General features: G+C 52.9%; 55 protein-coding genes, 2 pseudogenes and 1 riboswitch (2 of these 58 cut by a window edge). Of the genes and pseudogenes, 17 read left to right on the top strand and 40 right to left on the bottom strand.

Going from position 1 to position 56,825, the window contains the following annotated elements; translation table 11 throughout:
* From DB847_RS00575 to DB847_RS00590, 4 genes are all read right to left on the bottom strand, one after another.
* Positions 1-687: the 5' portion of a GGDEF domain-containing protein gene (locus DB847_RS00575; protein WP_159084301.1), read on the bottom strand. Its footprint begins 207 nt before the window's first position; only the first 687 of its 894 coding nucleotides appear in the window; its start codon is at positions 685-687; its stop codon lies off the left edge, out of view.
* 29 nt (positions 688-716) lie between these two features.
* The gene (locus DB847_RS00580) at positions 717-1,133 is read right to left on the bottom strand and encodes a YchJ family protein (protein WP_108648963.1); all 417 of its coding nucleotides are present in this window, start codon (positions 1,131-1,133) and stop codon (positions 717-719) included.
* Positions 1,134-1,205: 72 nt separating this feature from the next.
* The gene (locus tag DB847_RS00585) at positions 1,206-1,469 is read right to left on the bottom strand and encodes a DUF5062 family protein (protein ID WP_108648964.1); all 264 of its coding nucleotides are present in this window, start codon (positions 1,467-1,469) and stop codon (positions 1,206-1,208) included.
* A gap of 15 nt (positions 1,470-1,484) precedes the next feature.
* Positions 1,485-3,416, bottom strand: coding sequence for a RecQ family ATP-dependent DNA helicase (locus DB847_RS00590; RefSeq protein WP_108648965.1), 1,932 nt, complete (start codon positions 3,414-3,416; stop codon positions 1,485-1,487).
* Positions 3,417-3,548: 132 nt separating this feature from the next.
* Here DB847_RS00590 and DB847_RS00595 point away from each other — a divergent pair, with 132 nt between their 5' ends.
* On the top strand, positions 3,549-4,328 hold the full coding sequence (locus DB847_RS00595) for a substrate-binding periplasmic protein (protein WP_108648966.1): 780 nt from the start codon (positions 3,549-3,551) through the stop codon (positions 4,326-4,328).
* On the opposite strand, the gene DB847_RS00600 is transcribed toward DB847_RS00595, so the two are convergent.
* The 7 genes from DB847_RS00600 to DB847_RS00630 form a co-directional block, all read right to left on the bottom strand.
* The gene (locus tag DB847_RS00600; RefSeq protein ID WP_159084302.1) at positions 4,294-5,256 is read right to left on the bottom strand and encodes a VirK/YbjX family protein; all 963 of its coding nucleotides are present in this window, start codon (positions 5,254-5,256) and stop codon (positions 4,294-4,296) included. The genes DB847_RS00595 and DB847_RS00600 overlap by 35 nt on opposite strands.
* Positions 5,257-5,597: 341 nt before the next feature.
* Complete coding sequence (menE, locus tag DB847_RS00605; RefSeq protein WP_108648968.1) at positions 5,598-6,992, bottom strand: o-succinylbenzoate--CoA ligase; 1,395 nt, start codon at positions 6,990-6,992, stop codon at positions 5,598-5,600.
* Entirely contained in the window at positions 6,977-7,933 is a 957-nt protein-coding gene (menC, locus tag DB847_RS00610; RefSeq protein WP_108648969.1) for an o-succinylbenzoate synthase, read from the bottom strand. The genes menE and menC overlap by 16 nt, the downstream gene beginning before the upstream one ends.
* Positions 7,930-8,790, bottom strand: coding sequence for a 1,4-dihydroxy-2-naphthoyl-CoA synthase (menB, locus tag DB847_RS00615; RefSeq protein ID WP_108648970.1), 861 nt, complete (start codon positions 8,788-8,790; stop codon positions 7,930-7,932). Before menB ends, menC begins: the two co-directional genes overlap by 4 nt.
* A gap of 12 nt (positions 8,791-8,802) precedes the next feature.
* Positions 8,803-9,579 carry a 2-succinyl-6-hydroxy-2,4-cyclohexadiene-1-carboxylate synthase gene (gene menH / locus DB847_RS00620; RefSeq protein ID WP_159084303.1) on the bottom strand — a complete coding sequence of 259 codons (777 nt, stop codon included), beginning with the start codon at positions 9,577-9,579 and terminating at the stop codon, positions 8,803-8,805.
* Positions 9,563-11,284, bottom strand: coding sequence for a 2-succinyl-5-enolpyruvyl-6-hydroxy-3-cyclohexene-1-carboxylic-acid synthase (gene menD, locus DB847_RS00625; RefSeq protein ID WP_108648972.1), 1,722 nt, complete (start codon positions 11,282-11,284; stop codon positions 9,563-9,565). Before menD ends, menH begins: the two co-directional genes overlap by 17 nt.
* On the bottom strand, positions 11,274-12,584 hold the full coding sequence (locus tag DB847_RS00630; protein WP_108648973.1) for an isochorismate synthase: 1,311 nt from the start codon (positions 12,582-12,584) through the stop codon (positions 11,274-11,276). Before DB847_RS00630 ends, menD begins: the two co-directional genes overlap by 11 nt.
* 179 nt (positions 12,585-12,763) lie before the next feature.
* Here DB847_RS00630 and menA point away from each other — a divergent pair, with 179 nt between their 5' ends.
* Entirely contained in the window at positions 12,764-13,669 is a 906-nt protein-coding gene (menA, locus tag DB847_RS00635; protein ID WP_108648974.1) for a 1,4-dihydroxy-2-naphthoate octaprenyltransferase, read from the top strand.
* On the opposite strand, the gene fabR is transcribed toward menA, so the two are convergent.
* Entirely contained in the window at positions 13,632-14,285 is a 654-nt protein-coding gene (gene fabR, locus DB847_RS00640) for an HTH-type transcriptional repressor FabR (protein WP_108648975.1), read from the bottom strand. The two genes, menA and fabR, sit on opposite strands and share 38 nt — an antisense overlap.
* A gap of 288 nt (positions 14,286-14,573) precedes the next feature.
* Here fabR and codA point away from each other — a divergent pair.
* The 7 genes and pseudogenes from codA to DB847_RS00670 all read left to right on the top strand — a co-directional run.
* Positions 14,574-15,735 (top strand): annotated as a pseudogene (codA, locus tag DB847_RS00645) (cytosine deaminase); the annotation flags it as partial.
* Positions 15,736-15,896: 161 nt separating this feature from the next.
* Positions 15,897-16,733, top strand: a complete 837-nt coding sequence (locus tag DB847_RS00650; protein WP_108648976.1) for a HAMP domain-containing protein — start codon at positions 15,897-15,899, stop codon at positions 16,731-16,733.
* A complete protein-coding gene (locus DB847_RS00655) occupies positions 16,718-17,422 on the top strand; it encodes a methyl-accepting chemotaxis protein (RefSeq protein ID WP_159084304.1) in 705 nt (234 codons plus the stop codon). Before DB847_RS00650 ends, DB847_RS00655 begins: the two co-directional genes overlap by 16 nt.
* Positions 17,423-17,432: 10 nt before the next feature.
* Complete coding sequence (locus DB847_RS00660) at positions 17,433-18,164, top strand: substrate-binding periplasmic protein (RefSeq protein WP_108648978.1); 732 nt, start codon at positions 17,433-17,435, stop codon at positions 18,162-18,164.
* Between the two features lie 253 nt (positions 18,165-18,417).
* On the top strand, positions 18,418-18,567 hold the full coding sequence (locus tag DB847_RS24130) for a hypothetical protein (RefSeq protein ID WP_159084305.1): 150 nt from the start codon (positions 18,418-18,420) through the stop codon (positions 18,565-18,567).
* Positions 18,568-18,630: 63 nt separating this feature from the next.
* Positions 18,631-19,527, top strand: coding sequence for a DMT family transporter (locus DB847_RS00665; RefSeq protein ID WP_108652874.1), 897 nt, complete (start codon positions 18,631-18,633; stop codon positions 19,525-19,527).
* An 82-nt stretch (positions 19,528-19,609) separates the two neighbouring features.
* Positions 19,610-20,116, top strand: coding sequence for a GNAT family N-acetyltransferase (locus DB847_RS00670; protein ID WP_108648979.1), 507 nt, complete (start codon positions 19,610-19,612; stop codon positions 20,114-20,116).
* A gap of 628 nt (positions 20,117-20,744) precedes the next feature.
* On the opposite strand, the gene DB847_RS00675 is transcribed toward DB847_RS00670, so the two are convergent.
* From DB847_RS00675 to DB847_RS00745, 15 genes and pseudogenes are all read right to left on the bottom strand, one after another.
* On the bottom strand, positions 20,745-21,065 hold the full coding sequence (locus DB847_RS00675) for a hypothetical protein (RefSeq protein WP_159084306.1): 321 nt from the start codon (positions 21,063-21,065) through the stop codon (positions 20,745-20,747).
* Between the two features lie 150 nt (positions 21,066-21,215).
* The gene (locus DB847_RS00680; protein ID WP_108648981.1) at positions 21,216-21,836 is read right to left on the bottom strand and encodes a transposase; all 621 of its coding nucleotides are present in this window, start codon (positions 21,834-21,836) and stop codon (positions 21,216-21,218) included.
* A gap of 107 nt (positions 21,837-21,943) precedes the next feature.
* Positions 21,944-22,267: a transposase zinc-binding domain-containing protein gene (locus DB847_RS00685; protein WP_108648982.1), complete on the bottom strand. Its 324-nt coding sequence runs from the start codon at positions 22,265-22,267 to the stop codon at positions 21,944-21,946.
* Between the two features lie 344 nt (positions 22,268-22,611).
* Positions 22,612-22,965, bottom strand: coding sequence for a hypothetical protein (locus DB847_RS00690; RefSeq protein WP_108648983.1), 354 nt, complete (start codon positions 22,963-22,965; stop codon positions 22,612-22,614).
* 114 nt (positions 22,966-23,079) lie between these two features.
* Positions 23,080-23,364, bottom strand: coding sequence for a hypothetical protein (locus DB847_RS00695; protein ID WP_108648984.1), 285 nt, complete (start codon positions 23,362-23,364; stop codon positions 23,080-23,082).
* 794 nt (positions 23,365-24,158) lie between these two features.
* Entirely contained in the window at positions 24,159-25,271 is a 1,113-nt protein-coding gene (thiH, locus tag DB847_RS00700; protein ID WP_108648985.1) for a 2-iminoacetate synthase ThiH, read from the bottom strand.
* Entirely contained in the window at positions 25,268-26,041 is a 774-nt protein-coding gene (locus tag DB847_RS00705; RefSeq protein WP_108648986.1) for a thiazole synthase, read from the bottom strand. The genes thiH and DB847_RS00705 overlap by 4 nt, the downstream gene beginning before the upstream one ends.
* A 1-nt stretch (position 26,042) precedes the next feature.
* The gene (gene thiS, locus DB847_RS00710; RefSeq protein ID WP_108648987.1) at positions 26,043-26,243 is read right to left on the bottom strand and encodes a sulfur carrier protein ThiS; all 201 of its coding nucleotides are present in this window, start codon (positions 26,241-26,243) and stop codon (positions 26,043-26,045) included.
* Complete coding sequence (locus DB847_RS00715; protein ID WP_108648988.1) at positions 26,224-26,991, bottom strand: HesA/MoeB/ThiF family protein; 768 nt, start codon at positions 26,989-26,991, stop codon at positions 26,224-26,226. The genes thiS and DB847_RS00715 overlap by 20 nt, the downstream gene beginning before the upstream one ends.
* Positions 26,984-28,474: a thiamine phosphate synthase gene (gene thiE, locus DB847_RS00720; protein WP_108648989.1), complete on the bottom strand. Its 1,491-nt coding sequence runs from the start codon at positions 28,472-28,474 to the stop codon at positions 26,984-26,986. Before thiE ends, DB847_RS00715 begins: the two co-directional genes overlap by 8 nt.
* Positions 28,471-30,217: pseudogene (gene thiC / locus DB847_RS00725) on the bottom strand (phosphomethylpyrimidine synthase ThiC). Before thiC ends, thiE begins: the two are co-directional and overlap by 4 nt.
* Positions 30,218-30,439: 222 nt before the next feature.
* A riboswitch (TPP riboswitch) is annotated at positions 30,440-30,540 on the bottom strand.
* A 49-nt stretch (positions 30,541-30,589) separates the two neighbouring features.
* Positions 30,590-30,883, bottom strand: a complete 294-nt coding sequence (locus DB847_RS00730) for a hypothetical protein (RefSeq protein WP_108648990.1) — start codon at positions 30,881-30,883, stop codon at positions 30,590-30,592.
* An 81-nt stretch (positions 30,884-30,964) separates the two neighbouring features.
* The gene (locus DB847_RS00735; RefSeq protein WP_159084307.1) at positions 30,965-31,462 is read right to left on the bottom strand and encodes a type II secretion system protein; all 498 of its coding nucleotides are present in this window, start codon (positions 31,460-31,462) and stop codon (positions 30,965-30,967) included.
* A gap of 153 nt (positions 31,463-31,615) precedes the next feature.
* Positions 31,616-32,089, bottom strand: a complete 474-nt coding sequence (locus tag DB847_RS00740; protein WP_159084308.1) for a prepilin-type N-terminal cleavage/methylation domain-containing protein — start codon at positions 32,087-32,089, stop codon at positions 31,616-31,618.
* A gap of 198 nt (positions 32,090-32,287) precedes the next feature.
* The gene (locus DB847_RS00745; protein WP_108648993.1) at positions 32,288-33,094 is read right to left on the bottom strand and encodes a MurR/RpiR family transcriptional regulator; all 807 of its coding nucleotides are present in this window, start codon (positions 33,092-33,094) and stop codon (positions 32,288-32,290) included.
* Positions 33,095-33,249: 155 nt separating this feature from the next.
* Here DB847_RS00745 and DB847_RS00750 point away from each other — a divergent pair, with 155 nt between their 5' ends.
* The 5 genes from DB847_RS00750 (at position 33,250) to DB847_RS00770 (ending at position 38,135) form a co-directional block, all read left to right on the top strand.
* The gene (locus DB847_RS00750) at positions 33,250-33,945 is read left to right on the top strand and encodes an N-acetylmannosamine-6-phosphate 2-epimerase (protein WP_108648994.1); all 696 of its coding nucleotides are present in this window, start codon (positions 33,250-33,252) and stop codon (positions 33,943-33,945) included.
* Positions 33,942-34,799, top strand: a complete 858-nt coding sequence (locus tag DB847_RS00755) for an N-acetylmannosamine kinase (RefSeq protein WP_108648995.1) — start codon at positions 33,942-33,944, stop codon at positions 34,797-34,799. The genes DB847_RS00750 and DB847_RS00755 overlap by 4 nt, the downstream gene beginning before the upstream one ends.
* Positions 34,800-34,837: 38 nt before the next feature.
* The gene (locus tag DB847_RS00760; protein WP_108648996.1) at positions 34,838-36,346 is read left to right on the top strand and encodes a sodium:solute symporter; all 1,509 of its coding nucleotides are present in this window, start codon (positions 34,838-34,840) and stop codon (positions 36,344-36,346) included.
* A 49-nt stretch (positions 36,347-36,395) separates the two neighbouring features.
* Entirely contained in the window at positions 36,396-37,268 is an 873-nt protein-coding gene (locus tag DB847_RS00765; protein ID WP_108648997.1) for an N-acetylneuraminate lyase, read from the top strand.
* Positions 37,269-37,445: 177 nt separating this feature from the next.
* Complete coding sequence (locus DB847_RS00770; RefSeq protein ID WP_108652875.1) at positions 37,446-38,135, top strand: DUF3334 family protein; 690 nt, start codon at positions 37,446-37,448, stop codon at positions 38,133-38,135.
* Positions 38,136-38,411: 276 nt separating this feature from the next.
* On the opposite strand, the gene DB847_RS00775 is transcribed toward DB847_RS00770, so the two are convergent.
* Positions 38,412-39,194, bottom strand: a complete 783-nt coding sequence (locus DB847_RS00775) for a transporter substrate-binding domain-containing protein (RefSeq protein WP_108648998.1) — start codon at positions 39,192-39,194, stop codon at positions 38,412-38,414.
* Positions 39,195-39,304: 110 nt separating this feature from the next.
* Complete coding sequence (ppc, locus tag DB847_RS00780; protein WP_108648999.1) at positions 39,305-41,938, bottom strand: phosphoenolpyruvate carboxylase; 2,634 nt, start codon at positions 41,936-41,938, stop codon at positions 39,305-39,307.
* A 915-nt stretch (positions 41,939-42,853) separates the two neighbouring features.
* Between ppc and DB847_RS00785 the strand changes: the two genes are divergently transcribed.
* Positions 42,854-43,282, top strand: a complete 429-nt coding sequence (locus tag DB847_RS00785) for a phosphatase PAP2 family protein (protein ID WP_234418476.1) — start codon at positions 42,854-42,856, stop codon at positions 43,280-43,282.
* Positions 43,283-43,413: 131 nt separating this feature from the next.
* Entirely contained in the window at positions 43,414-43,590 is a 177-nt protein-coding gene (locus tag DB847_RS25270; RefSeq protein ID WP_234418477.1) for a hypothetical protein, read from the top strand.
* A 36-nt stretch (positions 43,591-43,626) separates the two neighbouring features.
* On the opposite strand, the gene arnF is transcribed toward DB847_RS25270, so the two are convergent.
* From arnF to arnB, 7 genes are read right to left on the bottom strand one after another with little or no spacing between them, the layout of a single operon-like run.
* Entirely contained in the window at positions 43,627-44,013 is a 387-nt protein-coding gene (gene arnF, locus DB847_RS00795) for a 4-amino-4-deoxy-L-arabinose-phosphoundecaprenol flippase subunit ArnF (protein WP_108649002.1), read from the bottom strand.
* Positions 44,010-44,324: an EamA family transporter gene (locus DB847_RS00800; protein WP_108649003.1), complete on the bottom strand. Its 315-nt coding sequence runs from the start codon at positions 44,322-44,324 to the stop codon at positions 44,010-44,012. Before DB847_RS00800 ends, arnF begins: the two co-directional genes overlap by 4 nt.
* A complete protein-coding gene (gene arnT / locus DB847_RS00805; protein WP_108649004.1) occupies positions 44,321-45,964 on the bottom strand; it encodes a lipid IV(A) 4-amino-4-deoxy-L-arabinosyltransferase in 1,644 nt (547 codons plus the stop codon). The genes DB847_RS00800 and arnT overlap by 4 nt, the downstream gene beginning before the upstream one ends.
* Complete coding sequence (gene arnD / locus DB847_RS00810) at positions 45,951-46,862, bottom strand: 4-deoxy-4-formamido-L-arabinose-phosphoundecaprenol deformylase (protein ID WP_108649005.1); 912 nt, start codon at positions 46,860-46,862, stop codon at positions 45,951-45,953. Before arnD ends, arnT begins: the two co-directional genes overlap by 14 nt.
* Complete coding sequence (gene arnA, locus DB847_RS00815; protein ID WP_108649006.1) at positions 46,862-48,844, bottom strand: bifunctional UDP-4-amino-4-deoxy-L-arabinose formyltransferase/UDP-glucuronic acid oxidase ArnA; 1,983 nt, start codon at positions 48,842-48,844, stop codon at positions 46,862-46,864. The genes arnD and arnA overlap by 1 nt, the downstream gene beginning before the upstream one ends.
* On the bottom strand, positions 48,841-49,833 hold the full coding sequence (arnC, locus tag DB847_RS00820; protein ID WP_108649007.1) for an undecaprenyl-phosphate 4-deoxy-4-formamido-L-arabinose transferase: 993 nt from the start codon (positions 49,831-49,833) through the stop codon (positions 48,841-48,843). Before arnC ends, arnA begins: the two co-directional genes overlap by 4 nt.
* A gap of 5 nt (positions 49,834-49,838) precedes the next feature.
* On the bottom strand, positions 49,839-50,981 hold the full coding sequence (gene arnB, locus DB847_RS00825; protein WP_108649008.1) for a UDP-4-amino-4-deoxy-L-arabinose aminotransferase: 1,143 nt from the start codon (positions 50,979-50,981) through the stop codon (positions 49,839-49,841).
* Between the two features lie 227 nt (positions 50,982-51,208).
* On the opposite strand from arnB, the gene DB847_RS00830 reads away from it, so the two are divergent.
* Positions 51,209-52,552 (top strand): UDP-glucose dehydrogenase family protein, encoded by a 1,344-nt coding sequence (locus DB847_RS00830; protein ID WP_108649009.1) that lies wholly within the window; start codon positions 51,209-51,211, stop codon positions 52,550-52,552.
* Positions 52,553-52,602: 50 nt separating this feature from the next.
* On the opposite strand, the gene DB847_RS00835 is transcribed toward DB847_RS00830, so the two are convergent.
* The 4 genes from DB847_RS00835 to rpoZ all read right to left on the bottom strand — a co-directional run.
* Positions 52,603-53,034, bottom strand: coding sequence for a universal stress protein (locus tag DB847_RS00835; protein WP_108649010.1), 432 nt, complete (start codon positions 53,032-53,034; stop codon positions 52,603-52,605).
* Between the two features lie 653 nt (positions 53,035-53,687).
* A complete protein-coding gene (gene trmH / locus DB847_RS00840) occupies positions 53,688-54,377 on the bottom strand; it encodes a tRNA (guanosine(18)-2'-O)-methyltransferase TrmH (RefSeq protein ID WP_108649011.1) in 690 nt (229 codons plus the stop codon).
* Positions 54,378-54,406: 29 nt separating this feature from the next.
* The gene (spoT, locus tag DB847_RS00845; protein WP_108649012.1) at positions 54,407-56,542 is read right to left on the bottom strand and encodes a bifunctional GTP diphosphokinase/guanosine-3',5'-bis pyrophosphate 3'-pyrophosphohydrolase; all 2,136 of its coding nucleotides are present in this window, start codon (positions 56,540-56,542) and stop codon (positions 54,407-54,409) included.
* Positions 56,543-56,663: 121 nt separating this feature from the next.
* Positions 56,664-56,825 carry the 3' portion of a DNA-directed RNA polymerase subunit omega gene (rpoZ, locus tag DB847_RS00850; protein WP_108649013.1) on the bottom strand. The gene runs 114 nt beyond the window's last position, so only the last 162 of its 276 coding nucleotides appear in the window; the start codon falls outside the window, past its right edge; the stop codon is at positions 56,664-56,666.

Consider the following 56,825-nt stretch of genomic DNA (forward strand, 5'->3'; position numbering starts at 1 on the left):
CCGGCTAAAAGGCAGTAGAATGCAAAACTCGTCGCCACCGATTCGGGCTGCACTGTCATGCAACCTCAGTTCTCCCTGAAAAGTCTGAGCTATCTCCCTGAGAGCCTGATCTCCGGCAGCATGGCCATAGATATCATTAATAGGCTTAAACTTGTCGACATCTATCATTAAAACAGAGTAATACTCACGTTTTCTGGTGAACCTGGAGTGTTCATCATTGAGTCGTTCTTCAAAGGCCCGGCGATTCAAGAGGCCGGTCAGAGGATCGGTGGTCGCTAAAAATTGCAGCTGTTCCTCTATTAACTTTTGCTCTGTGACATCTCTTTCGATGGCGGCGAAGTGGGTCACTTGCCCTGACTCATCACGAAGCGGGATGATGTTCATATCCAGCCAGTAGGCACGCCCCGATTTCGAATAGTTTTTCAGAGTTGCCTGAATGGCAACCTGTTGCTTAAGGGCCTGGCGGATTTTATCCCGGGTTTCTTGACAGATATCGTCATCGCGCTGCAGAAATCTTGGATTTTGTCCGACAGACTCCTGGAAGCTATAGCCGGTGAGCTGAGTGAAGGCATGATTGACGTAAACAATTTCAGGGCCGGGATCATCCAGGGGAGCCGCCTTGGTGACGACGATAACATCTCTTGCGTTGTGGACGATCGCTTCAAAATTGAAATTAAATCTTTGCATGTTGGCTTGCTTCCCTTGAGCCTGAGTTCTCAATCCTGATAGATGGTTCCATCCAGGTACTTCCATGCCCCCTGGTAGCGACGGAACCTGGAAAGCTCATGGATCTTTCCGGGCTCCCCATCATGTTGGTAGTGAGCGATAAACTCGACCTTTCCCTGCTTATCTTTGGCGCTGCCCTGAGAGGCCTTGAGGAGCTCCAGTGCTGTAAAATCGGCGGCTGCGGCCCATTCGGCGATCTCGGCGGCCAGATTCCTGGTGCGCTTGTCCGGGTGGGTGGTTGTGACCAGATAATCGATCAGCTCCAGAGCGTAAGCGCTGTAGCGCGATCGCATCAACTGCTCTGCGGTTGTGACTGGCTCCCCGGAGTGAAACGGTTGGCAACATTGCTGGTAGGAGAGGGTTGAGCCGCAGGGGCAGAGTTCATCGGGGGCGAGATTGTCAGTCATAAATTTTACTAGTCGGCAGAAAAAGGTGCAGGCTAGCGCAACTCAGGGCGGAGCGCCAGCCCAATGGGGCGATCACTCTTCGAGCAGAGGGTGGTCCTCCGGTAGCTTGTTGGCGATCCAGATCGCCAGGCGGTGACGCATATTCACCCCATTCTCTTTATCTTCCGCCAGTGGTACCAGCAATTTGTCCTGGACCAGCAGCCGGTAGATACACTCAACCTTGTCTTTATCTGAGGTCCCGACACCAAAGGTGGTGAATCCCCGGGATTTGGCATACATTTCACCAATTTTCAGCGCTTCTTTCAGTAACTTGGCTTCATTCTTGTATTTTTTCATGCCGCACTCCTCTGGCTATGATGACCGGCGTTGTAGCGCGCCCATGACTTCACCATACCGATAATTTTCCAGGATGCCAAAGCCTTCGAGTTTTCGAGCCTTGATTTGAGTCAGCCAGGGAGTTGTCAGGCCGCATAAAAATCGGGTTTTCAGCACCATTGAGGGAGGCTCTGCAAAGTGTTTCTGGCATGCCTGAGCCAGGGGCTCCAGCCACTGTTTTAGCTGCTCCATATCCGGTGCAGGCCGGGATGTGACATTGGGCCAGGGCTGATATTCACCCTGGCAAACGCTGCAGTGACCGCAGGGGCCGGTGAGCTGCTTGTCTCCGAAATAGTGACTGAGCTGCTGACTCAAACAGTGAGGAGACTGGAACAGGGTTAACATCGCTTCAATGCGTTGGATCTCACTGTGCTGTTTATCGTGAAAGTGTTGTTCCAGCTCCTTGGTCAGATTGTTAAGATCAAAATCCGGGTACCGGACCCGGTACACCTCGGTCATCTGCTTGCTTTGAAGCTCAATCCATCCTTTTTGAGCAAAATAATCCAGGGCGCGGATCCCCCGGGCGCGAGCCTTAGGATCTCCCTGTTGCAGCTTTGAAAAATCAACGCTGTACCAGGTTCTGGCTTTCTGGCAACAGGCCAGCAGCTCACGGATAAATTGCTGGCGTTCGGGATCAAAACCACTGATGAGCTCTGCGTCTTCTACATTTAACTTGAAGCGATATTCGGCAAAATAGCTGTATCTTGGCTCTATGATGCCGCGAAGCTCAAGCTGAACCAAAAGGGTTTTGAGGGGAAGCTGGCGGACGTTGCTCAACATGGAGAGGGGGTTGAGCATTAGCTCCCATTCGCTACCGGATGACTTGATCTGCTCAAGGATCCTGGCGATTCCTGATGGTTCTGGGGTATCTCCATAGATGAAATTCTCAAGCACGGCGACTCCATCCCGGTTGGCCAGAACCAGGCAGTTGGAGGGCAGGCCATCGCGTCCGGCACGACCTATCTCCTGGCTGTAGTTCTCCTGGGACTTGGGGAGATCATAGTGGATGACGTTGCGAATATTACTCTTATCAATCCCCATTCCAAAGGCGATGGTAGCGACTATGCAGTCGATCTCTCCGTGCATAAATCGATGCTGGGTTTGCTGGCGCAGAACACTATCCATTCCCGCATGATAGGCAAGGGCGGCGATCCCTTGTGATCTCAATATACCCGCAACCTGCTCGGCGGTGTGCTGCAGAGTGACATACACTATGGTTGGCTGATTTTGCCGCTGTTGGAGGTAGCTTGCCAGGCGTTGATTTTTCTCCTGATCCGGGCAGGGATAGACCTGAAGGTTAAGGTTGGAACGATAAAACCCCGTGATGGTGACATTATCACCAGGGATCTTAAAGCGCTCGCACATATCTTCAATGACCCTGGGAGTCGCGGTGGCCGTCAGGAGAAGGACCTGTGGGATCTTAAGCCACTGCCGATAGTGTGGGAGCTTGAGATAGTCGGGTCTGAAGTTATGGCCCCACTCTGAGATACAGTGCGCCTCATCGACGACCAGCAGTGAGATAGGAATAGTCTGAATAAAATGACGGAAACGCTCATTTTTGAGGCGCTCTACGGAGATCATCAGGATCCTGAGCTCTCCTGTTCGCGCCTGCTGCATCACATCCTGGACCTGGTCGTAACTCTGAGTCGAATCTATGCTGGCGGCAGCGATCCCTTTTTCTTTGAGAAATTTAAGCTGATCCTGCATCAGTGCGAGTAGCGGTGAGATCACCAGAGTAAGTCCAGGGAGCAGCAGAGCGGGTAGCTGGTAGCACAGAGATTTACCCGAGCCGGTGGGAAAGATGGCCGCCGCACTCTCTTCCCTGAGCAGGCTCTGGATAACTTCACCCTGGCCCGGGCGTAGTGAGGAGTAGCCAAAATATTGCTTCAGGGTTTGCTCGATAGACATGAATTACTCTTAAGAGGGATCTGATGTGGAGCAGGATACCGAATCCGGGTTGATGATGGCAAAGCCCTGAAGACAGAGCTGGCTTTTTATCAACTAAACTCAAAACAAAATCTATGATTAGCCGGAGGCATTATGGGTTGTGTTGTGAGCTGGGTTGGCCGGTTGTTATTTGGGACGTTACTGGGTTCCAGCTTCCTGGCATTGTCTCAGGCGCCACAATCGGTGAGGATCTCTGCCGGAGAGTTTCCTCCTTACCTGACCGCAAAGCAGCATAATAACGGGATCGCCGGGCAGATCATCCGTGAAGCATTTGAATCTCAGGGGGTGAAGGTTACTTTCTATTTTATGTTGTGGCAGCGCGCCTTTTTACAGGCGCAACATGGTCAGGCCGATGCCAGTGCCATATGGCTAAAGAAGCCGGAGCGGGAAAAGCTTTTTTACTATTCTCAGCCGATCGTAGAAGAGCAACATGTTTTCTTCTATCGCAAAGATCGCCCCTTTGATTGGCAAAGTATCGAGGATCTTGAGGATTATCACATGGGGGGGCTGTTTGGTTTTAGCTATGGCCCGGATATGGACAAGGCCCTGGCGGATGGAAAGCTTAAGATGGAGCGGGTGGTTCGCGACAAGATGAATTTTAAAAAGCTCCTTCGCAAAAAGATCGATCTCTATCCTCAGGAGCGCCTGGTAGGTTATCAGGTTGTAAGGCGCAGCTTCAAACAGCAGGATACTGAACAGATCACCCATCACCCCAAGCCTTTTTTAACAAAGCCCAGCTATCTGATCTTTCCAAAAAGTAGCGCTGAGAGTCAGAAACTTCTCAGCATTTTTAATCAGGGGATGAAGGAGCTTCACCAGAGTGGACGTATCAAGCAGATTAGCGAAGGCCTGAATAGTTCAGTGACTCCCTGACTCGAGTCGAGAGTGATGCTTTGAGTTCATCGAGCCACAGGTAGCGGCGTCGATACATGGCGCGTTTTTTTGATTTTATCTCATCAAGCTCTTTTCGCTCGCTCTCTTGAAGTCTTAGCAGGTGTTTACAATAGGGGGCCCCTCTAAACTCTACCCACAGTTCGTCATAGTTGGAGTGGATCGCCTTTCCCTGTTTATTTTTATATCGTCGTGCCATATAAACATGACTGCTTTTCCTTACCGCCAGCACCTCATCAATTTCTAGCTGTTTTGCCAGATAAAGAGCCGTCTCGACGACCAGGGATTTTGGGCGAACTCCGAAGCATTGCTTGGTTAAATCTTTAAGCTTCTGCATCGGATGTTCAACGCGTGGCTCTGGGCCCTGGAGTGAGGTCAGGACCATCTGTTTGTTTTCACCCGGGCCGATGAGCGAGAAAGCACAGGAGTAGAGTCTTTGATCCTGCTGATTAAGCAAGGAGATCACCATCTCCCCCTCTTTGCGAAAGGTATGGTGCTGGTGCAAAACCAACCGAGCCTGTTGCTCCCCTTCGGGGAGTTTGCCCAGCTCAATCCCATCTTCGTGATAGATCTTATGAAACAGCCCGGGCTTTACATCACTGAGCCATCGATAATGCTCCATGATATGCTCAACTCGCCGGCTGACACCTGTCCCTGCAAATAGGTAGGGACGAAGGGGTTTATCCAGTAGTTCCAGATTGTTGCGTGTGATCTCCTGCATCACCGGCGTGGAAAGAAATGCCCAGAGTTTTTTTAGGGGGCGTCTGTGAATCCAGGAGCGCAGGATAAATTTAATGCGATGACGGCTGAAGCGGCTTTTGGAATTTGGGTGTAAATAGGCTGCACAGGCCTTTATGTTCAGAGTTTGTTTGCTGCCGAGTTGCTGCCAATTGGTGAAATGCTCACACATGGGATCTCTCCACAAAATAACCATAGTGTTTCGATAAATATTTGGCTTTCCTGGCTGTTAAATTGCTAGGTTCTGTTGATGTTTCCGGTTTTGAAACGCCAACAGAGCCTAAATCCCTGCAGGTTTCTGTATATCTATTTACAGAAGATGCGGGACTATATCGCAGGTGGTTTTGCGATGCGTTTCATTTTTTGCGATTTACTTTCAATAAAAAACAATGAGTGATTTAGCTGGGATAAAACCCAACTTTTTCGAGAGGGACATTTGTTCTAAATTTCATATCTTAATAATGTTGCGTCTATTGAGGTGTGCCAACAGGTTTACTAATTCTGGCGTTATTTTTAGAGTGATTGGGCTGCCAGTTTTTGCAGCTGGGGAAGTGTGACTTTTAGGCCTGCAGTTTCCGGCCAAGGCAGAAACCTCTCCGGTATCAGAAAGCTTGCGAGGCGCTCCCTGAGCCACTGCCTGAGAGTTGCCTCATCGAGCTGTACCTGATGCAGCTGCACAAAACAGATCGGGCGCTGTCCCCACTCGGGGTGTTCGACCGGGATCACCCTGGCATTGATGATCTGCGGGTGTTGTAGCAGCTCGCATTCAATCGCTTCGGGCTGAATATTTTCTCCCCCGGAGATAAATTGGCGATCCATCCGCCCCAGGACCTGCAGCTTACCATCGGTTGTTAGCTCGCCCCTGTCTTTGGTGTGGAACCAGCCGTCCTTATCAACTGAGGGCTTTAGTTGTCCATCCTGGTAGTAGCCAGCAAACAGTGTTTGTCCACGAACCAGGATCTCCTGATTTTCTATCCGGATCTCACGTCCGGGCAGAGGACTGCCTACATCTGCGGTTATCCGGGCGATCTGCCTGGTACAGACCTGCGAGCTCATCTCAGATAACCCATAGCTGACGAAGGGCTGTATGCCTCGTTTGAGGGTCGCCTCCAGGAGTGCCCTGGAGAATGCACCTCCACCCAAAAGCATGCAGCGCAGGGCACTTTGCGCAGGATTAAAATCGCTATCCTGTAATAGTCTGTAGAGCTGAGTCGATACCAGAGACAGGTGGCTAATGGGTTGGCGATACAGCTGCTCAGTCAGAGATAGCCCTTTATCCTCAAGGCAGATTGACGCGCCAGCCAGCAGGCAGCGGATCACTATGGCAAGGCCTCCCACATGAAATAACGGCAGGCTCAGCAGCCAGCGATCGCCGGATCTCAGGGGGATAAGCTTCGCCGAGCCCTGAGCGCTACTCAGGTGGTTACTCAGGCGGTGAACTACGGCCTTCGGCTCTCCCGAGCTTCCCGAAGTGAGGACCATGTTGCTCAGGCTCTCGGGGGCTAGCATGGGTTGTGTCCCTCTATGGGAGGCGGGCGCCTGGAATTCCAGCTTTAGCCTGGGAGTCTCCCGAGAGATCTTGTCCCGAGCCCACAACTTGTGCGGATCAATCTTTCTCAGCAGGCAGCAATGCTGAGAGTCGGTTAGTTTTGGATTTAACGGGCAAAAGATAATTTGCTGGCGCAGGCAAGCCCACAGCAGGGCTATCAGCTCAATACTGTTGGGGGCTATGGTCGCCAGGTGCTGGCCGGCCCTTAGCCCACTTTTGATAAGCTGCTGCTCTATGGATGAAACCAGCTTATCCAGCGCTGCAAAGCTGAGCTCTGTTTGTCCCTCAACCAGAGCTATATCCTCGGGAGTGCTCCTGGCCCACTGCGCAAGTGGGCAGGGGATCAGCTGTTCTGCCATACCAGGTTCAGTTCGCTCTCCTGGAGCAACGGGCGCTTCTCGGTGGAGACAAAGGGAGGGTTGACCAGATCATGAGAAAAGAACTTAAGGGTATCAATGCCATGAACTTCGCCGGGAGCCCATTCGGCGGCCAGGCGACTCAGGCAATTGATGCCGATCGTCGACTCGAAGGATGAGGAGATGATGGTTCGGGCTCCCCGCTCCCTGGCACTCTTGATCAGTTGCTTACACTTGTCGATCGAGCCGATCAGGGTCGGTTTGAGGATCACCGCCTTGAGGTTGTCAAACTCAGGGATCTTCTTATGCTCCGAGAGGTACTCATCCAGTGCCACCGGCAGGGAGGTGTGAGTTGCGATGAAGCGATTTTCCTCCAGGGTGGCGCAGGGTTCCTCAACATAATCGATCCGCTTGTTATCGAGAAGGTTGCAGATACTCCAGGCCTCCTCCTTGGTCCAGCTGCGGTTGGCATCCAGGATCAACTTGGAGTCGGGAGCTAATCGGCAAAGCTCATTGATCAGTGCCACCTCGTGGGCGATGGGGTAACGCCCCACCTTAACCTTGATCTGTTTGGGGTAGGGGCCAAACCATTGACGCCAATGCTTGGCGACCCTGTCAGGGCGCCCCTGAAGCAGATGGCGCGGCGCAAGGAGCTTGGGTGGGGCACTCGGCCAGCTGTATTGAGCACAATCCAGGCCAAACTGGACCGAGGGCTGGGTCGCCTTTGCCTTTAGCCCATCCTGCAGTCTGGAGACAACTTCGATCAGCTCATCCTGTGCATCTTGCAGGGATTCTCGTGAGAAGCCAGGCAGTGGGGCTATCTCTCCCCATTGATTACCCAGCTTGAGTAGCAACCCTTCACGGGTATTGAGTTCGTGCCCCGGCAGTAGCAGGGGCTCGCGAAGGGGAAGCGAATAGTGATAGATTTTCGCGTGTCTGTTCATGGGTTCCGTTTGAACTTGCTGAAATCTGGACTGCGTTTTTCGTTAAACGCGTTACGGCCTTCCTGACCCTCTTCAGTCATATAGAACAGCATGGTGGCATTTCCGGCCAGCTCCTGCAGGCCTGCCTGTCCATCACAGTCTGCATTGAGGGCAGCCTTGAGACACCTTATCGCCATTGGCGACTGTTGTAAAATTTCGCGACACCAGCGGACCGTTTCGCGCTCCAGCTCCTCGTAAGGAACCACGGTATTAACCAGTCCCATCTCCAGGGCCTGGTGGGCATCATATTGACGGCACAGGAACCAGATTTCGCGGGCTTTTTTCTGTCCCACGATGCGTGCCATGTAGGAGGCACCCCAGCCACCATCGAAGGAGCCCACTTTAGGGCCGGTCTGACCGAAGCGCGCGTTACTGGCGGCAATCGTCAGATCGCACATCATGTGCAGCACATGGCCCCCGCCGATCGCAAACCCGGCAACCATGGCAACAACGGGCTTGGGGCAGGTGCGGATCTGGCGCTGAAAATCCAGGACGTTGAGGTGGTGCACTCCTGAGTCGTCCTGGTATCCGCCATAATCTCCGCGGATTTTCTGATCGCCACCGGCACAGAAGGCTTTTTCGCCTTCGCCGCATAGAATAATGCTGCCGATCGACTCATCGTAGCGGGCATCATGCAGAGCATCGATCATCTCTTTGACCGTCTGAGGACGAAAAGCGTTACGCACCTCGGGACGGTTGATGGTGATCTTGGCGATCCCGTCTTCAGATTTTTGATAGCGAATATCTTCAAACTCGCCAGAATGATCCTGCCAGGTGACAGGGGCATAGAGTTGCTCTTCGGTTAGTTGCTCAATCATGATCGTCTCTTGTCATAGTTGCAGCCAGTCACAGAGCACCCGGGAAAAGGTGCGCAGGTGCTGGGAGTGAATATTGTGGCCAGCGTTTTCGATGCTGATATGCTTCAGGTTCTGGCATTGCTGTTTCAGCTCACGGGCGATGGTTTCGAATTTTACATCGAGTTGTCCCGAAATATAACAGCAGGCAAAAGATTGCTGGCTAAGGGCTGCCCCGAGGTCATCCTGTTGGCCTAGTGAGGTGGATTTTAGCATGGCTGCCAGCTGTCTCGGTGAATTAGCAAGGCGGCTTTCAATCATTCTCTGGCGTGCGCTTTGGGTCAGGGAGCCAAACACGGGCTGCTGATACCAGGATTCGAGCACCTCAGACAGAGGTTCATCGGCAAAGCGTGTGGCCCAGTGGCGATCATGCTCGCGTCTTTGTTGTTTTTGTTGGTCGCAGCCAAGGCCCGGGTGGGCATTTTCCAGAATCAGGCTGTGGACCGCCTGCGGGTAGTGACAGGCAAAGCTCAGAGCAATCCGTCCGCCCAATGAGTAGCCGAGCAGATGACAGCGCTCGATTTGATGCCGTCTCAGGGTCTCCAGGATCGCCTGGTTGCACTGCTCGAAGCCATTGGCTTTGAGTGTATCTGCGCCCAGACTCAAGCCATGCCCCGGCAGGTCGATGGCAAGGCAGTGCTGCCCGGTTAACCGGTGACACAGAGGAAGCCAGTCTTGAGCTGAGCCCAAAAAGCCATGCAGCAGTACCAGCGGGGTTCCGTTACCCGGAAACTCTCTAGCGTGAAGCTGCATCATTAATCCATTGTCTGAGAGCTTTTAGCTCATCACATCCGGCGGTTTCAATCTGAAGCTCAATCAGGCTTGCTCCCCTGGTTTTGAGGGCTTGCTGGTAGGTTTGGCTAAAATCATCAAGATTGTCCGGCTGATGATAATCAAGACCGAACATCTGTGCCGCCCCTCTGGCATTAAGCTGGTGTTTTAATTCGAAAAAGCGCTCACGCATCCTGTTTTCATTGGGTACGGGGAGCATCCTGAAGATGCTGCCGCCCCCGTTGTTGATGAGGATGATCACCAGCGGCGCCTGGCTTTCGGCGGTCAGGGCCAGGCTGTTGAGATCATGCAGTAGCGACAGATCGCCTATCAGCACAGTGGTTGGTTGACTCGAGGTCCTGGCAAAGCCACTGGCGGTTGCGATCAGCCCATCAATTCCGGATGCTCCGCGATTGGTCATTAGCCGTGCAGGTCCATCTCCCCCGAGCGGCAGGTTATCCAGCAGGCGGACCGGCATGCTGTTACCGATAAAAAGCTGTCCCTGCAGCAGTGCCGAGAGCTCCCAGACTGCACTGAGCTCACCAAATTCCCGGCGTGAAAAATACTCCCGACACAGCCGGGCGAGCCCAAGCTCGACGCTGGAGAGGTCTGAGGGGGCCCGATTGCCGGATTCGGTTGGATGAGCTTCCAACCACTGAGCGACGGGAGAGCAGAATCGCTCACTAAGCAGGTGATCCGGGTCGAGTCTTTGCTGTTGTGGGTCGATGAGCCAGTAGTGTTGCCAGCTTCTTTGGGTTAGCCAGCGGGCCAGGTTTTTCGACAGTAGCCGGGCGCCAAATTGAATCACAACCTGGGCCCTGCTGAGCTGCTCCTGCAACTCGGGGGACTGCCAATTGAGATCAAAGCTATTGAGTGTGCCTTCCTCCCAGGCCAGCTGGGACTGGAGATCGCATAATAGAGGCCAGCCGAGCTCCCGGGCCCACTCTTGGAGTTGTTTTGCCTGCCGGGGAGAGTCGATCTGACCGGCGATCAGCAGTCCCGGGTCGCTTCGAAGCTGTGACCACTGCTGGTGAGTCTGCACCTGTATTTCAGCCTGGTGATAGCGGGTGTAAGGCGTCTCACTTTCAAGCCAGCGGCTCAAAGGCTCAAGCAGGGGGTTTGCGTTGAGAGGTTGCTCTGCTGGATAGAGGGGCTCAGGATACATGCAGTTGATATGGACTGGCCCGGCAGGGCCTGATATGAGAGAGCTCAGAGCATCATCTATGCTGGTGAGCAGGAAACTCAGTGGGATCCGGGAGCTTGGTGCCGGGAGATTGATGCTGGTTACCGGGTAGTTGGCGAAGATCCCGGGTTGGGGGATCGCCTGGTTGGCACCGCAATCAATAAGCTCGGGTGGCCGGTCGGCACTGAGGATGATCAGAGGTATCGCACACTGGCGAGCCTCGACGACCGCCGGGTAGAGATTAGCAACGGCGCTTCCCGATGTGGTGATGATAACCACGGGGCGCTCAGTCCCCTTGGCAATCCCCAACCCAAGAAATCCGAGACCGCGCTCATCAAAGTGAGTATGGGTGATAAAGCCCTGGTGAGCCGCGGCGGCCATCACCAGGGGGGCGCTGCGTGAGCCGGGTGCGATACAGAGATCACGGACTCCCCAGCGATATAACTCTTCAAGTAGCGCACTGGCCCACAGGTGATTGAGATTGGCGAAGGTCTTATGAATCATGTTCCGGCTCCAGCATCAGCAAAAGGTTAGCAATCTTGTGGTTTAACTCCTGCCACTCCTGATCCGGGTCCGAGCCTTCAACGATTCCGGCTCCGGCGTAGAGATTTAACTCTGAACCGCTCAGGGTGGCACAGCGGATGTTGACCGCAAACTCGGCGACTTCACCATCACTGAAGCCGCAAACGCCCGCATACCAGCCGCGCCGGTATGGCTCATGCCTTCGGATAAACTCCCGGGCCTGCCTGCGGGGTGTGCCACTCACCGCGGGAGTAGGATGAAGTTTGGCGAGTAGCTTTGCATCATCGGCCTCGGGTTTGAGGCTGGCCTGAATCGGTCGGCGCAGATGTTGAATAAGGCGAAGGGGTAGGATCTCTACCGGTGCTATCTTGATCGAATCGGCAATAGCGGCGAGCTGCTGCTCTATGTCATCGGCGACATATTGGTTTTCCCGAATGTTTTTAGGATCATCGAGCAATTGCTGGGCGAGCATTTGATCTTTTTGTGGGGAGCCGCTTCGCCCGATGGAGCCCGCCAGCGCCTCGGTCTTGAGTTTGTCTCCGTGACGCAGATAAAGGCGTTCGGGCGAGCAGCTGAGCAACATCTTGTCCGGGGTAAACTCAAAGGCGTAGTGGAAACTGTGCTCACTGTGGCGGCACAACTTATCAAACAGATCCCAGCCATTAATGGGCTGCTCAAGTTTTAATTGGCTCTTTCTGGAGAGGACGACCTTATTCAGATCTGATTTCAGAAATGTTTGGATCTGATGGCGCCACTGTTGTTGGTCGGGGGTATCCAGGCGGGTATAGCGGCTGGATACCGGTGCCAGGGGAAGCTCCTTGACCAGGGATTGCAGAATGCTCTCAATTATCTGTAGCTGAGATTTTCGATTGTCCCCGGTCAGCAGGCAGTTCACCGACAGCCGGTAATGGTTTCCCTGACGGCAGATCTCAAGGGCTGGCAGGATAAAGCGGCAGCTGCCAGCCTCTTGCCAGCTATCATCATCGGGATCAAAGGCATGACCACCTATGTAGCGGGGTCTGATGTTCTGATCCCTGAAGGCTCTGAGTCGGGAAATCAGCTGCTGTGGGCTGTTAAGCTCATCGATGGCACCCAAGGTTGCATATTCAGCCTGCTGGATACTTTCGCGGCTCTGCCAGTAGGTTTTTGGGTAAACGGATTGTGCCTTGAGCCAGCCAGGCAGGTTGAGCCCCTCTATTTCACTATCAAGCCGGAAATAACCGGTTTCGTTGCTTTGAAGCAGTGCATCCAGGCGCAGCTTGAGTTGTGTTATTGGCAGCATGCGGGGTGAAATTCCATATTGATGAGATCGTCTGTGCCTCCAGCTGACTCCGGAAGACAAATAGCCTATAAAAAATAGGCTTATATAGTATCTTGCTTATCGGCCAAGTAAACCATTGCTGGGCAAAGGTTGATTTTTTAAACTAGTCAAAACTCAAGTCATAGTGAAAATATCGAATAATGGACTCAAAAATATCTGTTTGGCTGTTGGCCCTGCGGCCTCAGACCCTGCTGGTATCCCTCTCCTCGATCTTGGTGGGAGGTTCGCTGGCGGTCATTAGCCAGCAGTTTGAATGGGCTGTTTTTGTACTTGCCATGGTGACGGCCATGCTTTTGCAGATCCTATCTAATTTTGCCAATGATTACGGGGACGCGGTCTCAGGTGCAGACAATGAGAAGCGCCAGGGACCCACCCGGGTTGTTTCCTCTGGTTTGCTGAATAACCGGCAGATGCTAAGAGGTATTGTGCTGACCATCATACTGGTGATTGCCAGTGGGCTGTGGCTGCTATATACCGCGTTTGCCGGGCATCTTCAGGACTTCCTGTGGTTTATGCTGTTTGGTGGATTGGCGGTGATCGCCTCGATTACCTATACCATGGGCAAATCTCCCTACGGCTATCTTGGGTTGGGGGATCTGTCGGTCTTTATCTTTTTTGGGCTGCTGGGGGTGCTGGGTTCTCAGTATCTCTTTACCTATGCCCTTCCCGCAGATTTCTGGCTGCCGGCGATTAGTTGTGGCTGTCTGGCGACCGCAGTGCTCAACATCAACAATATCCGGGATATCCGAACCGACGCAGAGAGCGGAAAGGTGACTCTGGCGGTGCGCCTCGGACGAGAAAATGCCTGCAGGTATCACTATGGCCTGATCGTGCTGGCTGCAGTTTGCTCAGGTTTTTTCCTGTTCAAACACCAGCCCAGTCTGTCCGCCCTGCTGCTGCTGATCCCTGTGATCATGCTGCTGCGGGCGGCGCGGGTGGTTCAGTACTGCCATGATGGGATGAGCTTAAACCGGCAACTCAAACGGACCGCGCAGGCGGGTTTTCTGTTTAATCTGCTGTTTGTGATCGCCCTGCTGGTGGGCTAGCTCTCTTTTGGGGGTGGTTGCCTGTGGTAGCTTCTGCCCCCAGGGCGATCATTCTCAGTTGCAGTATCGTGTGTCCCTGAAGCTCGTGACATTGATCTTTGGTCAAATCCAGAGCTTCTCCTCCGGCATTGAAGACTATGGTGGCCATCGCATCGGCCTGGGCTTCGGCATACTGGCGGCGTAGTCCCTGGTTGGTTTGGATAAAATCGGCCAGCTCAGTGGTGAAGTGGCGGATCTCCCGGGAGACCGCCTGGCGAAATGCCTGAGAGGTGCCAGAGCGCTCCCGCAGTAGCAGGCGAAAGATGTTGGGGTTAGTGTCGACGAACTCCATGAAGGTCTGTACCGAGGTGTTGATCACACTACCGCCATTCTCGATACGTTGGCGGGCCTGGCGCATTAGCTGGCGCAGGGTTAATCCCGCCTCATCAACCATGGTCAGCCCCAGCTCCTCCATGTCCTGGAAGTGGCGATAAAATGAGGAGGGAGTGATCCCTGCTTCTCTGGCGACTTCACGCAGACTAAGGCTGGAAAATGAACGTTCAGCGCTGAGTTGGCCAAATGCGGCATCGATAAGGGCTCGCCTTGTTTTCAGCTTTTGCTGGGCTCGGATCCCCACTGTAGTGCTCCTGATATCCCTGATGTTCGCATCATACCTAGATTTTATCGCAAATACTCCCTGTCACTTGATAGAGATCCCAGTACCGGCTATCCCGGATGCTCCCGGATTGAGCTCGTTGTTTAAAAAGGAGATGATGATTACTCATAAGCCTGAGGGAGAGGGGCAATGCTGATCCAAAATGTACGACTGGCCGACAGAGAGGGATTATGGGCCGTCAGAATCGAGCAGGGAGTGTTTACTGAGATCCTAGAGGATCAAAAGGTTAGCCCCAAAGGTGGGTCCGGGGATCTGGATGGTGAAGGGGGCTTCTGATCCCGCCGTTTGTAGAACCTCACATTCATTTAGATACGGTTCTGACCGCAGGGGAGCCTCGCTGGAATCTCTCCGGAACCCTGTTTGAAGGGATAGAGTGCTGGGCAGAACGCAAACAGGCCCTGACTCATCAGGATGTCATCGAGCGGGCAACCCGGGTGTTGCAGTGGCAGATTGCCAATGGCATCCAGTTTGTGCGGACCCATGTGGATGTCTCCGATCCAAAGCTGACCGCTTTGCGAGCCATGCTGGAGGTGAGAGAGCAGCTCGCTCCCTGGGTTGAGCTACAGATCGTGGCTTTTCCTCAGGAGGGGATCTTCTCCTATCCCGATGGCGAGCGTCTGCTGGAGCAGGCTCTTCAATTGGGGGCTGATGTGGTTGGCGCGATTCCACATTTCGAGTTTACCCGGGAGTATGGGGTTCGCTCGCTGCATAGTATGTTTGCGCTGGCTCAGAAATATGATCGACTGGTGGATGTTCATTGCGACGAGATTGATGATGAGCAGTCTCGGTTTTTGGAGACTCTGGCGACGCTTGCCTATGAGCTTGGGTGGGGAGAGCGAACCACCGCCAGTCATACAACGGCGATGCACTCCTATAATGGCGCTTACACCTCCAAGTTATTCAGGCTTCTAAAGCTCTCCGGGGTAAGTTTTGTCGCCAATCCATTGGTGAATACCCATCTGCAGGGACGGTTTGATGATTACCCCAAACGGCGGGGGTAACCCGGGTCAAGGAGATGCTGGACGCGGGGATCAATGTCTGCTTTGGCCATGATGATGTGCTTGACCCCTGGTACCCCCTGGGAAGTGGCAATATGCTCCAGGTGTTACAGATGGGGGTTCATGTCTGCCAGTTGATGGGACATCAACAGCTTAAAAATGGCTGGAAGCTTATCAGTGAAAACAGTGCCAGGGCTCTTTGCATCGGGGAGCGCCACGGGATTGATGTGGGCAAACCGGCGCACTGCCTGATCCTGGATGCGAGCGATGGCTTCGATGCGTTGCGCCGTCAGGCCGTGGTGCGCTACTCCATTCGAAATGGTGAAATTATTGCCAGGACCGAGCCGAGTCGCTCTGAGATCATCTGGAATGGGCAGCCTAAAACAGTCTCTTTTCACCATTCTCGGGGCTAATTCAAGCCTTAACCTGAGCAGTTCCAATATCTTACCCCCCAAACTCAGGGTGCAGTTTTACTGCATCTTCTGAGCTTTGTTCTAGACTTCACAGTAAGGAGATGGGCCAGTCCTATCAGTGCCCTTCGGTGTTCACTTAGCAGGGAAGACTAGCCGTGTTTATGAAAAGCATCCGAGTTCGCATGATGATACAGGTTGTCGTGGCGATGACCGTGCTCCTGATAGCCTTTGGCTATTATGACTACACCTCAACTAAGGATCAGCTGGTCAAGGATCTGAACCAGCAGATTGCCGCTGTGGAGGAGCGACTGAAAATCAGCCTGCCTGGTCCAATCTGGGACTATGCTCCCGAATTTATCATAAAAAATATTCAATCCGAGATGAGTACCCCTGCCGTGGCAGGTATCAAGGTCGTGAGTAACGATAAAGAGATCCTTGGGTTGGTGGCTCGTCGGGGAAATGAGCTGATCCTCAATAAGGATGAGCCCTCCAGCTCCTCATTTACCAAACAGGTGGATGTGAAGCTTTTCTACGATGATGACGGTGAGCAGCAGCAGGTGGGGCAGGTCTTTATCTTTGAGAATGAAAATGTGATTAAGCCCGCCCTGCAACGGACTATGGCACAGGCGATTATCCAGGGGATTGTCATGGATATCATAGTGGCTCTGGCTATTTTCTTTATTCTCTCGGGTAATGTGATGAGGCCCCTCAGTCAGGTCACGGCTGCAATCAATGATATTGCCCAGGGTGAAGGGGATCTGACCAAACGCTTAGATGATAGCAAGGGCGATGAGATCAGCCAGCTTGCTGCCGGGTTCAACCAGTTTGTGGAGCAGCTGCAGGATATGGTGCGCAATATTTCAGAACGCTCCAACCTGCTCCAGGAGAGCTCTCAGCAGACCAGCCAGATTGTTGATAACACCAACCAGGGGTGGCCGAGCAACAGGTTAAGATCGATATGGTGGCGACAGCGACCTCTGAGATGTCTCAATCGATAGCCAGTGTGGCTGACAATGCAGGCCTTGCGTCTCAGGCAGCCCAGGATGCCACAGATAAAGCGACCAATGGTGGTGAGTTGGTTAATCACAGTATCGCAGCGATTGAATCTCTGGCGAATGAGATTGGGCTGGTGACTCAGGCCACCGAGCAGCTCAATGTTGAGAGTAACAATATCGGCACCGTGCTGGATGTGATCAAGAATATTTCGGATCAGACTAACTTGCTGGCACTCAATGCGGCGATCGAGGCGGCTCGTGCCGGCGAGGCAGGGCGCGGATTTGCGGTGGTTGCAGAAGAGGTGCGGAATCTTGCTCTGAAAACAACCCAGTCGACCGAAGAGATTAATAACAGTATCAGTACCCTGCGTTCAGCCACCGATCTGGTGCGCAGCGGGATCCAGAAGCTTGAGGATCACGCGAGTCAGGGTTCCCAGAAGGTTGGATTGGCTGGTGGGGCTCTGGAAGAGATCCTCGCAGGAATCGATCAGATCAACCAGATGAATGCGCATATTGCTGAAGCTTCCGGTGAGCAAAGCCAGGTGATCGGCGAGATTAATGAAAATATTGTGAATATCTCGACAGTGGCTGAGCAGACGGTAAGGAATGCTGAAGAGACATTGCAGAAGAGCTCTGGGGTTGAGGAGCTTTCTGTTGAGCTGCAGCAGATGATGTCGAAATTCCGTTATTAGGAGGCTGGTCATGAAGTATTTAACTCTGCTGTGCTGCTTTTTGATGATGGTATCAGCTCAGCTATCGGCCAAGGCTGTGACCCTGACCGCTGATGAGTGGCCCCCATTTTCAGGCAAAAAGTTGCAGAATATGGGGTTGGCTAATGAGATCGTGGTAACGGCTCTGAAGAAGGGGGGCATGGAGAGCAAGGTAAAAATTCTACCTTGGACCCGGGCGATGGAGAGTGTCAAACAGGGCAAGATGGATGCGATCTCAACCGTGTGGTACACAGATGAGCGCGCTAAGACCTTCATCTACAGTGACCCTTATCTCTCTAACCGGGTTGTGTTTGTCAAAAAGGCCGGAAATCCATTTGAGTATGATGGTGTGGATAGTCTGAGCGGTAAGAACGTTGGAATCATCCGGGACTATGGCTATGGGGATGCTTTCTATGCCGCGTCAAACTTTAAGCGTACACCATCCAATAGCCTTGAGAGTAACCTGAAGAAGGTTGCGGCTGGCCGGGTGGATCTGACCCTGGATGATGAGATAGTGGTGAAATATACCATCAGCACCGAGCTTCCGGATCTCAAGTCAAAGCTGGGATTTACCAAAAATAGTTATAGTGAGCAGCCACTCCATATCGTAGTGACTAAGTCGAATCCCAATGGACAAGCGATCATTGATGCCTTCAATAAGGGGCTGAAAATGATGAAAGAGGATGGCAGCTTTGATGCGATCATGAAGACTCACGGTCAGTAATAGAGTCTTAAGCGAACCGATGCGATTTGCCGTACCCCTGGATGGGGTGCGGCTTTTTTATGAAAGGAGGTTGCATCGATAGCAAAAGATTGGTAGAAATTTAGACTGTTGTTAGCAAACCTTCCTGGCTTTACTGCCAATTCGAGCTTTATCTCGACATTTCAGTCACAACTCCCTGATCTGGTTTCGCGTTTGTATGCCCGGTTGTCTTTGCTGCAAAAAAACAGGACAAGTTATTTACAAGGAGAATCAGATGTTACACGTGAAAGAGAAGATGCTTTTTGAGCAGTTACGCCAACTGGTGATGCAGGGTGAGGTGATCAAGGCTTATGAGCTGGCGCAGCGTAAAGGCCTGAATATCGATCTCGACGAACTGGTGGTGATGCCGCACCTCAATCGGTAAGTTAACAATTCGGATATTTACCTGGCAGACAGATTAATAGGAGTACAGATGCAGCAGGCGCAGCTGAAGTCGTCGCTTATCTTGTTATTGGCAGCTCTGATCTGGGGACTTGCTTACGTAGCCCAGCGAGCAGGGATGGACTATATCGGTCCCTATACATTCAATGCATTGCGATTTTTATTGGGGACCCTTTCACTGCTTCCTGTCCTGTGGCTGAGCCGAAACTGGCGCTCAGAGCAGATCCGGGGCAATGGTATGCTGCTCTTGAGTGGTGGTCTTCTGATGGGCTTTTTGATGTTTCTGGCCTGCTCACTGCAGCAGGTCGGCCTGGTCACCACCAGTGCCGGAAAAACCGGCTTTATCACCGGGATCTATATCGTGATGGTGCCTTTGTTTGGTTTGCTACTGCGGCATAAGACCGGCTGGAATACCTGGCTGGGGATCCTGCTGGCCGTTGTTGGTCTCTACCTGCTATCTGTGACTGAGAGTTTTACCATTCATACCGGCGACCTGCTGATCCTGGGTTGCGCGGTGATCTGGGCGATTCACCTGCTGACGATCGATCATTTTTCAACAAAGGTGCCAGTGATTAAATTGGCGTTTTTACAATTTGCCTTCTGCACCCTGCTGAGTTCAGTTGTGGCGCTATTCGCCGAGCCCTGGCAACCCCATGCGGTCGCTGCTGCCTGGATACCGCTGCTCTATGCCGGAGTGATGTCGGTTGGGGTGGGCTTTACCCTACAGATCTTCGGTCAGCAAGGGGCTCACCCGGCTCATGCGGCGATCATCCTGAGCCTGGAGGCGTTGTTTGCTGCCATCGGTGGCTGGGTGCTGCTGAGTGAAACCATGAGCACGCGTAGCATGCTAGGGTGTGGCCTGATGTTGCTTGGGATGCTGGCCTCTCAGTTGCCACTGGCTGGCAAAAAGGAGCGGGCGCAACAGGCAGTGCAAGCGACATAGTGACCCTTAGGGGAAAGTTAAGAGTGCTGGTCATCATGGGGAACGGTGGTGTTCTGTGGCATGGATTAGAGGGAGATAACTTATGTGTATCGAGATTAAAACTGCCAGGCTGAGTTTAAGATTGCTGAGTGAGCAGGATCTTGATGACATAGCATCCCTCGGGGCAGATCCCGAGGTCCGGGCATTTTTCCCTGCTGGCACTGTGACCCGTGAACAAACCAGCGTCCGGCTCACTGAGCTGATGGATATCTATGCGAGATATAAGATTCCGGGCTTTGTGATGCATTGTCGCCATAGCGGTGATTTGATCGGGCGTTGTGGATTTGGTTTGACCGAGAAGCAAGAGGTCGAGGTCGGTTATCTTCTACACAAGTCCTACTGGGGGCAGGGATATGCGAGTGAGGCAACAAGCGCGTTGCTTCAATGGGCGAAACAGCACCTGGATACGCCCGAGATTATAGGGTTTGCTCCGGTCGACCACCTTGCTTCACAACGGGTACTGCAAAAATGCGGCATGAGCTACTACAAAAATGACATTGCCCATGGAGTTGAGTGCCGATTCTTTCGAATCAGCAATGCCTGCAGCTAATTTGAGTCTTTAACCTGTTGTCAGCGGCTTTGTGGCTGTGGCACAGATGTCCGGCCGCGGACTTCGGGTCAGGGGGACTGCTCACCCAGTACCCCTAACAACCCCGAGGGTGCCCCTCGATTCTCTAAAGTCTCAAAATCATGGTGAGATTGAAGTTCTGCACAGACATGCCATCCCTGGCATGGCTGTGCACTCGCAGCATCCATGCTGCTCAACTTCAAATCACCTTATGATTTTTTGGTGCGAATCAAAGGGGATGTTGTCCCCGTGAGTGAGTGCAGAGGCGAGTCGTAGCAAACTCCTGTTTTTTCGAGGCAGGGTGTAATTGTTCTCGGAGCAATGAAACGCGAGGTATGGATACCGAGCTGGGAGGATTATCAGGGATGGTAATCGCCGAGCCACGCAGGTCGATGGAGGACCTATCGTGCGGAGCGAGCTTTTGATTACTTTTGGCGATACAAAAGTAATGTACTGCCGGCACCCCGGCAATCATGCAGCGAAGCTGCAAATTAGCTGTGCGCAGCATAACAAATTCCAGACCTGAGGCATGACTTAGCAATTGCAGAGAATATTCTCGATAGCGCTACAATTGTCGTGCAATGCTCTGTAGGTATTTAAAGCCTACTGTCTAGTCAAAATAACTCAGAGCCTCTGCTGAGGTTTTTGCTGCAACCCGAACCTTAAACTGGTCATAGCCAGGGATTCTTTCTCGTGGGGAAAGCAGGCCGCCTTTTACAAACACAGCTTGCAACTCACCCTGCTTAGACTCCCAAACATCGAAGAATGATCTGTCTGACTCTTTCGCTGTCATGCTACCTCCTGCATTATTTTTTATTTTATCGCGCAGTACCTGACTGAGACCTTTCTGATCTTCCTGTATTTTATAGTAGCAGGCAAAGGCGCGGTTTTTGTTGAGGGAGGTATCGGTAAGGCGTCCATGTATAGGCATCTCAAAGCCATCGGAGAGGGCTTTGCCAGGGATAAGTAAGGGGAGGGCGTGGTAAGAATTTAGCTGCAAGTTGATGTGGCTGCTTATAAAACTAACGAAGCGTATAAGATTCTCTCAGAAACTCCTGTTGCAGGCGGATTTTTCCTGCGATTAGGCAACAACCTGTCGCTCCAGAGCAAAGGCCTCCCAGTTATCCATCAGTTTCTTCACCGTAAACCCGGGATAGAGCGCCTTAAAGCGGAGCCGGGTCCCACAGCAACTGCAATGGTAGGGCTCAGATCCGAGGTAGGCTTTGGCCAGGGAGGCATGGGTAACATGGAAGGGGATCTGAGGATGGTCATCTAGAGTGCTGTAGACTAGGGGGTGCTTCTGGCCTCTGATACGGTTACTCAAAAACCCATAGTACCTGATGGTGCGGAAGTGGCGCTCATAGATATGGCGTAGCATCTGACACACCATCTCATAGGGTGTGACTACCTCCCGGACCCGCTGACCACTTCGATGATCCAGGTAGTTGAAGATGTGATTGCCATCACCGTTGTAGTGACGCAGTCGAGAAGCAGCGACGGGCGGCCGCCGCACATAACGGCCCAGGTAACCCGCCGTACGGCGGCTGCCTTTAGTTTTATGGGCGATATAGGTATGCCAGTAGGTGGATGGAGGAAGTTGCCGATTCAGATAACGCTCCAGTTGCTCATCACTGCCAAACAGCCCTTTCAGAGAGTCTGGGATGATTAACTTCTGACGATATTTGAGCAGCAGCTTTGCGATCGCCTTTTTCCAGGGCTCATTAGCTCAGACGTCTTAAAGGTCACTTTGACCCATTTGCCGTGGGCATTGAGCCTACCTGCGGTGACCGAGGCATGAATATGAGCATGTCAGTTGAGGCTGCGGTCGAAGGTGTGGATGGCGGTGAAGATCCCAACCGTCAGGCCTCTTTTCTTCGCCAGACTCAGTAACACCTCCGCGGCGCAGCGACTGAGGCAGTTGAGCAGCCAGCGATTCTCATTGGGGAGGAACAGCTGACAGATCTCAGCTGGGAGGGTAAACATCGCATGTTGATAATCACAGTCGGGGAGGATCGCATACTGGGTTTCCATCCACTGATTGGTGCGTTTGACGCCGCAGCGCGGGCAGAACTTCCCATTGCAGGAGAAGCCGATAATTCGGTCATTGACCGCACAACCGTTAGGATAGGCCATCGCCTTACTGCCCAGTACGCAGGTGCCACAGACCAGAGTTTAGTGACGTTTTCGACTTCGGTGACACGCAAGTTATCGCCCTGAGCCTCACAGTAGCGGGCAAAGGCGCGGTCTTTTTTGAGGAGTCGGTTGAGTGGTCGGTGGTTGTCGGATTCGAAGGTGGAGCGTCGGGTCATCCGGGGATTATAGACAGAAAGGGTGCCTTCCGGCACCCATGCGGTCTCTAAAACCTATGTGGGGTGGTTACCTGGCGAGCGCTTGTTATAGATGGATTCCAGCTACCTTTCAAAAAAGTAAAACAACTTATCAACCTCTCTACAGTCTAATTATAGAGAGGTTGATTTTTACTCAGGGACAATTGTTATACAGTTTTTGTCTGTTAATTTTATACCCAGTACACTTGATGCAGCCTGGTTTTCCTGATGACAGCCAGCCAAGCGAAAACCCTGCTTTATCAAGTTGACTGTATAGTATTTGTTATATAGAAATGCCCAAACGATCATTAAGATAAATGATAAAACACCAGCAGTAAAAATGGCTGTTATTACCAGTATGGCGAATACACCAATGAATGTTTTAAAGTCACTTCGAAACAAGCTAGGAAATGCTCCAAAAAAAAGCGTAGTCCAAGAAAAACCATAAAAACCGTTTAGGACTTGACCTGTGCTATCATTTTCCATTCGAATAATTTTTGCCATCAGATACCTCACATAAAAATCACAAACTCTCGCTCCCCATGCGGAAAAGAACACTTCCAGCGCAAGACGAATATCTTTTAACTGGCTTCGCAGCAGAGGAACTAGATGTTAATGTTAAGCTCGTTGAGTGTTTAGCACAGTAAAATTCATGCGCTCAAAAAAGTTCAGGGCTTCACTTTTGGTCATAAATAGATGAGAAACAGTGAAATCATCGCTCAAATAAAGCCTATTCATATCCTGGCTCATCGTTTTCTGCGTCCCCCGGTCAAGACATTTAATCCCGTGTGCCCTAGCGGAATCTACAGTCAAACCATTATCCAGGTAGTCTTTTGCTGAAGACCCGAAGCAAAGTTTTTCTTTTTCACTAAACATTACAGCAGTTTTAATCGTGTTGCTCATTTTATATCCATGTCATATTCAGGGATATTTATACCTTATTTTACCACTTGGAACTTTTGAAAAACGCAGAGTCTTTAACATCTGGTAAATAGACTTAACTCATCAAGTCAGCTATATCCACGAGTCACCTATTTTCTAGACATTTTCCTGGACTTCCAACACCAACTCTGGTTCCGGATCTCATCCCGATCTTTCATCAATCTGGAGCCAAATAACTCTTCTAACTCATCAGGAGTATGGGCAGTCAGTCCACAGTGAGAGCAGGTGTGAGGAACTTCGATATTTTTAAGCATACGAGTCTCTTTTTAGCTGTATAAAATGGGATTGGTGTGACACTAAAACTGCCACCATCGTTTCTGCATCTTTGGCTCAGGTTGTTCAAAGAAAGGTTCGTTGATCTCACGGATCACTTCCGTGCTCGTTCCGCTTCAAAAGATTGAAGCTTCACCCATACTGCTCGGTCTTTTTCACTACGAGTCGTCTCGGGGTAAACTAACAGGGGATAAAAAAACCTCTCGATTGAGCTTTAGGCGTCGTTGCCATCTCTGATAACTATTCAGAAATCGAAGAGAGGAGTTTTAACCCCCCGTGAGCGAGCGCCGAGGGAACCGTTAAGGGTTAAGGTTGAGCGATAGGGATATCGCGAGAGCTTAGTCATCAAATGGACGTGATGTCTAAGTGGTGCCTTAATCCTTAGGTGAGTCGAGGGTTCAGCGAGATCCGGGGCGCGAGGGGATTGCAAAGGGGAAAGGCGTTTGCCCCTTTGCTCGCTGCAGGGCGATCCCGATAATCCCTTATCCCGAATAACTCCGCTCCCAATCTTTCCACACCACCTCGAATCCCTGAGCCTGGATCATCGCCTGTACCTCGGACGGGCTTCGGTTGTCATCGATGCTGAACTGCTCCAGAGCTTCGGTTGCTGTGGCATAGCCTCCGGGGCTGGTGCTGGAGCCTGCGCTCATGCTGGTGATCCCTAAGGGGATCAACTTGTCTCGCAACCAGGCGGGCTCCCGGGTAGACAGTGAGAGCTCGACCTGGGGAGACAGCAGTCGGTAGGCAGAGATCAACTGCACCAGTTCCCGATCCCGCATCAAACCCTGTTGCCGGGTATTACCGGCGCAGGGGCGCAACCGAGGGAAAGAGATGGAGTAACGGCTCTGCCAGTAATTCTGCTCCAGATAACGCAGGTGATGGGCGACAAACAGGCTATCGGTGCGCCAGTCATCAAGACCGATCAGCGCCCCTAAGCCTATCTTATCGACCCCGGCCCGGGCCAGGCGATCCGGGGTTTGCAGGCGCCAGTGAAAATCCTGCTTCTTGCCGCGCAGGTGGTGACTGGCGTAGGTGGGTTGATGGTAGGTTTCCTGGTAGACCATTACTGCATCCAGCCCCAGCGATACCAGCTCCCGGTACTCCTCCTGTGCCAGGGGTTGTACCTCCATCATCAGGTAGTTGAAATGGCGTTTGATGATGGGGAGCACCGAGTGAAAATAGTTCATCCCCACCTTAGCCTCATGTTCGCCGGTGACCAGCAGCACGGAATCGAACCCCATCTGTTTGATCGCCAGGCACTCACGCTCGATCTCCTCTGGCGTCAGGGTTCGCCGTTTCAGCCGATTGCTCATCGAGAAGCCACAATAACTGCAGTCATTGGCACACAGGTTCGATAGATAGAGAGGCAGATAAAACTGAATCGTTTTGCCAAAGCGCTGACGAGTCAGGCTTGCCGCCCGCTCAGCCATCTGGGGAAGGTAGGAGTCAGCCGCAGGTGAAAGCAGGGCTGCGAAGTTTTCCAGGGTCAGTTTGTTGCTGCCAAGGGCTCGCTCGACATCCCGGGAGCTTGCCTCATAGATCCCCTGTTGCAGCTGCTGCCACTCAAGTTGCTGCCAGTAGTCACTAAAACTCATTGCAGGCTCTCCAGAAACTCGGTCAGAGGGCTGGAAGCGCTTGCCTGAGTGATGGGAGTGGCCAGTCCGGAGCGATAGGCGATCCGTCCGGCTTCGACGGCCAGTTTAAAGGCTCTTCCCATGGCGATGGGATCCCGGGCGCTGGCGATGGCGGTGTTGACCAGTACCGCATCGGCGCCAAGCTCCATCGCTTCTGCGGCGTGACTGGGGGAGCCAATTCCCGCATCGACCACCACGGGGACCCGGGACTGCTCTATGATAATCTCCAGCAGGGCCCGGGTCTGAAGTCCCTGGTTGGAGCCTATGGGGGCGCCCAGGGGCATGACGGCGGCGCAGCCGATCTCCTCAAGGTGCTTACATAACACGGGATCGGCGCCGCAATAGGGGAGAACCACAAACCCTTTATTGCACAGGATCTCCGCGGCCTTGAGAGTTTCTATCGGATCGGGAAGCAGATAGCGGGGATCGGGATGGATCTCAAGCTTGATCCAATGGGTGCTCAGGGCTTCCCGGGCAAGCTCGGCAGCAAATATGGCTTCCTTGCTGCTTTTGGCCCCTGAGGTATTGGGCAGCAGGTTGACCTCAAGTTTTTGCAATGGCTCGATGATCCCATCATCCCCATGGGCCAGATCCACTCGCTTAAGGGCCATGGTGGTGAGCTCACTGCCGCTGGCGGCAATGGCCTCGCACATCTGCTGCGAGGATCCAAACTTACCGGTTCCGGTGAAAAGGCGGGACTTAAAGCTTTTATCGGCGATCTGTAGTGGCATGTTAACCTCCGGCGATGGCTTGGAATAACAGGATCTCATCACCCTCGCTGAGCGGGTGTGTCTCCCAACTTGCCTGAGCGATGATCTGCTGATTAATGGCGATGGCGATCCCGGGTTTTTGCCATTTGAGCTTTGTGAGGAGCTCATTGAGTGTGACGCCCGGCTCAAAGGTCATGGGGGTATCATTGATGATTAATTGCATGCTTGTGCTCTCCACAGACAGGGCAGTGAGGCGTATCAGGCAGGGTGAGGCGTTGCCATTGGCCTGCCATCGCATCGAATAGCTGAGTCGTACCAAAGGGGACGGGAAGGTCACAGATCCATTTGATCGCCTGTAGCGCCTGCAGGCTGCCGATAACACCGACCACCGGCCCGGCAACGCCCGCCTCTTTGCAGCTAAGGAGTGGCTCCTGCTGATCCGGATGCAGGCAGTGGTAGCATCCATGATGCGAGATTGGATCGATGCAGGTCAGCTGGCCACGCCAACCGATGGCGGCACCACTGATCAGCGGACGTCTGTGGTGAACCGAGGCCCGGTTTACCTGGTGACGGGTGGCAAAATTATCACTGCAATCAAGGATAAGCTGGTGGCTTTCTACCTGCTGCCACAGCTTCTCACCCTGAAGGTGGGGGAGAGTGTTCACCCGGATCCCGGGATTGAGCGCCTCCAGCCGACTTCGGGCCGCTTCAGACTTCTGCTCTTTGAGCTGGCTTGTCTCATAGAGGATCTGCCGTTGTAGGTTGGAGATCTCAAGGCTATCCCCGTCAGCCAGGGTGAGCCCGCCGACCCCGGCCGCGGCCAGGTAGAGGGCGGCGATCGATCCAAGTCCACCACAGCCGATGATGAGAACCGAGGCTTTGGCCAGCTTTTGCTGGCCATCCAGTCCTATCTCTTTGAGCAGCAGTTGGCGGCTATAGCGTAAAAACTCCTGATCTGAGAGCTCAGCCATCACACACCTCATTGAATGCGTTCAGGGTTTGCCTGAGATCGTGCGCCTGGGTGACGGCCCTGACCACAGCGATGCTACCGACCCCTGAATCAGCCACCGCCCGGGCCCGCTCAAGATCGATCCCGCCGATGGCGACTGTGGGGATACCCTGCAGCAGACCCTGGTAGCGAGCCAGTCGCTCCAGCCCCTGGGGCTTGGAGGGCATCTCCTTGGTGGTGGTTGGAAAGATATGTCCCAGAGCGATATAGGAGGGGCGAAGGGCCCTGGCTCTTAGCAACTCAAAATAACCATGGGTTGATAGCCCAAGGCGCAGCCCGCCTTGCCGGATGGCATTGAGATCGGCGGTTTGCAGATCCTCCTGGCCCAGGTGTATCCCATAGGCCTGATGCTTGAGTGCCAGCTGCCAGTAGTCGTTGATAAAAACCCGGGCCCGGTGATCGCGGCCCAGCATTATGGCCCGGGTTACTTCGGACTCTATATGCTCCGGGGAACCCTCCTTGATTCGAAGCTGCACAGTCTTGACTCCAAGTTGCAGCAGCTTTTCAATCCATGCGCTGGAATCGACCACCGGGTAGAGGCCGAGCCGCTCGGTATCGCAGCTGGCAAAGCTGTGCATCCCTGTATCAATGACTAGGGGAGCCCTTTCATCTGTAACTTGGGGAAAGTCCTGCAGTTCCGTGGGCCAGCCAAGATGAGCGATGGGGCCCGGTCCGCTGCCTACAGCTTTGGCGGATCTCAGGCCCTGGTTGAGATAGGCCTTGGCGATTACCAGGGCATCCTCCAGGGGATAATCCAAAGCGATCGCCGTGGCGATGGCGCTGGAGAGGGTGCAGCCGGTACCGTGACCATGGCGAGTATTAATTCGTGGAGAGCTCAGGGTCAGCTGGCGCTGTTGGCTGTAGTAGCGGTCTACACATTGCTCACCCTCCAGGTGCCCACCCTTGAGAAGAACGCCCTGGCAGCCGAGCTGTAATAGCTTATCAATACCCTGTTGAATGAGGTCCTTGCTATCAGGGCCGAGACCGGTCAGCTTCCCGAACTCATCGGCATTGGGAGTAATGAGATCCAGCTGGGGAAGCAGGTATTGCCTGATCGCTTGGAGCATCCCATCATCGGCCATGCTGTTGCCTGAGCTTGCCCGAAACACAGGGTCATAGACCACAAACAATGGAGCCTTGCTTTGACGCCTGAGTTCGGCGATTCGGCTCCCCAGTAGCTCCACATGCAGCGGAGTGGGTAGCAGGCCAATCTTGATCGCTGCCGGAGGTATGTCCTGGGCCAGCGCTTCCAGCTGGCAGCTGAAGGTCTGCATCAGCACCGGATCGCTCATCTTTACCGTGACCGAGTTTTGGGCGGTGATCGCACTGATGATGGTGGCTCCATGGCCACCTAAGGCGTGAATAGTTAGGAGATCGGCCTGGATCCCCGCGCCACCGCCGCTGTCGGATCCGGCGATGCTCCAGATGACGGGTTTACTGCTCATGCTTGCGGCTCCAGCTGGGTTTCAAGGTAGATCTCACCGCCCCTGGCTTTGAACTCTTCGGCCTTGCGCTGCATCTTTTCCTGAACTTTGAATGCCTCGGGGGTATTTGCCAGCTGGCGTACCTCCTGAGAGATCTTCATCGAACAGAATTTGGGGCCACACATGGAGCAGAAGTGGGCTATCTTTCCCGACTCCTGAGGAAGGGTTGCATCGTGGTAGCTACGAGCCGTCCAGGGATCCAGGGCCAGGTTGAATTGATCTTCCCAGCGAAACTCAAAGCGAGCCTTGGACATGGCATTATCACGGATCTGCGCTCCCGGGTGGCCCTTGGCCAGATCGGCGGCATGGGCGGCGATCTTATAGGTGATGAGCCCCTCCTTGACGTCGTCGCGATCCGGCAATCCAAGGTGCTCTTTGGGAGTGACGTAGCAGAGCATGGCACAGCCATACCAGCCGATCTGGGCCGCTCCGATCCCCGAAGTGAAGTGATCATAGCCGGGGCTATGTCCGTGGTCAGGGGGCCCAGGGTATAGAAGGGGCTTCATGGCAGTGCTCGAGCTGCTCTGTCATATTGGTCTCTATCATCTGCATCGGCACATGACCCGGCCCCTCGATCATCACCTGTACATCGTACTCCCAGGCAATCTTGGTCAGCTCACCCAGGGTGTGCAGCTCGGCAAATTGCGCCTCATCGTTGGCATCGGCGAGGGATCCCGGACGCATCCCATCTCCCAGGCTCAAAGAGATATCGTACTGGGCGCAGAGTTCACAGATCTCCCGGAAATGGGTATAGGCAAAGTTTTCCTGGTGGTGAGACAGGCACCATTTAGCCATGATGGAGCCACCACGGGAGACGATTCCGGTGAGGCGCTTGGCCGTCATAGGTACATAGCGCAGCAGCACTCCTGCATGGATGGTGAAGTAGTCGACCCCCTGCTCCGCCTGCTCTAAGAGCGTTTCTTTGAACACCTCCCAGCTGAGATTTTCTGCAATGCCATTGACCTTCTCCAGGGCCTGATAGACAGGGACGGTGCCAATGGGCACCGGACTATTGCGCAGAATCGATTCGCGAGTCTGATGGATGTTGCGACCCGTGGAGAGATCCATGATGGTATCGGCGCCCCAGCGGGTGGACCACACCATCTTTTCCACCTCCTCTTCGATGGAGGAGCTGACCGAAGAGTTGCCGATATTGGCATTGATCTTCACCAGGAAGTTACGCCCGATGATCATCGGCTCGGCTTCGGGGTGGTTGATGTTGGCCGGGATAATTGCGCGGCCGGCGGCGATCTCATCGCGGACAAACTCGGGGGTGATTCGCTCCGGGATGTTGGCTCCAAAATTCTGCCCCGGGTGCTGACGTTTGAGGGCCTCGTTTTGAATCGAATCGCGATTCATGTTTTCACGAATCGCTACAAACTCCATCTCGGGGGTTACCAAACCCTTTCGGGCGTAGTGCAGCTGGGTGACAGATTGGCCCTCCAGGGCTCTGCGTGGTGTCGGGCGGCTGTGCAGCAGGGTCTTGAGCTTGGCCGTGACCGGCTGGGACAACTCCTGGATATCCTGACGTTCATCGATCCAGGATTGCCTGAGGGCAGGCGCGCCTTGCTCCAGGCGGATCTCGGCGCTCGGATCCCCATAGGGACCTGAGGTGTCGTAGACACAGATCGGTTCGTTAGGCTCGAGGTGTGGCTCCTCGGGAGTTCCCCCCACCAGGGTATCACTGAGGTTAATCTGGCGCATCGGGACCCGGATATCCGGGCGCGATCCCTGAATATAGACTCGTTCTGAGTTCGGATAGGCTTCACCCGAGAGTTGATTGAGAAAAGACTCAGCCTGCTGGCGAGATTGACGTTTACTGGACATTGCACACTCCATTACAGATAAAACGGAAGAATGCTTGCCTGAAGTTACGTTGAGGGAAGTGACTGCAATGAAATGCAGTTAGACAGAGCCCTTGGCTCTTTGATTGTTACCCTTGTTTCCTTCGCAGGTATAACCCTGATCAGGTTCAACGGATCCCGAATGAACGGTCTCAGCCCCAAAAGGCACTCCGACAAGACAGGGGCCAGTATAACTTGTTACACAATGATCACAAGAGGCGGCGGGTGGAAGTTATTCATCCTGGATATGGTGGATCCCAAAACGGATGGTTTCTCCCTGATTTTCCAGCTTCTCACTGAGGGTTGCGCTATCGCCATGGCCGCGCTCAAAAAGCACCCCTGGGATCACCGTGATGATTTTACCCACAAAGTCCTCTTGAGTGCGCTCGGTGATATCAACCAGATAACAGTAGGATTCATTTTGCTCACTGAGCCACACCGAATCTCCAATATCTGGACCTTCGCTGCTGGTTTTGAGCTGGGTAGGATAACTCCTGTAGTGAATATCCCAAGTGATCTTGCTCATCTGGCTACTCCATAGATCAGCTGACGATATTTTGTCTTATTGATAATTTTGCAAAGCCCATGCCAAAAGCAGGGTTAACCATTAGCTACACTTGAGCGGTTCAGATAACTTAAGGCTCGCCTGGCGCTCAGAAGTGGCGGCGATATAGGTGATGGTGCAACTGTTCCCAAGATTCTTGCTGAGTTTTCTTGGGGTCAGGGTCAGGCTTCCCTGGTAACTGACGAACCGCCAGTCGGGAGCCGCTGCGCCGAGAAGGTAATCAACCCCGCGTTGGGTGATGAGGCCGGTTGCCGAGTCCCGCTTACTGAGGGTTGCCGATGGGTATCCGTAATTTAACGCAAGGGGTTCGCCATTGAGGATAAGCTTGCTCTCATGGCGCTGGCTGATCCCCTGTGACATCGCCAGCGAGTAGATCATCTCGGTGTTCTTTAAAAGCTGTTGATAGGTCTCTTTGACGACTGCCTCCCGGGCACCATCGACCGAGTGGCTGACATAAAAAGAGGCACTGACCGAGAGGATCCCCAAAATGACGATCACCATGATAAGCTCAATCAGAGTAAAACCCGGAACCTGTCTCACTCCTGCCTCCATCAAACTGTTACAAAGCCGCCGCATTGCGGGTACTGTGAACGGCTGTGTGAAATTTTTGTCACTGGCTTTGGTAAGGCAAGAGTGGTGCCAGTACCACGAAAAAAGGAGCCCTGAGGCTCCTTTTCGGAAGGTATAGAGTGGTTAGCTGCAGACCAATGGGTTTGGAATACTTACGCTCGCCTTAGCTTTAGCCGTTGCTGCATTATAAGTGATGGTACAGGTCTTGGCGGTTGTGGCTGAGATCCCCTTCGGCGTCAGGGTGACTTTGTTGCCTGCGGCCGTCGCGGTCCAGTCTTCTAAGTTGATGCCAACCAGATAATCAACGCCCTTGGTGTTTCCTTTGGATACGGTTGCCGAAGGATAACCATAGACGAGACCCAGGGTATCGCCATCCATATCAATAGTGCCCTTAGCGGCAGTCTGTCCCTCAGAGACCGCAAGCACATGAACCAGTGCGGTGCTGCGCTGTAGCTGGTTATAGGTCTCTTTAACCACAGCGTTACGGGCGTTGTCGACCGAGCGGGTGGTGTAGTAGGTTCCGGCGGTCGCCAGGATCCCCAGGACCACCACGACGATTACCAGCTCAACAATGGTAAAACCCTTATTTTTTCCCATCAACATTCCTCCGTGAATATGAAGTAAATTATTCCCACACGAGAACGATTTATTCCCATGCTACCAGTAAAAAACCGCACTCATCAACAAGCTATTTACATATTTGCTATAATTAGAAGTTTGTCACATTGACTATTTTTATGTGTCTATTGTTGTCGCGATATCTTTAGCTACGCCCTGATTTTTTTGCTTAGTAGCTCAGGGGGAGGTGACCTGAGCTGTTTCTCTGGCAACCTCTGCCAACTCGGGTGCAAGCTCCTGCATGTAGCTACTGAGCAGATCGAGTACCAGCATCTGTGGAGCCTTCGATTGAAACTCCCCTGCGGTGAGTGGAGATTCAGGCGACGCCGTGAGTAGCTGTAAAGAGACGAGTTTTCCTAACGGGGTGCGATCCCGGTTGGAGATGGATAACAGATAAGCATCTTTTTTCCTGGCGATCTTGGCTGCCTGAATGACATCTAAGGTTGAGCCACTACTGGATATACACACAAGCAGATCGTTTTTTCCCATAGTTGCACATCCCATGGCGGCACTATGGCCATCAGAAAAGACCCGTGCTTTTTTTCCAAGGCGTGTCATCCGATAAGCCGCGTAATGAGCAATGGCCGCAGAGGCACCAACCCCCATAACACTAATGAAGTCGGCCTTGAGAAGGGCCTGGGCTGCTGTTTTGAGTATTTCCTCCTGTAGGAGTTGCTCTGTTTCTTTTAGGGACGAAATTGCCTGCCCGGTGATTTGGCCAATCCGTCCATTGTGGGGCGCTTCAGCCTCCTGTTTTTGGCGCTGGCCAAGGGCCAACGCCATTTTGAAGTCGGCAAAACTATTGTAACCAAGATCTCGTGAGAAGCGGATGACACTGGCTTCACTGGACTTGGAAACCTCAGCGAGTTCGGTCACTGTTTGAAAAATAGTTTCATCGGGATGCGCGATCACCGATCTGGCGATGCGTGCGAGAGCCGGGCTCATGCTGTCCTGCAGGCTACGGATCTTAGAAAGCATGTTCATTGAAAGTATCGCGATTAGGGGGCTAGGTAAGGGGCATTTTACTGCAGTAGATCACAAAAAAAAACTTCAAATAACTTATCTATTGTGAAAAATATTTTTACGAAATACCCTTGATGAAAATTTCAGTTTTGTGATTTTTTATGAAGGAAAATTTCATGAGTCTTTCGAGTCCTTTATTAGAAACCTTGAAGCATGGATTAATCACTTCCTGTCAGCCTATTGAACAGGGACCAATGGATGATCCAGAGATTATCGGCGCTATGGCTCAGGCTGCAGTTGCTGGAGGATCGAGAGCGCTGCGTATTGAAGGTGTTAATAATGTTAGATTAGTCAAAGAGTTAGTCAGTGTTCCTATCATTGGAATCGTGAAGCGAGACCTGCCACAGAGTCCGGTTCGTATCACACCACTCCTTGAGGATGTTGCAGCTTTGGCTGGGGCCGGGGCCGATATCATTGCCTATGACGCGACGCTGCGCTCTCGTCCTGTTTCTCCCCAAGCTCTGCTTGCTGAAATTCACCGACAGGGAAAGCCTGCCATGGCGGACTGCTCGGATCTGAGTGACGGTATGTCAGCCTGGCAATCCGGTGCCGATCTCATCGGGACAACCCTGTCGGGTTACACACAGGGGCATCCCCCGGTAGCTCCTGATCTTGAACTGGTGAGAAAGTTAGCCCTGGCGGGTTGCAAAGTGGTAGCTGAGGGGCGCTATAACACACCTGAGCTTGCTTCAGAGGCATTAATGCATGGAGCCTTTTGTGTGACTGTAGGATCAGCCATTACCCGGATAGAGCATATATGCCAATGGTTTTGCCTGCAGATGAGTGAGTCTCCCCAGGAGTGTTATCTATGATTCTGGCAATTGATTTAGGGGGAACCAAGCTGGCGGCGGCTTTGTTTGATGGGGAGCAGCTGTGTGATCGTATTCAGTTCAAAACCCACTCTTCTGGCGATCCCGGCACTCTTAAAGATCAGCTTCAATCTTTACTACACCACTACCAGGGGCGCTTCGATTGTATTGGTGTGGCAAGTACCGGGATTATTCAGCAAGGCCGATTAACGGCTCTTAATCCGGATAACCTGGGAGGGCTTAAAGGCTTTGATCTTGAGGTTTTTTTTCAGCAGATTTTTCCCGGTCCAATTGCTCTTCTTAATGATGCTCAGGCTGCGACTTTTGGTGAGTCGGTGGCTCGTGATAACGCAGCAAATCTGGCATTTATAACCGTTTCTACCGGTATTGGCGGGGGGCTAATGATTAATGGGGAGCTGCTCCGGGGAGGAAGTGGTCACCTGGGCCATACCCTTGCCGATCCTGATGGCCCTGTGTGTGGCTGTGGCCGCAGAGGTTGTATTGAGGCGGTTGCTTCTGGCTCGGCCCTATCACGACTGGGATCTGAGGCCCTGAGAAGAGAAGTCTGTGCCCGGGAACTGTTAGAGCTCGCCCAAAGTGATACCAGAGCAGAACAGATTGTCGATAGAGCCTGTCTGTCCGTCGCAGGGTTAATTGCAGATCTACAGGCTTCATTAGCGGTAGGCCGAGTGGTTGTGGGTGGCAGTGTCGGATTGAATCCACTTTTTTTCGATAGGGTCACATTGGCACTTGCCTCCAATCCCGCCTTTTATCGTCCGGTCGTTGAATCTGCTGTGCTGGGGGCTGATGCAGGGTTATACGGTATCAGCCATTGGGTGAAGCAGTTTCATCGGTAACCAAAACAATAATAACCCGACTCTACAGGATATTGATTATGGAACACCATGATTTTGGCGCGATCAACTATATGATTCTCCTTGCTTATCTGCTGGGTATTTTGGCGATTGGCATCTATTTTTCTAAACGGCAGAAGAAAACGGACGATTACTTCAAGGCGGGTGGGCGGATCCCTGGCTGGGCGGCTGGGATCAGTATTTTTGCAACAACCCTAAGCTCTATTACCTTCATGTCGATCCCGGCTAAATCCTATAGTTCAAACTGGGCATTTTTAGTGGGGCAATATGTCACTATCTTAATGTTCCCTCTGATTTTTATCTATTTTATTCCCTTCTTTCGTCGCCTGAATATCACCTCAGCCTATGAGTATCTGGAGGCTCGTTTCGATGTGAAAATGCGAGTCTTTGGCAGCCTCTCATTCATGCTATTTCATGTGGGAAGGATCGCGATTATCAGTTATTTGACCGTGCTTTCTTTGCAGCCTTTTGTACAGATTAACCCCTACCTGTTGCTGGGAATGGTCGGGGTGCTCTGTATCATCTATACCTTCCTTGGTGGAATTGAGGGGGTAATCTGGACCGATGTGATTCAGGGGATCATGTTATCCGCAGGTGCAGTTCTGATCTTTATCATTGCCTGTTTCAAGGTCGATGGTGGTGTTGTCGAGATCTTTACTCAGGTTGCTTCACACCATAAATTTTTCCCTGCGAGTGAGTGGCACTTCAGTTGGAGTCAGGCCACGATCCCTGTGTTAGTCATGGGGGTCTTTTTCAGTAATTTACAGCAATATACGGCAAGCCAGGATGTGGTTCAGCGCTATGTCACAACGGACTCGATGGAGGCTAATAAGCGTTCATTGATCACCAATGCGAAATTCACTGCCATCATTCCAATGTTGTTTTTTGCAATTGGTTCGGCCTTTTATGTCTTTTATCTGCAAAACCCGGGGCTGTTGCCAGAGCATTTTAACAGCGCGCAGATTTTACCCTACTTTGTGGTCACTCAAATGCCTGTTGGGCTATCCGGCCTTATCATAGCTGCCATTTTTGCTGCATCTCAGTCCAGTATCTCCAGTAGTCTGAACAGTATTTCTGCCTGCTTTACGACAGATATTAAGCAACGCTTATTAACACCTGAGCGTAAGGCTGATGATCTTGCTACAGCACGCCTGGTGATTGTTATATCAGGTCTACTGGGTGTTGCGGCAGCGACTTATATGATTGCGACTAATGAGAGCCAGGTTTGGGATGCTTTTTATAGTTTACTTGGCCTGGTTGGGGGACCTGTGACCGGGCTCTTCTCATTGGGTATTTTCAGTCGCAAGGCCAATGCCCGCAGTGCTCTGCTCGGCGTTATATTCGCTATCTTTGCCTTACTCTGGGCGCGCTACGTTACTGATTTGAATTTCTTTTACTATTCGGCGATCGGCACACTGACCGTGATGTTTGTCGGTCATTTTTCAAGCTACTTCATACCTGAGGATGATCAGCAGAGTAAAACTTCAGGTAATACTATTTACACTCAGCACCCGGTGCAGAGCAAATAATCCAGTTTCTTAACCGCTATCACCCATGACCTCTTTGGAGAGACACGAGATGCAAAAATTTAAAGGTATCTATCTTCCCCTGATGACCCCCTTTCATGAGAATGGAAAGCTTGCGTTGGAGCTTATACCACAGATCATTGATTATCAGATTGAGCAGGGGGTGGATGGATTTTATGTCGGAGGAAGCTCAGGAGAAGGATTTCTGCTCAGTGAAACTGAGCGAGCTCAGGTGTTGCAAGCTGCGGCAACAGCAAATCGAAACAGGGTAGGGATGATTGCTCATGTTGGAGCTATTAGTACGGATTTGACTATTCAGCTGGCTCACCAGGCCGAAGAGTGTGGCTATGATGCAATTTCAGCGACACCACCTTTTTATTATGGCTTCAGCCGTGATGAGATCCATAGTCATTATCTGAATCTTGCTGATGAGAGTGTTTTACCTCTATTGCTCTATAACATTCCAGCTACGACGGGGACCAGCTTTAGTGTTGATGAGCTGCTTCAGTTGATGGAGCACCCTCGTATTATAGGGCTAAAGCATACGACTCCCGACATGTTTTTGGTAGAGCAGTTAAGGCAGCGCTGTAAGGATGCGGTAATTTTCCATGGGGAAGATACCATGTTGAGTGCCGGGTTTCTTTATGGAGCTGATGGAGGTATTGGTTCGACCTATAACCTGATGGCTGCAACTTATGTCAAGATTTATCAGCTGGCACAGCAGCGAGAATTTAGTGCTGCCCTTGAGCTGCAGCATCAGACCAACCTTGTTATCGATAAAATCCTCAAACTTGGTTTGTATCAGTCGATTAAGTACCTGATGGGGTTGCGGGGTGTTGATTACGGATGCTGTCGTAAGCCATTCCTGCCGCTGTCTTGTGAGTCAAAGAAAGCTCTCGATGAGCTGAATTCACTGATGAACTAGGTTTCGAAGGCTTTAGTGGTTAGCCAACGAATAGAGCAGAATCTCTCCCTGCTTTGTTCGTTGGGGCTCAAATTGCTCGCATTTCTTTTGCAGTTAGCGTCAGGTGGCGCATAATCAAAATAACCAGCTTGAATGAATGTTGCCCACCAATGAGTTTATAACGAATAAGGGATGGCGATGAAAAAGACTAAAGTAGTAACCACGGACGATATACTGCTGACCTTGTGCAAGTCGGTGACCAAGGTATTGGCCACGGCAACCGGGAGTGAGATCAACTACTCCGCCATGGTGCAAAAAATCAACAAAACCTGCCTCAAGCCCGATATTGGCTGCTTTGTACTGTTTGATGGGGGGTTTTCCGGATTGGTGATTATCAATTTCGAAGCCGCTTCGGCGATGGAGATCTATCGCAACTATATGTTGCAGATGGGGATGTCTGAAGCAGAACTGGCGAGCCAGCATACCTCAGATGAGGTGGGAAACATGATGGGCGAGCTGATGAATCAGATCGTCGGTGACTTTACCGGGACCATCAGCAAGGAGCTGCAAACCAACATTACCCAAAACCAGCCCCGGATGCTGGCGATCAATAAGCAGGTGATGATGTCGGTTGATACTAACCTGGATCGACCCCAGGCAAGGCGGGTGACCTTCTCTACTGAAAAAAATAACATCTTCTATCTTGAGCTGGCGATCGATAAGACTGAGTTTATTCAGTTGCATGAGTTTGAGACTGAGGAGGACTTTGATCCCGACTCATTGATTGAAGCGGAAGCAAACAAGGCGAAAAATGGCTCAACTAAGGCTAAAGAGCCGCCTGCCGATGCCGGGATGGATCAGGATCTGTTGGATGAGCTTGGGATCTAGAGTGTTTTCCGGATATACCGGTTCATCTCATGCAAGCAGCTTTGACTTTGATCGCTGACTCGCAAGTCGCATCCATGTTGCTCTGCTGCAGCATCCTTGCTGCAGAAGGTCAGCTTAACAAAGCTCAAAGCAGCACTTGAACTTGAGGGGCGTGAATAACTACCCGGATTAAACTAAAAGTGCTCTAGAGCATTTTCTCCATGAATGGAGCAGGTCCTGATTAATTCGACAGTGAGCTAGTTTGACCCATTAAAAAAGGAGCCACCGGCTCCTTTTTTAATGGCTGAACTCAAGGGATCCGTACTGATCCGTATCGGTAAGGGTCTGGTTCAAGGCCTGCAGGATTCGATCTGGTACTCCCATACCGCAGATGAGGTAGCGCTTTTCGCCGTGGGGAATATCGCTGAAGCTGATACTTTTGAAGTCCTGATACTGAAAGGCAGAGGCCTGGATCAGCTTTTTGATCTCCTCTGGGGCGATAAAAAAGTAGTCGTAACGCCGGTAGTAGATGAGCTCCAGCATCTTGAAGTTGTCATAGGCAACCTTTTTGGTGCTGGGGTGATACTGCCTTAGCTTCTCATCGATAAATTGCCCGTAGGAGTAGCCATCCCGGACCAGCAGTTTCAGGTTGGGATTACTCAGTACCTCAGGAAGGGTCTGACCATCGGTGAACTGGTAGTTACTGGATTTAACCAGGGCGACCTGGGGTTTGTCCTGGTAGATGGGAAGGCTGTATTTGGCATAGCGCTCGCGCTCAGGCGTCTTGAACCAGCCAAGGGCGCATTCACAAGGGCGATCGCTCTTGATCCTCTGGAGTTGGCGCTTGGGGGGGATCTCTTTCCAGACGGTATTAACCCCGGCTAACTGAAACGCATCCGAGACCACGGAGGCGGTTAAACCTGTGATTCCCCGGGGAGTGAGCTGCATATAGGGGATGCGCTCATGGTAGAGAATATGGATGCCTTGCTGGCAGGCGGGAGTGGCTGGTTCAGCCAGGAGGTTAAAGCTACCCACCCAAAGTAGTGAAAAAAAACAGCCTTTCCACGGCGTGCTCATCATTCCTTACCCGTTGGCTATCTTGCTAATAGTTTAGCTTTGATTTGCGATGGACCGGGTGAAAGCTTAATGAGGGGAGGATAAGGGAGCGCCTGGCGCTCCCTTTAGGGTGATTAACCGGTGTTACGCATGCCTGCGGCGATACCGGCGATGGTGACCATTAGCGCCTGATCCAGCTCGGGATGGAGCTCCTCTTGCTGCTGGCGGGCTCGCTTTAACAACTCGGCCTGTAGCAGGTTCAGTGGATCTGTGTAGGGGTTGCGCAAGTTGATCGACTCCCTGACCCAGGGCTGATCATCAAGCAGGGCGGCATCGGGTCTGAGTTTAAGCACCAACTCGACACAGGAGGCAAGCTGTTGTCTTAGCTCCCTGCCAAGGACTTGCAGCTCTTGTGGTACCAGGGTGCGGTCATAATACTCAGCCAGCCAGTGATCGGTCTTGAGAAATACCATCTCCAGCATCTCCAGTCGCGCGTGGAAAAATGGCCAATCCCGGTTCATCTGGGCCAGGATCGCCTGCTTTCCATCCTGCAATACCGCCTGTAATCCCTGGTAAGCACCCAGCCAGACCGGAAGCATCAGGCGATTCTGAGTCCAGGCAAAGATCCAGGGGATTGCTCTGAGGCTCTCAACCCCGCCATCGACCTTACGCTTGGCCGGGCGTGATCCCAGGGGTAGTTTGCCCAGCTCCAGCTCGGGGGTTGCGGCCCGGAAGTAGGGGACAAACTCAGGGGTTCCCTGAATTACCTCTCGGTAAGCTTCGCAGGAGCTCACCGCGATCTGCTGCATGGTTTCGCGCCACTCGGGCTTAGGGTGAGGGGGAGGCAGCAAGTTTGCCTCCAGCATGGCGCTGGCGTAAAGGTTGAGGCTCTGAGTTGCCACCTCCGGCAAGCCAAACTTGAAGCGGATCATCTCGCCCTGCTCTGTGACTCGCAGGCCCCCCTTGAGCGATCCTGGGGGCTGAGAGAGAATTGCCTGATGTGCCGGGCCGCCGCCCCGCCCTATGGTGCCGCCCCGGCCATGGAATAGGGTCAGCCTTAGTTTCTCTCGCTCAGCAATCTCAACCAGCTTCTCCATCGCATCATATTGCGCCCAGGCCGAGGCCAGCATGCCGGCATCCTTGGCTGAGTCGGAGTAGCCGATCATCACATACTGCTGCCCCTGGATATAACCGCGATACCAGTCAACGGCCAGCAGACGCTCCATTACTTCGGCTGCATTATTCAGGTCATCGAGAGTTTCAAATAGTGGTGCGACCGGCAGATGGAATGGGCAACCGGCTTCCTTCAGCAGGAGTTGCACCGCCAGCACGTCAGAGGCGTAGCTGGCCATCGAGATGATGTAGATGCCAAAGGCATCCCGATCATGCTCTGCGATAACCGCCATGGTATCCAGCACCTCCCGGGTTGCTGCACTGGGTTCCCAGTTCAGTGGGGTGAGTGGACGCTGGGAGTTTAGCTCGGTCAGGAGGAAGGTTTGCTTATCGGACTCCGACCACTGGGCGTAGTCTCCCACGCCAAGCGCTCGGGTGATCTCTGACAGAGCATCTGCGTGGGACTCGCTGTCCTGGCGGATATCCAGTTTAATCAGCTGTAGGCCGAAACACGCCAACTTACGCAGCACATCCAGCAGCATGTCATCAGCGATGATCCCCATGTTGCACTGGTGTAGCGAGCGATAGCAAAGCTCAAGAGGTTCTCTGAGCTGTTCTGTTCGGGTGATCAGATTGCGAGCGTCGCTAACGGTGCCCTGAAGCTGGGCTGTCAGGTAATCCTGAGTCTCCCTGAGTTCATCACGTAGCTTTCGCAACACAAAGCGGTAGGGCTCACGGCTGTCTCCGGCGACCGCACGTAGCTCATCGGAGCAGTCGGTCATAGAGAGCTCTGAGGCCAGGGCCTTGAAGTCCTTATACAGCAGATGAGCCGCCATCCAGCGTCCCTGAAGAAGAACCTGGCGGGTAATGTCGGCGGTGACGAAGGGGTTACCGTCGCGATCGCCCCCCATCCAGGAGCCGAGGCGTACCGGAGCCGCATCCAGCGGGAGTCGATAGTTAAGTTCTTTATGCAGGCGCTGATCCAGCTGACGGAGAAAATCCGGGATCGCGCTCCACAAGCTATTTTCAATCACAGCCAGCCCCCAGCGGGCCTCATCCAGGGGGGTGGGACGCTTGGCGCGGATCTCATTGGTATGCCAGGCCTGACTGATCAGTTGTTCGATGCGACCTGTTAGTAATGCTTGCTGACGACTGTCGAGCTCGGTGAGCTCCAAGGCCTTGAGGCAATCGCTCAGTTGAACATGTTTGTGGATCAGAGTACGCCGGGTCACCTCAGTGGGATGAGCGGTCAGGATCAGCTCAATATCCAGCTGCTGGACTGCATCATGGATCGCCTGCTCATCCAGTTTTGCGGCTTTAAGGCGAGCGAACAGTTGATCCAGAGGGTTTGGGGAGCAGACATTGGCTTCACAATGGCGGGAGATGGTGTGAAATTGCTCTGCAACATTTGCCAGATTGAGAAACTGACTGAAGGCCCGGGCTACCGGGAGTAGCTCACTATCGCTTAGTTTTTGCAGCAGGGCCAGCAGTTCGTCTCTGGCATTTTCATCTCCCTGGCGGGAGGATTTAGCAAGTTGGCGGATGATCTCTATCTTGTCGAGAAACGCTTCACCCTTATGCTCTTTGATTGTTTTGCCCAGTAGCTGTCCTAACAGTCCAACATTTGACCTTAGACTGGCGTACTTATCTGTCATTTACGTCTCCTTATATGTTGTTGAAAGACAACAACCTGACGGTGGCGTTGGAGTTTCAATCTAGCCTCTACCTCCTCGGCAAGTCAAATAATGTTCAGTTAGCTTTCGTAAGTTGTTGAAACTTTCTTTCATCGTTTGCTGGCTAAAGTGGCTGTAAAAGCAGAGCTGCGGTTCATCGTATATCTCTCGGCGAAGGAGGAGATCTGGCCTCTATACCTCCCCGGACGACCTTGCAGCAAAGCTTGCTATATCGATACAGTGGGTGGTCGTGTTTCACATCTGTTGTTGATGTCTGATTTCACGTCTCAACAACACTGTGTGTATCCGTCCATGGAACCTCTGCTGCCGCATCCCTGCGACAGAAGGTTGTTGACCTTGAAATCAGTACACCTTTGTATGAGCAATGGATCTGAGACATAACCCAGTGGGTATCTGGAATCACCTAAATAAACTATTAAGGAGCAGGTGATTAATATATGAATATATCGATACCTATATATCCTCATGTCACTGTTTGTCAGTGACACAAATATCCACGAATAGTTTCGATAAAAATAAAAAATATTTTTCTGAACTAATATAAAAACCGACCCTCAAATAGGTTGTGCATGCAGATTAGGAGTAGGATTCGGGCGGTCATCAGACACAGCCTGTGGGGCTTCATGTGCGCGTTTTTACTGGATTTGAACCTTCCTCTTTCATGAATTATCGGTGCATTGATAAAAACTTTGTGCTTTCAATGGAGTAGCTATGTGGGATAAGTTAAATATCACTGTTTTTCATATTATTAATGGCTATGCGACAAAAAGCCGCGTCCTGGATAACCTGGCTGTAGAAATTGCGAATCATGCTCAGCTAATTCCTATTATTCTTGTTGTGTCACTATTTTTTTTAAAAAATCCCAGGTGTAATCGGTTGGCTAGTCTATCTATCTACAGTGCTCTGTTTGCGATGACTCTAACTTCTATTATTCGTCATCTGTTTTTTCATCCCCGCCCTTTTATGCTGAAACTTGGAACTCAATTGATTCAGCATGCACCTACCAGCTCCTTTCCTTCGGCACACACCACATTTATGTTATCAATCGCACTGATCTGGCTCTACTTCAGAGACTCCCGCAAGATAGGTATCTTGCTCTGCCTGGTCGGTCTGATGGGGGGATTGGCCCGGGTGTTTTGCGGCATCCATTTCCCACTGGATATTGTTGGCTCATTTTTGGTTGCATTGAGCACTTCATCCCTGGTGTTTATCTGCCGAGGCTGGCTGGAACGGCTCAATGGATGGATCGCTGCTAAGTCTAGAAGTCTCCGGGGTTGCCTGGGATTTAAGGTTATCGAAAAGTGATTGTCTGTTTCTGATAGTCCCTGAGCCCATAGCGCCACGCGGCAAGTTCGAACCTCTTCCATGAGTTTCTTTCCCGCTCAGCTCCGGCTTCGCGTGCGTTGCTATGGGAGAAACTTATCCTTGTTTGCTCGATGTCAGCGGCTACCATTCTGGTAGCCCTTCCCAGTTCGCGCTCCATCGAGCTCACTAGGTTGCTACGCAACTTCGCCCATGTTGGCAAGGGGCGAGGTGACTCACAAATCATCGAAATTGGAATGAACAATACCCTGATCAATGAATCATCTGGATCGCAGGCGACTGTGGCCTGAGTTTGACTCGTCCCAATATGCATCACCAGCCGGACCTTATCCTCCGGCTTTTTTCGCGGGCTTGTAGGTGATGAGGGTGACTCCCAATAGAATTAAGCAGCTGCCGAACACGGCCGCAATAGAGAAGGGTTCATCAAACAATAGTGAAGCAAAGAGGGTCACCAGGATATAGCTGATGCTCAGGCAGGGATAAGCCAGGGAAAGAGGCAGGCGGACCAGGGCCAGCATCCAGCAACCAAGGGAGAGGGCATAGCAGCCCAGCCCGATACACACCAGCAAAATAGCCTGCCAGTGAGCCTTAAGCTCAGAGATGGCGAGTAGCTGTGATGACAGGGGCGGGAGCTCAGTCATTCCCTGTTTCATGATGAGCTGAGCTATGGTGACCAGAATCACGCTAGCCGCAATGGCCAACCAGGATCTCATAGATGTCCTCCAAGAATGACGACGCCTGCCACCACCAAAATGACCCCCAGCCACTGACGAAAGCTGACCGTTTCTTTAAAGATCCAGTGCGAGGCCAGCATCACCAGCACATAGTTAAGGCTGAGCATGGGATAAGCGATGCCAACGGGTAACTTTTGCAGGACTGCGAGCCAACACAGAGCCCCCAACCCCAGGCAGCCAATGGCACCGATGAGCGAGAGCCAGCGGTTCTGTCCGCTGGCTGCCATTTTTTGCAGCAGCTGACCCGAGCAGGTCAGCAGCAGAGTCAGGCCCAGGAGCAGTGGGATCATGGCATCTTCTGATACAGGTAGAGGTAGAAATTCCCCTCATGAAACTTCAGAGTCGGAGTGGGTAGCTCTTTGAACATCCCATCGTCCGGCTTGGCGTTCAGAGCCAGCACTACTTGCTGTGTCTGGCGCTTTTCAGCCAGCTGCTCGCGGAACTGGGCGTAGGTAAAATAGCGTTGCTGCTTGCTGCGCTTTATACCGTACTGAAGCTCACCATAGCTGTTGAGAAGATCGATATCACTGCGGTGGAGCTGCCATCCTATATCGCCAACCAGGGCTACTGAGTTGGTGAGCACCCAGGCATTGGGCTGGATCTCATCCAGGTGCTTGGTATAGAACACTTGCGGTAGTTTGTTGTTGACCACCTTCATCGGGATCGCCGATGGGATCAGCAAAAATAGGCCGATCGGTGCAGCCGCCAGGTACAGGGGCAGACGCTTGGCGTGCCTGAGTCCCAGTAATGGCAACACGCCCCACCAGCCAAACAGGACCAGGCCAAACCAGAAGCGCTCCATCTCACCGCTTTGGTAGAGAGGCTTACCCACCAGTCCGAGCTGCATCAGGGTCAACACCAGGGCCAAAATCAGGCCCAGAGCGCCATTGACCCAGGCGGAGGTCTTGAGGATCCGGGCATGCTCCCTGGCTAGCTCACTCAGGCCGCAACCCACCAGGATCGCCAGTGGCATAAATAGTGGCAGTATGTAGGTCAGCAGCTTTCCCTTAGCAATCGATAACAGGATAAAGGGCAGCAGGAAACAGCAGACCTGATAGAGAAAGAAGTGACGCTGACTCTGATCTTTGAGGCTATGGACAATAGCCCTTGGAGCCAGAAACAGCCAGGGGAGCAGGGCAGGCAGTAGCAGGGGGATATAGTACCACCAGGGGCTCATGTGCTGGGCATCCTCAGCGGCAAAGCGGCGGATATTCTCGTTCCAGAAAAAGAAGTTCCAGTAGTCGGGAGCCTTGAGTGCCACGGCTATTGCCCAGGGCAGCGAGATGATGATGGCTGCGATCAGGGCGACCCAGCCATAGGTCAGCACCTGGGGAAGCTTTCGGATCAGCAGCATGAAGGGGATGATGGCGATTACCAGCATTGCCAGGGCCACGAATCCCTTGGTGAGAAATGCCCCTCCGGCCAGTACCCCAAACAAGAGGTATCTCAGCAATAACTGACGACGGGTTTCGGCCTGCATCGCGTAGTAGAAGCTGGCGAAGGAGGCGCCCATCCACAGGGTGAGCATGCTATCCAGGGTATTGTAGGTACCTATCCCAAACACCAGCGGGCTGGTCAGGTAGACTAACGCCGAATAAAACGCTTTGCGCTCATCTTTGAGGATCTTGAGCACCAGGTAGTAAAGGATCAGTGCGGTCAGACCGATGCTAAGTACAGGCGCCAGACGGGCGGCAAAATTGTTATAGCCAAACAGCATCTGGCAGATGTTATTCATCCAGTAGCCGAGGATCGGCTTTTCAAAATAGTGCATCCCCATAAAGTGCGGTACGATCCAGCTACCACCGGCAACCATCTCCCGGCTGATCTCGGCGTAACGGGTTTCATCCGGCATCCATAAAGGGTGCATCCCCAGAGGTATCAGGTACAGCAGGATAAAACCCAGGGGAAGAATCCACTTAATCTGACGCATACAAACTCTCTTTTGCTAAATTCTGACTGCCAACCCAGCCCTCCCTGCCCTCTAACGGAGCACGGATCACATCGGTTGTGATCTGAGGTGGTACCTCATTGAGAAGCTCTCCCAGAGAGACGGGCTGCAGCTCAAGCTCTTTGAAACGTATCAAGAGCTGCTCAAACTGCTCCGCCATCACCATGCCTTCAACTTCGGCATGGATGGTATAGATGGAGTAACTCTCCCGGCAGATGGCATTGCAGATAAAATCATTGAAGCTCTCGACAGTGCAGTGGGTGCCGACCACCTCATCAAAGGTCGGAGCGGTTACCGGAAGCTGCGGGATCCCCGCTTGCCCATCTCTCAGACGGGGAAAGAAGGGAGCGTAGCCCCGGCAATCACTGTTGTATTCGAATCCCAGGCTCTGCTTGAGCTCAATGACCCGCTGATCGGCGCGCCAGCCGGGGGCCGCACTACAGCGAATCGCTTCACCCAGGATGTCACTCAGGCAGTCGTAACCAAGCCGCAGCTGTTTGAGCATGGTCGCATCGCTCCAGCGCTCGGTATTGGCCTGCCAGCCATGATGATCCCAGGCATGCAGGCCGATCTCGTGCCCCTGTTGCCCAGTCGCCCGGATCTCTTCACGACAGCGCTTACCAATCTCCCTGCCGGGCCAGGCGGTCCCGGCCAGCAGTATATCCAGCCCGTACAGGCTGGCGGCGTTGGAGCGCAGCATCTTCATCAGGAATCTGGGCTTGATGAGGCGCCACAGGTGGCGCCCCATGTTGTCCGGTCCTACCGAAAAGAAAAAGCTGGCGGTGACACCATGCTTATCCAGGGTCTCAAGCAATCGGGGCACCCCGACCTGGGTGCCCTTAAGGGTATCTACATCAATGCGTAGCCCGATTTTTCTCATTAAGACTCATCCTGCACAGTGCTCTGCAGGAAGAAGTCGAGAGTTTTCTCTATGGTCTCATTCATATGGATGCCGGGCTGCCAGTCGAGCAGTTTACGGGCATTGTCGATGCTGGGACGACGGTGTGAGACATCCTGATAGCCATCGCCGTAGTAACTACGACTCTCAACTCCCTTGAAGCCGGCAAATGGAGGGAAGCGATCCCGCAACGGGTGAGCCTCGAACTTCTCCAGCAGGGTCTCGGCCAGTTCACGAATACTGGCTTCGTTATCCGGGTTGCCGATGTTGATGATTTGGCCATCACAGTTGTTGGCTGGGTTTTCGATGATCCGGAACAGGGCTTCAATACCATCGTCGATATCGGTAAAGCAACGCTTCTGGGCTCCGCCATCGATCAGCTGGATCGGCGTCCCCTCAACTAGGTTGAGGATCAGCTGAGTGATCGCCCGGGAGCTACCTATCCGTGCTGAGTCCAGGCTATCCAGACGTGGCCCCATCCAGTTAAAGGGACGGAACAGGGTGAAGCGCAGCCCATCCTGCTTGCCATGGGCCCAGATCACCCGATCCAGCAGCTGCTTGGAGACAGAGTAGATCCAGCGTTGCTTGTTGATTGGACCGACGATAAGACGGGAGCTGTCTTCATCGAACTCGTGGTCATCACACATCCCATAGACCTCAGAGGTAGATGGGAAGATGATCCGCTTGTCGTATTTCACGCAGTAGCGAACAATTTTGAGGTTCTCCTCAAAGTCCAGCTCAAAGACCCGCAGTGGATTGCGGGTATATTCAATCGGAGTGGCGATGGCAACCAGCGGCAGGATCACATCACACTTCTTGATGTGATACTCCAGCCACTCGCTGTGGATGCTGATATCCCCCTCCACGAAGTGGAACCTGGGGTGCTTGAGCAGGCGACTAATGGCGCTGGCACTGATATCCATCCCGTAAACTTCGTAGTGATCCTCTTCAAGCAGGCGTTCGGTCAGGTGGTTGCCGATAAAGCCATTGACCCCGAGGATCAGTACCTTGGTGCGTTTTTTGGCGGCCAGCAGTGAGCTTGCCTTTGGCCCGAGACGCATCCCCTCGGCGAGGCTCATCTCACGAGCCAGCTGGGCGCCGCGCACATACAGGCCCTGCTCTGCCTGCCCTGCCTCAACCTGCAGCACCCCTTCACCACAGGCGATCTGTAGTGGCTCTGTACTGATGATAGTTCCCGGGGCTTCACTGCTTTTCTGGTCAATGATGCTGGCATCCCAGATGGTCAGTTTGCGATCGCCGACAAAACTAAAGGCCCCGGGATAGGGTTGGGTCACGGCGCGGGTCAGGTTGTAGAGCTCGCGGGCACTTTTTTGCCAGTGGAGTTCGCCATCGGCGGCGGTGCGGCGCCCAAAGTAGCTGGCCTGACTATCATCCTGAGGGGTATGAGTCGCACTGCCATCGCGGAGCCTTGGCAATACGGTCTCCAGCAGCATATTCGCCGCCTGATTAATCTTGCCATGCAGGGTCAGGGCGGTATCCCGCTCTGCTATGGTGACACTCTGCTGAGCAACTATATCTCCCTGATCCGGGCGGGTGGTCATCTGGTGCAAAGTCACACCGGTTTCCTGCTCACCATGAACCAGTGCCCAGTTGACAGGAGCGCGTCCCCGATATTTAGGGAGCAGAGAACCATGTAGGTTATAGGCGCCCTGTTTGGCACAATCGAGCAGCGCCTGGCTCAGCATATCCCGGTAGTAGAAGGAGAAGATAAAGTCCGGCTCCATCGCCCGAATTCGCTCGATCCACAATGGGTGGTTGATCTCATGGGGAGCAAACACCGGCAGATCGTGTTCGGCGCAGACTTCGGCGACCGAAGCAAAAAAACGCTGTTCATTAGGCGAATCGGTGTGGGTAAAGACGGCTTCGATTTCGAATCCTGCGTTAAGTAACTGGCGGATGCCACTGCACCCTATATCGTGATAGGCAAAAACAACTGCTTTCATGATGATTTCTCGTCTTCTGAGGTGGGGCTGAACGTCTGGCCTTTACGAATGATCTGTTGCACAAAATAGCGGGGGCGGGCCCGGACATCGTTATACATACGACCTATGTATTCGCCGAGGAGTCCCATGCCGATAAATTGCGCACCAACAAAGATAAAAAGAACCGCGAACAGAGTAAAAACACCATCGCCTGCCCACTGCGGGCCATGTAACAGGCGCAGCAGCAGCAATATGATGGCAAACAGGAAACCTAGCCCGGCGATCGCGCTGCCGACTATGCTCAGCAAACGCAGCGGGGTGGTGGTCATGCAGGTCACCAGATCAAACATCAGATTGATGAGGCGCATGAAGTTGTATTTAGACTCGCCATGCTCTCGCTCTGCATGATCCACATCGATTTCTGTGGTGTTGCGGGCAAAGCTGTTGGCGAGGATCGGGATGAAGGTGCTGCGCTCATGGCACTGTAGCATGGCATCTATGATATGCCTGCGATATGCCCTTAACATGCAGCCGTAGTCGCTCATCTGCACCCCGGTGGCACGACGCACCCCACCATTGATGATGGCTGAGGGGAGTCTTCGGAACATTGAGTCCTTACGACGACGGCGCACTGTACCTATGACGTCATAGCCTTCATCGGCTTTGGCGACCAGGCGGGGGATCTCCTCTGGTGGATTTTGTAGGTCTGCATCCAGGGTGATCACCAGATCGCCTTTGGCCTCTTCAAATCCAGCCATGATCGCTGCATGTTGGCCATAGTTACGGTTGAGCAGCAGAGCCACAAAATGGCTCTGTTTGTCATTGGCGACCTGCTGAATCAGCTCAGGTGAGCTGTCCCGGCTGCCATCATCGATGAGGATGATCTCATAATCCCGCTCAAGCTCATCACAGGCGGCTTGAGTGCGGCGCATCAGCTCGGGGAGGCTCTCCTCTTCATTAAATATCGGGATGACCACAGAAACAGAAGCGATAGGTTTTTGGGTGAACACAGTGATCAGTTCTCCATGATTTCGTTAAGAGCGGTGATGACGCGCAGTTGATCTTGCGACGTCATATCCGGGAACAGAGGCAGTGAGCAGATCCGACTCGAGTTCCATTCCGTGTTGGGAAGAGACAGCTCTGGAAAACGCTGTCGATAATAGTGTTGAAGATGCACGGCTCTAAAATGAATGCCTGAGCCGATATTGCGCGCCTTAAGTTCCTCCATCAGCTGATCCCGGGTTAAGCCGCAGGTATCAGAATCGACCCGAACTATCATCAGGTGCCAGGCATGGAGGTGGGGATAATCGGGGAGTTTCAGGGGTTGCAAAGGGGTGTGCCGGAGTGCCTCAAGATAGTGTTCGGCAAGCTGGGTGCGTTTGGCATTGAGCTCTTTGATTCGCTCAAATTGCCCTAAGGCCAGCACGGCATTGAGATCCGGCAGGTTGTATTTAAACCCGGGCATGATCACCTCGGCCTGGGGTTTTCGCCCCTGGGTCTGGCGGTCGAAGGCATCAACCCCCAGCCCATGAAAGCGCAGCATCCTGAGCTTTTCTGCCAGTTCATCATTGTTGGTGACTATGATTCCACCCTCGGCACTGGTCACATTTTTGATCGCATGCAAAGAGAATATTGCGGTGCCGCAGTGGCCGACAGGGGTCCCCATGTATTGGGTGCCGATGGCGTGTGCGGCATCCTCGATGAGTGGCAGCTGATGCTTATGGGCAAGGGCCCTGAGAGGCTCAAGATCGACCGGGGCTCCTGCGTAGTGCACCGGAATGATGGCCCGGGTTTTGGGGGTGATCGCCTGTTCAATCGCCTGAGGTGTGACCATCAGAGTATCTTTGTCGACATCGACAAACACAGGGGTCGCCCCCAGCAGGCAGATAATATTAGCCGTCGAAACCCAGGTTTGCGAGGGGGTGATCACCTCATCTCCGGGGCCTATCCCCAGTGCCAGCAGAGTCAGGTGCATGCCAGCCGTTGCCGATGTGATGGCGATGGCGTGTCGGCACCCCAGATAGTCACAATAGCTCTGTTCAAGAGCGTTAGTTTTTGGACCCGTGGTAATCCAGCCGGACGTCAGGACCTGCTGCACCGCCTCGAGATCGGATTCATTAATCGCCGGACGAGAAAAAGGAAGAAATTCTGAATGCATAGCGTTTACAGCTCCGTTGCTAGCTTGATCAGTAAAAAACAATCGTTCATAGCGTATCCATACGACATGAGGTTTGTTAAATGGTTTCACTATGGATGAAAAAAAAGCAAACGGGAACTTTCTTACCGTAATGCTTTCCAACGGAAAACTTAACACAGATGTTAAGGGCTGCGCTATGATGGCGTTTTGTACAACTTCCTCATCTTATTGTTTGTAGGGATTTCTTTATGAAGTTGACAGTATTTGGAATTGGATATGTTGGCCTGGTCCAGGCCGCGATCCTGGCTCAGGTTGGCCATGAGGTGATCTGTGTCGATGTGGATCAGAGCAAGATCGATAATCTGAAACAGGCACAGATCCCAATCTATGAGCCTGGGCTGGATGAGCTTATCGCCGAGGGGGTTCGTGCCGGGCGTTTACATTTCACCACAGATGCAGAGGAAGGCGTCAGGCATGGTCTGGTGCAATTCATCGCGGTCGGTACCCCTCCGGATGAGGATGGTTCGGCCGATCTTCAATATGTGTTGCAGGTGGCTGAAACCATTGCTCGCTCCAGAACCGAGCCGGTGATCCTGGTGAATAAATCTACGGTTCCTGTGGGTACGGCGCAGAAGGTGAAAGATCTTTGTAGTCAGATCCTGACTGAGCGGGGGGAGAGCTTTAAGCTTGAGGTGGTCTCTAATCCTGAGTTTCTCAAAGAGGGCTCAGCGGTGGAGGATTGCCGTCGTCCGGATCGGATCGTCATAGGTACCGATAGCGATTGGGCCCTGGAGCTGATGCAGGATCTCTATGCGCCCTTTAACCGCAATCATCAACGGATCCTCAGTATGGACTTGCGCAGTGCCGAGCTTACCAAGTATGCGGCCAACAGCATGCTGGCGACCAAGATAAGTTTCATGAATGAGATCGCGAATCTCGCCGAGTGCCTCGGGGCGGATGTAGAGATGGTTCGCCAGGGGATCGGCTCCGATCCCAGGATTGGCTACCACTTCATCTATCCCGGATGCGGCTATGGTGGCTCCTGTTTCCCTAAGGATGTGAAGGCGCTGATCCGCACAGCCCAGGAAGCGGATTATCACAGCGAGCTGCTGCATGCGGTGGAGAAGGTCAATGGGCGGCAGAAACAGAAACTGTTTGGGCAGATTAATGATCACTTCTGTGGCGATCTACAAGGGAAAACCATCGCCCTATGGGGGCTCTCCTTTAAGCCCAATACCGATGATATGCGTGAGGCTCCTTCCCGGGAGTTGATGGAGTCGCTGTGGAAGGCGGGAGCCAGGGTTCAGGCCTTTGATCCCCAGGCGATGAAAGAGGCTCAGCGCCTCTATGGCCATGATGAGCGGCTGATGTTGATGGGAACCCAGGAGGCAGCCCTGCGAGGCGCTGATGCCCTGGTGATCTGTACCGACTGGCAGAGCTTCAAGGTGCCTGATTTTGAGTTGATCCTCAGGCAGCTCAATCATCCGGTGATCTTTGATGGGCGCAATCTCTATGAGCCCTCCCGGATGCAGCAACTTGGTTTTGAGTATTACGGAGTTGGGCGTGGTATTCGGACCCGGAGAGGGAACTAAGCAGGCCTGCTGCTTAGTTCACGTTTGGCTAAGTCAGGCGTCTGACTTGGCTAATCGACGATCGGTACCACCAGCATGTCACAAGGGGCATGCTGCATCAGTTTGCGAGCCGAAGAGGCGATGGCACTGTACAGAGTATGGTGATGGCCACACACCAACAGATCAATTTCGTAATCCCCTATAGCCTGGCAGATCTCGTCGGTCAGGTTGCCGGAGACCACCAGCTGCTGATCACAGGGATAATTGATTTCGGCGAGTAGCTGATGCATCTGGGTGGCCCTTTCGTCCAGCAGGCGATGTTCGAAGTTATCGACATTCAGATTCACCACCCCGGGAAATCCGGCATACATATTTTCGGGGATCCGGGTCACATGGACCACCGAGAGTTTGGCGCTATTGCTCCTGGCAATAGTGGCCGCCTTTTCAATGAGAGACTTGCTCTCTTTAGAGAGGTCGGCTGCTACTAAAACATGCTTATACATAAATTCCTCCTTGTCATTATGCTAGCCATGGTGCCTGTTAACGCAGTGTAACATGCCATGACAAGGTCGCTCGAGTCACCCTTTTGCTCAATTCTTGAGCCGGTTTTTTGAGATGGATCGTTATTTTGGGGTCCGCAGGGATCCCTGCGGACAAAGGTTTAATTTTCATCCAAGTTGGGCATGGATAAGCCGTCCTTCGGACGGATATTTATGGCTTTGCCATAAGGCCGGTTTCGCCCGGCAGTCGAGGTACTTTGATATCGCCCAAAGTACCCAAATGCTCGCTACGCGCTGCGAGTCCCTCCGCAGAGCTTCGCGGCTTGGCGATTACCATCCCTGATAAGCCTCCCAGCTCGGTATCCATACCTCGCGTTTCATTGCTTCGGGAGCAATTACACCCTGCCTCGAAAGGTGATAGCCAGTTCCCTGTTGCTTGCAATTAACACTTATATTGACGGGGCGCCAGGGGATTGCAAAGGGGAAAAGCGTATCCCTGCTATACAGGGAGGTATTAATGCTGTGAAGGGTTGGATGCCCGAGTGCTGCCTTTGCCTGCCGCCGGTCAGGACCGGCATGTGCAGCGGAGCTGAAATCAGTTACTTAGGGGAATATAAAGGGGAGAGGCTCTCCCCTTCTAGCTGTACGCAGTACAGTTAGACACTCGCCTTACGCAGTGCATGCCACCAGGCTTCATCGGCGATCACCTGTCCTTCGTCATCCAGCTTGGGATAGGGCAGCCCCTTCTTGCGACACTGCTTGGCAAGGATAGGGTGGCCGCCTTCAAACAGCAACCGGGTCTGCTCTTCTAAGGGGAGCTGGCTGGCCTGCTGATACATGCCGGCATTTTCCCGCTGGCGCTGCGCCTCATAGAGGATCAGCGCGCTGGCCACCGAGACGTTCAGCGACTGCACCATGCCTACCATGGGGATTATGATATCCTGATCGGCCAGTTCAAGGGCGCGCTCGGAGATCCCGTGTTTCTCCTGACCCATCAGGATGGCGGTGGGACGGGTGTAATCAATCTCCCGAAAATCAACGGCTGTGTCTGAAAGGTTGGTGGCCAGGACCTGCATCTTCTGGCCTTTGAGAATCTCAATCGCCTTATCAATATCCTGGTGGACATGTAGTTGAGTCCAGTTTTGGCTGCCGGTGGCGGTGCTGCCGCTTAAGCGCATCGATTCATCGGGCCAGACCGCGTGGACCTGGTGCACGCCGACTGCGTCACAGGTGCGGACGATTGCAGACAGGTTGTGGGGCTTGTGAACCTCTTCAAGACAGATGGTCAGATCGGGTTGACGCATATCCATCATCTGACGGATCCGGCCAAAACGCTCGGGAGTCATAAGTAATACCTTAAGTTTTCGATTTGAGACTAGTTACGCTGGCGGTAGACGCGCAGAACATCCGAACGGACCCGGATCTTGCGCATGATGTTGGCCAGATGAATTCGTCCCTTGGTAGTCACCAGCAGGTAAACCGTGTAGACGCGTCCATCTTTCTCTTCGGTGCTGATGCTTTGGATGTTGGCTCCGGTGGCAGCGATTGCATTCGCAAGTTCGGCCAGAGCCCCTTGATGATTGATGATTTCGATACAGATCTCGGTGCGGAACTCGTGATCGAAGTCCTGCTCGCGCTCTTGCTCCTGATCCCACTGCACCGCCAGATATTTATCCGGTTCTTTCTCGTAGCCCTTGATGTTGCGGCAGGACTCGATATGCACCACCAGCCCCTTGCCGGGACTGATATGAGCAACGATGGGGTCACCGGGGATTGGACGACAGCAGTTGGCAAAGCTGACCAGCATCCCTTCGGCGCCACGGATCGGCATCTTCTTACTGGTCAGCGCCTTGATCGACTCACCACTGAGCTCCTCAAAGTCCCCCTGCATCCGCTTGGCGATGACCACACTCATCAGCTTGCCCAGGCCGATGTCAGCCAGAAGGTCATTGAGGGTCTGATGCTTGGTTTCATGGAGGACATGCTGGATCTGCTCTTCTGAGATCTGATCCAGATTCTGGGTTCCCAGGGCATGATTGAGCAGGCGTTTACCCAGCACGATGGACTCTTCCAGGCGCAGGTTCTTGAGGAACTGGCGGATCTTGGTGCGGGCCTTGGAGGTCACCACAAAGTTGAGCCAGGCCGCATTTGGCCTTGCTCCGGGAGAGGTGATGATCTCTATGGTCTGACCCGACTCCAGTGGCTGACTCAGTGGATAGGGCTGACGATCGACCCGGCATCCCACACAGGCATGGCCGATGTCGGTGTGCACCGCATAAGCAAAATCGACCGGGGTCGCACCGGCGGGCAGCTCGAGGATCCGCCCCTTGGGAGTGAAGGCGTAGATCTCGTCCGGAAACAGATCCGTCTTAACGCTTTCGATAAACTCAAAGGAGCTACCGGCACTCTGCTGTAGCTCCAGCAGGCTCTGCATCCAGCGCTGGGCGCGGATCTGCGCCGTGGTTCCCGAGTTATCACTGGGATCCTTATAGGCCCAGTGAGCCGCAACCCCCATGTCGGCCATCTGCTCCATGTGCTCGGTACGGATCTGGATCTCAACTGGCACCCCATGAGGACCGATGAGGGAGGTGTGCAGCGATTGATAGCCGTTGGCCTTGGGAATGGCAATATAGTCTTTGAAGCGTCCCGGACGAGGTTTGTAGAGGGCGTGCATCTGCCCGAGAATTCGGTAGCAGGTGTCTACATCCTTGACGATCACTCGAAACGCGTAGATATCCATCACCTCGTGGAACTGCAGCTCCTTGTGGACCATCTTGTTGTAGATGGAGTAGAAGTGCTTTTCCCGCCCCTGAACTATTACTTCAATGCCTGAGTCTTCCAGGCGACCCACGATCTCGGAGAAAATAGATTCGATGATCTCCTTACGGTTGCCGCGGGCCTTACGCACCGACTCCTTGAGTACCCGGTAACGCATGGGGTAGAGAGCTTCGAAGCCGAGCTCTTCGAGCTCATTTTTGATGGTGTGGATACCGAGGCGGTTGGCGATGGGGGCAAAAATCTCGAGGGTTTCACGGGCTATTCTGCGGCGTTTATCCGGGCGTAGGGCTCCGAGTGTTCGCATGTTGTGGCAGCGGTCGGCAAGCTTGATCAGGATAACCCGGATATCCTCAACCATGGCCATGACCATCTTACGAAAGTTTTCTGCCTGAGCCTCTTTGCGATCACGAAACTTCAGTTTATCCAGTTTGGAAACGCCTTCGACCAGTTCGGCAACGGTTTCATTAAATTGTTCGCTGAGATCCTCGCGGGTGAGGGGAGTATCCTCAATCACATCATGCAGCAGGGCGGCCATCAGGGTCTCGTGATCAAGGCGCATCTCCGCCAGGATCAGAGCCACTGCCAGCGGGTGAGTGATATAGGGCTCTCCACTGGAGCGGGTTTGCCCCTCGTGTGCATCGCGGGCTTGGATATAGGCTTGGCGGATCAGCTCTATCTGCTCATCCGGCAGATAGTTGGAGATCACTTGCTTCAGACTATCAAACAGATACAAATTAAGCTCCGGGACGTTTCGAGGGTCAGGATCGTCAAAGCGATTTAACTTTGATAATAAAAGTTGGGCCCGACAAATGCGAGCCCAACTTCATAAAAATCAGAGGGATAACCCCTAGCTGTTAGTTGCGACCTTCGGCAATCGCGGCAACAACAGCCAGATGAGCAGCTTCCTGCTCCTGTTGTTCCTGGCGCTCCTGAGCATCCATTGTCTCGTTAGTGACCAGGCGACTTTCAATTTCGCGAAGGGCGAGTACTGTTGGCTTATCGTTTTCCTCTTCAAC

This window comes from Dongshaea marina, from assembly GCF_003072645.1.
In the GTDB taxonomy this organism is placed as follows: Bacteria; Pseudomonadota; Gammaproteobacteria; order Enterobacterales; family Aeromonadaceae; genus Dongshaea; species Dongshaea marina.

Bases quoted from the DNA above. Each gene is read 5' to 3' on its own strand.
- DB847_RS00705 (WP_108648986.1), bottom strand. From the start codon at position 26,041: ATGCCACTACAGATCGCCGATAAAAGCTTTAAGTCCCGCCTTTTCACC.
- thiS (WP_108648987.1), bottom strand. From the start codon at position 26,243: ATGCAATTAATCATCAATGATACCCCCATGACCTTTGAGCCGGGCGTC.
- DB847_RS00655 (WP_159084304.1), top strand. From the start codon at position 16,718: ATGTCTCAATCGATAGCCAGTGTGGCTGACAATGCAGGCCTTGCGTCT.
- DB847_RS00775 (WP_108648998.1), bottom strand. From the start codon at position 39,194: ATGATGAGCACGCCGTGGAAAGGCTGTTTTTTTTCACTACTTTGGGTG.
- DB847_RS24130 (WP_159084305.1), top strand. From the start codon at position 18,418: ATGTTACACGTGAAAGAGAAGATGCTTTTTGAGCAGTTACGCCAACTG.
- DB847_RS00585 (WP_108648964.1), bottom strand. From the start codon at position 1,469: ATGAAAAAATACAAGAATGAAGCCAAGTTACTGAAAGAAGCGCTGAAA.
- ppc (WP_108648999.1), bottom strand. From the start codon at position 41,938: ATGACAGATAAGTACGCCAGTCTAAGGTCAAATGTTGGACTGTTAGGA.
- arnB (WP_108649008.1), bottom strand. From the start codon at position 50,981: ATGCATTCAGAATTTCTTCCTTTTTCTCGTCCGGCGATTAATGAATCC.
- DB847_RS00755 (WP_108648995.1), top strand. From the start codon at position 33,942: ATGATTCTGGCAATTGATTTAGGGGGAACCAAGCTGGCGGCGGCTTTG.
- DB847_RS00800 (WP_108649003.1), bottom strand. From the start codon at position 44,324: ATGATCCCACTGCTCCTGGGCCTGACTCTGCTGCTGACCTGCTCGGGT.
- arnT (WP_108649004.1), bottom strand. From the start codon at position 45,964: ATGCGTCAGATTAAGTGGATTCTTCCCCTGGGTTTTATCCTGCTGTAC.
- DB847_RS00715 (WP_108648988.1), bottom strand. From the start codon at position 26,991: ATGGCTGAGCTCTCAGATCAGGAGTTTTTACGCTATAGCCGCCAACTG.
- arnD (WP_108649005.1), bottom strand. From the start codon at position 46,862: ATGAGAAAAATCGGGCTACGCATTGATGTAGATACCCTTAAGGGCACC.
- DB847_RS00660 (WP_108648978.1), top strand. From the start codon at position 17,433: ATGAAGTATTTAACTCTGCTGTGCTGCTTTTTGATGATGGTATCAGCT.
- DB847_RS00685 (WP_108648982.1), bottom strand. From the start codon at position 22,267: ATGGCCTATCCTAACGGTTGTGCGGTCAATGACCGAATTATCGGCTTC.
- DB847_RS00740 (WP_159084308.1), bottom strand. From the start codon at position 32,089: ATGGGAAAAAATAAGGGTTTTACCATTGTTGAGCTGGTAATCGTCGTG.
- DB847_RS00600 (WP_159084302.1), bottom strand. From the start codon at position 5,256: ATGTGTGAGCATTTCACCAATTGGCAGCAACTCGGCAGCAAACAAACT.
- thiH (WP_108648985.1), bottom strand. From the start codon at position 25,271: ATGAGTTTTAGTGACTACTGGCAGCAACTTGAGTGGCAGCAGCTGCAA.
- thiE (WP_108648989.1), bottom strand. From the start codon at position 28,474: ATGAGCAGTAAACCCGTCATCTGGAGCATCGCCGGATCCGACAGCGGC.
- arnA (WP_108649006.1), bottom strand. From the start codon at position 48,844: ATGAAAGCAGTTGTTTTTGCCTATCACGATATAGGGTGCAGTGGCATC.
- DB847_RS00830 (WP_108649009.1), top strand. From the start codon at position 51,209: ATGAAGTTGACAGTATTTGGAATTGGATATGTTGGCCTGGTCCAGGCC.
- DB847_RS00750 (WP_108648994.1), top strand. From the start codon at position 33,250: ATGAGTCTTTCGAGTCCTTTATTAGAAACCTTGAAGCATGGATTAATC.
- DB847_RS00770 (WP_108652875.1), top strand. From the start codon at position 37,446: ATGAAAAAGACTAAAGTAGTAACCACGGACGATATACTGCTGACCTTG.
- DB847_RS00670 (WP_108648979.1), top strand. From the start codon at position 19,610: ATGTGTATCGAGATTAAAACTGCCAGGCTGAGTTTAAGATTGCTGAGT.
- DB847_RS00595 (WP_108648966.1), top strand. From the start codon at position 3,549: ATGGGTTGTGTTGTGAGCTGGGTTGGCCGGTTGTTATTTGGGACGTTA.
- menE (WP_108648968.1), bottom strand. From the start codon at position 6,992: ATGGCAGAACAGCTGATCCCCTGCCCACTTGCGCAGTGGGCCAGGAGC.
- arnF (WP_108649002.1), bottom strand. From the start codon at position 44,013: ATGAGATCCTGGTTGGCCATTGCGGCTAGCGTGATTCTGGTCACCATA.
- DB847_RS25270 (WP_234418477.1), top strand. From the start codon at position 43,414: ATGTCAGCGGCTACCATTCTGGTAGCCCTTCCCAGTTCGCGCTCCATC.
- DB847_RS00630 (WP_108648973.1), bottom strand. From the start codon at position 12,584: ATGCTGCCAATAACACAACTCAAGCTGCGCCTGGATGCACTGCTTCAA.
- menH (WP_159084303.1), bottom strand. From the start codon at position 9,579: ATGCAGCTTCACGCTAGAGAGTTTCCGGGTAACGGAACCCCGCTGGTA.
- DB847_RS00730 (WP_108648990.1), bottom strand. From the start codon at position 30,883: ATGAGCAAGATCACTTGGGATATTCACTACAGGAGTTATCCTACCCAG.
- menA (WP_108648974.1), top strand. From the start codon at position 12,764: ATGGACTCAAAAATATCTGTTTGGCTGTTGGCCCTGCGGCCTCAGACC.
- trmH (WP_108649011.1), bottom strand. From the start codon at position 54,377: ATGACTCCCGAGCGTTTTGGCCGGATCCGTCAGATGATGGATATGCGT.
- menD (WP_108648972.1), bottom strand. From the start codon at position 11,284: ATGATTCATAAGACCTTCGCCAATCTCAATCACCTGTGGGCCAGTGCG.
- menB (WP_108648970.1), bottom strand. From the start codon at position 8,790: ATGATTGAGCAACTAACCGAAGAGCAACTCTATGCCCCTGTCACCTGG.
- DB847_RS00690 (WP_108648983.1), bottom strand. From the start codon at position 22,965: ATGGCAAAAATTATTCGAATGGAAAATGATAGCACAGGTCAAGTCCTA.
- DB847_RS00590 (WP_108648965.1), bottom strand. From the start codon at position 3,416: ATGTCTATCGAGCAAACCCTGAAGCAATATTTTGGCTACTCCTCACTA.
- DB847_RS00580 (WP_108648963.1), bottom strand. From the start codon at position 1,133: ATGACTGACAATCTCGCCCCCGATGAACTCTGCCCCTGCGGCTCAACC.
- DB847_RS00650 (WP_108648976.1), top strand. From the start codon at position 15,897: ATGAAAAGCATCCGAGTTCGCATGATGATACAGGTTGTCGTGGCGATG.
- DB847_RS00745 (WP_108648993.1), bottom strand. From the start codon at position 33,094: ATGAACATGCTTTCTAAGATCCGTAGCCTGCAGGACAGCATGAGCCCG.
- DB847_RS00835 (WP_108649010.1), bottom strand. From the start codon at position 53,034: ATGTATAAGCATGTTTTAGTAGCAGCCGACCTCTCTAAAGAGAGCAAG.
- DB847_RS00765 (WP_108648997.1), top strand. From the start codon at position 36,396: ATGCAAAAATTTAAAGGTATCTATCTTCCCCTGATGACCCCCTTTCAT.
- DB847_RS00675 (WP_159084306.1), bottom strand. From the start codon at position 21,065: ATGCCTATACATGGACGCCTTACCGATACCTCCCTCAACAAAAACCGC.
- DB847_RS00760 (WP_108648996.1), top strand. From the start codon at position 34,838: ATGGAACACCATGATTTTGGCGCGATCAACTATATGATTCTCCTTGCT.
- menC (WP_108648969.1), bottom strand. From the start codon at position 7,933: ATGAACAGACACGCGAAAATCTATCACTATTCGCTTCCCCTTCGCGAG.
- DB847_RS00695 (WP_108648984.1), bottom strand. From the start codon at position 23,364: ATGAGCAACACGATTAAAACTGCTGTAATGTTTAGTGAAAAAGAAAAA.